Source organism: uncultured Campylobacter sp. (genome assembly GCF_938041645.1).
GTDB lineage: Bacteria > Campylobacterota > Campylobacteria > Campylobacterales > Campylobacteraceae > Campylobacter_B.
The window spans coordinates 1-57,671 of sequence record NZ_CALIST010000067.1; the positions used below are offsets into that span (position 1 = coordinate 1).

The 57,671-nt window shown below is 45.6% G+C and carries 50 protein-coding genes, 1 other RNA gene and 2 pseudogenes (1 of these 53 running past the window's edge); 26 read left to right on the forward strand and 27 right to left on the reverse strand.

Going from position 1 to position 57,671, the window contains the following annotated elements:
* Both Q0600_RS09665 and rlmN read left to right on the forward strand, forming a co-directional pair.
* Positions 1 to 324: pseudogene (locus Q0600_RS09665) on the forward strand (purine-nucleoside phosphorylase); the annotation flags it as partial.
* Positions 321 to 1,430, forward strand: a complete 1,110-nt coding sequence (gene rlmN, locus Q0600_RS09670; protein WP_298759730.1) for a 23S rRNA (adenine(2503)-C(2))-methyltransferase RlmN — start codon at positions 321 to 323, stop codon at positions 1,428 to 1,430. The pseudogene Q0600_RS09665 and the gene rlmN, both read left to right, overlap by 4 nt.
* A gap of 211 nt (positions 1,431 to 1,641) precedes the next feature.
* Here the strand turns inward: rlmN and Q0600_RS09675 are convergent, their stop codons facing one another.
* The gene (locus tag Q0600_RS09675) at positions 1,642 to 2,085 is read right to left on the reverse strand and encodes a hypothetical protein (protein WP_298759732.1); all 444 of its coding nucleotides are present in this window, start codon (positions 2,083 to 2,085) and stop codon (positions 1,642 to 1,644) included.
* Between the two features lie 164 nt (positions 2,086 to 2,249).
* Positions 2,250 to 3,638 (reverse strand): RluA family pseudouridine synthase, encoded by a 1,389-nt coding sequence (locus Q0600_RS09680; RefSeq protein ID WP_298759735.1) that lies wholly within the window; start codon positions 3,636 to 3,638, stop codon positions 2,250 to 2,252.
* A gap of 75 nt (positions 3,639 to 3,713) precedes the next feature.
* Between Q0600_RS09680 and purB the strand changes: the two genes are divergently transcribed.
* The gene (purB, locus tag Q0600_RS09685) at positions 3,714 to 5,045 is read left to right on the forward strand and encodes an adenylosuccinate lyase (RefSeq protein ID WP_298759738.1); all 1,332 of its coding nucleotides are present in this window, start codon (positions 3,714 to 3,716) and stop codon (positions 5,043 to 5,045) included.
* Between the two features lie 796 nt (positions 5,046 to 5,841).
* On the opposite strand, the gene Q0600_RS09690 is transcribed toward purB, so the two are convergent.
* Positions 5,842 to 6,471 carry a hypothetical protein gene (locus tag Q0600_RS09690; protein WP_297943872.1) on the reverse strand — a complete coding sequence of 210 codons (630 nt, stop codon included), beginning with the start codon at positions 6,469 to 6,471 and terminating at the stop codon, positions 5,842 to 5,844.
* A gap of 636 nt (positions 6,472 to 7,107) precedes the next feature.
* Here Q0600_RS09690 and Q0600_RS09695 point away from each other — a divergent pair.
* The 6 genes from Q0600_RS09695 (at position 7,108) to Q0600_RS09720 (ending at position 12,548) form a co-directional block, all read left to right on the forward strand.
* Complete coding sequence (locus Q0600_RS09695) at positions 7,108 to 8,454, forward strand: DASS family sodium-coupled anion symporter (protein ID WP_298759862.1); 1,347 nt, start codon at positions 7,108 to 7,110, stop codon at positions 8,452 to 8,454.
* A gap of 166 nt (positions 8,455 to 8,620) precedes the next feature.
* Complete coding sequence (locus Q0600_RS09700) at positions 8,621 to 9,274, forward strand: amino acid ABC transporter permease (RefSeq protein WP_298759739.1); 654 nt, start codon at positions 8,621 to 8,623, stop codon at positions 9,272 to 9,274.
* Between the two features lie 2 nt (positions 9,275 to 9,276).
* Complete coding sequence (locus Q0600_RS09705; RefSeq protein WP_298759740.1) at positions 9,277 to 9,933, forward strand: amino acid ABC transporter permease; 657 nt, start codon at positions 9,277 to 9,279, stop codon at positions 9,931 to 9,933.
* Complete coding sequence (locus tag Q0600_RS09710; protein ID WP_298759743.1) at positions 9,933 to 10,670, forward strand: amino acid ABC transporter ATP-binding protein; 738 nt, start codon at positions 9,933 to 9,935, stop codon at positions 10,668 to 10,670. Before Q0600_RS09705 ends, Q0600_RS09710 begins: the two co-directional genes overlap by 1 nt.
* Positions 10,671 to 10,690: 20 nt before the next feature.
* The gene (locus tag Q0600_RS09715; RefSeq protein ID WP_298759746.1) at positions 10,691 to 11,551 is read left to right on the forward strand and encodes a cysteine ABC transporter substrate-binding protein; all 861 of its coding nucleotides are present in this window, start codon (positions 10,691 to 10,693) and stop codon (positions 11,549 to 11,551) included.
* 55 nt (positions 11,552 to 11,606) lie between these two features.
* Entirely contained in the window at positions 11,607 to 12,548 is a 942-nt protein-coding gene (locus Q0600_RS09720; protein ID WP_298759749.1) for a DUF4299 family protein, read from the forward strand.
* 511 nt (positions 12,549 to 13,059) lie between these two features.
* Here Q0600_RS09720 and Q0600_RS09725 read toward each other — a convergent pair.
* The 4 genes from Q0600_RS09725 to Q0600_RS09740 all read right to left on the reverse strand — a co-directional run bounded on the left by Q0600_RS09725 (position 13,060) and on the right by Q0600_RS09740 (position 17,590).
* Positions 13,060 to 14,445, reverse strand: coding sequence for a DUF3137 domain-containing protein (locus tag Q0600_RS09725; RefSeq protein ID WP_298759755.1), 1,386 nt, complete (start codon positions 14,443 to 14,445; stop codon positions 13,060 to 13,062).
* A 196-nt stretch (positions 14,446 to 14,641) separates the two neighbouring features.
* Positions 14,642 to 15,835, reverse strand: coding sequence for a MalY/PatB family protein (locus tag Q0600_RS09730; RefSeq protein WP_298759758.1), 1,194 nt, complete (start codon positions 15,833 to 15,835; stop codon positions 14,642 to 14,644).
* A 1-nt stretch (position 15,836) separates the two neighbouring features.
* Complete coding sequence (locus Q0600_RS09735) at positions 15,837 to 16,679, reverse strand: DUF3737 family protein (RefSeq protein ID WP_298759760.1); 843 nt, start codon at positions 16,677 to 16,679, stop codon at positions 15,837 to 15,839.
* A 431-nt stretch (positions 16,680 to 17,110) separates the two neighbouring features.
* The gene (locus tag Q0600_RS09740) at positions 17,111 to 17,590 is read right to left on the reverse strand and encodes a hypothetical protein (RefSeq protein ID WP_297917811.1); all 480 of its coding nucleotides are present in this window, start codon (positions 17,588 to 17,590) and stop codon (positions 17,111 to 17,113) included.
* Positions 17,591 to 17,706: 116 nt separating this feature from the next.
* Here Q0600_RS09740 and Q0600_RS09745 point away from each other — a divergent pair, with 116 nt between their 5' ends.
* From Q0600_RS09745 to Q0600_RS09785, 9 genes are all read left to right on the forward strand, one after another.
* Positions 17,707 to 18,069 carry a DUF1508 domain-containing protein gene (locus Q0600_RS09745; RefSeq protein ID WP_297921438.1) on the forward strand — a complete coding sequence of 121 codons (363 nt, stop codon included), beginning with the start codon at positions 17,707 to 17,709 and terminating at the stop codon, positions 18,067 to 18,069.
* A complete protein-coding gene (locus tag Q0600_RS09750; protein ID WP_298759763.1) occupies positions 18,070 to 18,516 on the forward strand; it encodes a hypothetical protein in 447 nt (148 codons plus the stop codon).
* Positions 18,517 to 19,123: 607 nt separating this feature from the next.
* Positions 19,124 to 19,594 carry a cyclic pyranopterin monophosphate synthase MoaC gene (gene moaC / locus Q0600_RS09755; protein WP_298759766.1) on the forward strand — a complete coding sequence of 157 codons (471 nt, stop codon included), beginning with the start codon at positions 19,124 to 19,126 and terminating at the stop codon, positions 19,592 to 19,594.
* Positions 19,572 to 19,832, forward strand: a complete 261-nt coding sequence (locus Q0600_RS09760; protein ID WP_298759769.1) for a DUF493 domain-containing protein — start codon at positions 19,572 to 19,574, stop codon at positions 19,830 to 19,832. The genes moaC and Q0600_RS09760 overlap by 23 nt, the downstream gene beginning before the upstream one ends.
* An 8-nt stretch (positions 19,833 to 19,840) precedes the next feature.
* On the forward strand, positions 19,841 to 21,100 hold the full coding sequence (locus Q0600_RS09765; RefSeq protein WP_298759771.1) for a hypothetical protein: 1,260 nt from the start codon (positions 19,841 to 19,843) through the stop codon (positions 21,098 to 21,100).
* A 1,116-nt stretch (positions 21,101 to 22,216) separates the two neighbouring features.
* Complete coding sequence (locus tag Q0600_RS09770) at positions 22,217 to 23,026, forward strand: M48 family metallopeptidase (protein WP_297945685.1); 810 nt, start codon at positions 22,217 to 22,219, stop codon at positions 23,024 to 23,026.
* Between the two features lie 682 nt (positions 23,027 to 23,708).
* The gene (locus Q0600_RS09775) at positions 23,709 to 25,019 is read left to right on the forward strand and encodes a hemolysin family protein (RefSeq protein ID WP_298759864.1); all 1,311 of its coding nucleotides are present in this window, start codon (positions 23,709 to 23,711) and stop codon (positions 25,017 to 25,019) included.
* A gap of 189 nt (positions 25,020 to 25,208) precedes the next feature.
* On the forward strand, positions 25,209 to 26,636 hold the full coding sequence (gene fumC, locus Q0600_RS09780) for a class II fumarate hydratase (RefSeq protein WP_298759773.1): 1,428 nt from the start codon (positions 25,209 to 25,211) through the stop codon (positions 26,634 to 26,636).
* A 454-nt stretch (positions 26,637 to 27,090) separates the two neighbouring features.
* Positions 27,091 to 27,903, forward strand: coding sequence for a hypothetical protein (locus Q0600_RS09785; RefSeq protein ID WP_298759776.1), 813 nt, complete (start codon positions 27,091 to 27,093; stop codon positions 27,901 to 27,903).
* A gap of 387 nt (positions 27,904 to 28,290) precedes the next feature.
* Here Q0600_RS09785 and Q0600_RS09790 read toward each other — a convergent pair whose 3' ends face one another.
* From Q0600_RS09790 to Q0600_RS09800, 3 genes are read right to left on the reverse strand one after another with little or no spacing between them, the layout of a single operon-like run.
* A complete protein-coding gene (locus Q0600_RS09790; protein WP_298759779.1) occupies positions 28,291 to 30,807 on the reverse strand; it encodes a molybdopterin guanine dinucleotide-containing S/N-oxide reductase in 2,517 nt (838 codons plus the stop codon).
* Positions 30,804 to 31,412, reverse strand: coding sequence for a cytochrome C (locus Q0600_RS09795; RefSeq protein ID WP_298759781.1), 609 nt, complete (start codon positions 31,410 to 31,412; stop codon positions 30,804 to 30,806). Before Q0600_RS09795 ends, Q0600_RS09790 begins: the two co-directional genes overlap by 4 nt.
* Positions 31,413 to 31,432: 20 nt before the next feature.
* Positions 31,433 to 32,032, reverse strand: a complete 600-nt coding sequence (locus Q0600_RS09800; protein WP_298759784.1) for a disulfide bond formation protein B — start codon at positions 32,030 to 32,032, stop codon at positions 31,433 to 31,435.
* Positions 32,033 to 32,409: 377 nt separating this feature from the next.
* Between Q0600_RS09800 and Q0600_RS09805 the strand changes: the two genes are divergently transcribed.
* Positions 32,410 to 32,844, forward strand: a complete 435-nt coding sequence (locus Q0600_RS09805) for an Imm12 family immunity protein (protein WP_298759787.1) — start codon at positions 32,410 to 32,412, stop codon at positions 32,842 to 32,844.
* A gap of 403 nt (positions 32,845 to 33,247) precedes the next feature.
* Here Q0600_RS09805 and hutX read toward each other — a convergent pair whose 3' ends face one another.
* The 3 genes from hutX to Q0600_RS09820 all read right to left on the reverse strand — a co-directional run bounded on the left by hutX (position 33,248) and on the right by Q0600_RS09820 (position 35,954).
* Positions 33,248 to 33,760, reverse strand: coding sequence for a heme utilization cystosolic carrier protein HutX (gene hutX / locus Q0600_RS09810; protein ID WP_297987652.1), 513 nt, complete (start codon positions 33,758 to 33,760; stop codon positions 33,248 to 33,250).
* A 250-nt stretch (positions 33,761 to 34,010) separates the two neighbouring features.
* On the reverse strand, positions 34,011 to 34,418 hold the full coding sequence (locus Q0600_RS09815; protein ID WP_298759790.1) for a DUF805 domain-containing protein: 408 nt from the start codon (positions 34,416 to 34,418) through the stop codon (positions 34,011 to 34,013).
* A 60-nt stretch (positions 34,419 to 34,478) separates the two neighbouring features.
* On the reverse strand, positions 34,479 to 35,954 hold the full coding sequence (locus tag Q0600_RS09820; RefSeq protein ID WP_298759793.1) for an NINE protein: 1,476 nt from the start codon (positions 35,952 to 35,954) through the stop codon (positions 34,479 to 34,481).
* A gap of 89 nt (positions 35,955 to 36,043) precedes the next feature.
* On the opposite strand from Q0600_RS09820, the gene tpx reads away from it, so the two are divergent.
* Complete coding sequence (gene tpx, locus Q0600_RS09825; protein ID WP_005872978.1) at positions 36,044 to 36,568, forward strand: thiol peroxidase; 525 nt, start codon at positions 36,044 to 36,046, stop codon at positions 36,566 to 36,568.
* Between the two features lie 275 nt (positions 36,569 to 36,843).
* Here tpx and Q0600_RS09830 read toward each other — a convergent pair whose 3' ends face one another.
* The 3 genes from Q0600_RS09830 to Q0600_RS09840 form a co-directional block, all read right to left on the reverse strand.
* Positions 36,844 to 37,560: a hypothetical protein gene (locus Q0600_RS09830; protein ID WP_298759795.1), complete on the reverse strand. Its 717-nt coding sequence runs from the start codon at positions 37,558 to 37,560 to the stop codon at positions 36,844 to 36,846.
* A 361-nt stretch (positions 37,561 to 37,921) separates the two neighbouring features.
* Complete coding sequence (locus Q0600_RS09835; protein WP_298759797.1) at positions 37,922 to 40,369, reverse strand: molybdopterin-dependent oxidoreductase; 2,448 nt, start codon at positions 40,367 to 40,369, stop codon at positions 37,922 to 37,924.
* A 13-nt stretch (positions 40,370 to 40,382) separates the two neighbouring features.
* On the reverse strand, positions 40,383 to 40,949 hold the full coding sequence (locus tag Q0600_RS09840) for a hypothetical protein (protein ID WP_298759799.1): 567 nt from the start codon (positions 40,947 to 40,949) through the stop codon (positions 40,383 to 40,385).
* A 127-nt stretch (positions 40,950 to 41,076) separates the two neighbouring features.
* On the opposite strand from Q0600_RS09840, the gene Q0600_RS09845 reads away from it, so the two are divergent.
* Positions 41,077 to 41,658, forward strand: a complete 582-nt coding sequence (locus tag Q0600_RS09845; RefSeq protein ID WP_291938860.1) for a Crp/Fnr family transcriptional regulator — start codon at positions 41,077 to 41,079, stop codon at positions 41,656 to 41,658.
* A 145-nt stretch (positions 41,659 to 41,803) separates the two neighbouring features.
* Here Q0600_RS09845 and Q0600_RS09850 read toward each other — a convergent pair whose 3' ends face one another.
* Together Q0600_RS09850 and Q0600_RS09855 are read right to left on the reverse strand one after the other, a co-directional pair.
* The gene (locus tag Q0600_RS09850; RefSeq protein ID WP_298759802.1) at positions 41,804 to 42,211 is read right to left on the reverse strand and encodes a DUF805 domain-containing protein; all 408 of its coding nucleotides are present in this window, start codon (positions 42,209 to 42,211) and stop codon (positions 41,804 to 41,806) included.
* 298 nt (positions 42,212 to 42,509) lie between these two features.
* Positions 42,510 to 43,607 carry a hypothetical protein gene (locus tag Q0600_RS09855; RefSeq protein ID WP_298759805.1) on the reverse strand — a complete coding sequence of 366 codons (1,098 nt, stop codon included), beginning with the start codon at positions 43,605 to 43,607 and terminating at the stop codon, positions 42,510 to 42,512.
* A gap of 97 nt (positions 43,608 to 43,704) precedes the next feature.
* Between Q0600_RS09855 and Q0600_RS09860 the strand changes: the two genes are divergently transcribed.
* Entirely contained in the window at positions 43,705 to 44,508 is an 804-nt protein-coding gene (locus Q0600_RS09860; RefSeq protein ID WP_298759807.1) for a transporter substrate-binding domain-containing protein, read from the forward strand.
* A gap of 224 nt (positions 44,509 to 44,732) precedes the next feature.
* Positions 44,733 to 45,545 carry a transporter substrate-binding domain-containing protein gene (locus Q0600_RS09865; RefSeq protein WP_297881487.1) on the forward strand — a complete coding sequence of 271 codons (813 nt, stop codon included), beginning with the start codon at positions 44,733 to 44,735 and terminating at the stop codon, positions 45,543 to 45,545.
* A 450-nt stretch (positions 45,546 to 45,995) separates the two neighbouring features.
* Here the strand turns inward: Q0600_RS09865 and Q0600_RS09870 are convergent, their stop codons facing one another.
* From Q0600_RS09870 to Q0600_RS09880, 3 genes are all read right to left on the reverse strand, one after another.
* A complete protein-coding gene (locus Q0600_RS09870) occupies positions 45,996 to 46,583 on the reverse strand; it encodes an HAD-IB family hydrolase (protein WP_298759808.1) in 588 nt (195 codons plus the stop codon).
* Between the two features lie 112 nt (positions 46,584 to 46,695).
* Positions 46,696 to 48,498 (reverse strand): translational GTPase TypA, encoded by a 1,803-nt coding sequence (gene typA / locus Q0600_RS09875; protein WP_298703783.1) that lies wholly within the window; start codon positions 48,496 to 48,498, stop codon positions 46,696 to 46,698.
* A gap of 64 nt (positions 48,499 to 48,562) precedes the next feature.
* On the reverse strand, positions 48,563 to 48,982 hold the full coding sequence (locus Q0600_RS09880) for a hypothetical protein (RefSeq protein WP_298759811.1): 420 nt from the start codon (positions 48,980 to 48,982) through the stop codon (positions 48,563 to 48,565).
* A 47-nt stretch (positions 48,983 to 49,029) separates the two neighbouring features.
* Between Q0600_RS09880 and ffs the strand changes: the two genes are divergently transcribed.
* Positions 49,030 to 49,127, forward strand: an RNA gene (gene ffs, locus Q0600_RS09885) — signal recognition particle sRNA small type.
* A 3-nt stretch (positions 49,128 to 49,130) separates the two neighbouring features.
* On the opposite strand, the gene Q0600_RS09890 is transcribed toward ffs, so the two are convergent.
* The 6 genes and pseudogenes from Q0600_RS09890 to dnaA all read right to left on the reverse strand — a co-directional run bounded on the left by Q0600_RS09890 (position 49,131) and on the right by dnaA (position 57,059).
* A complete protein-coding gene (locus tag Q0600_RS09890) occupies positions 49,131 to 50,366 on the reverse strand; it encodes an HD domain-containing protein (RefSeq protein WP_298759814.1) in 1,236 nt (411 codons plus the stop codon).
* Positions 50,366 to 50,698 (reverse strand): annotated as a pseudogene (queF, locus tag Q0600_RS09895) (preQ(1) synthase); the annotation flags it as partial. The pseudogene queF and the gene Q0600_RS09890, both read right to left, overlap by 1 nt.
* A gap of 41 nt (positions 50,699 to 50,739) precedes the next feature.
* Positions 50,740 to 52,173, reverse strand: coding sequence for an EAL domain-containing protein (locus tag Q0600_RS09900; RefSeq protein WP_298759819.1), 1,434 nt, complete (start codon positions 52,171 to 52,173; stop codon positions 50,740 to 50,742).
* Positions 52,173 to 54,485 (reverse strand): DNA topoisomerase (ATP-hydrolyzing) subunit B, encoded by a 2,313-nt coding sequence (gene gyrB / locus Q0600_RS09905; protein ID WP_298759821.1) that lies wholly within the window; start codon positions 54,483 to 54,485, stop codon positions 52,173 to 52,175. The genes Q0600_RS09900 and gyrB overlap by 1 nt, the downstream gene beginning before the upstream one ends.
* A 9-nt stretch (positions 54,486 to 54,494) precedes the next feature.
* On the reverse strand, positions 54,495 to 55,574 hold the full coding sequence (gene dnaN / locus Q0600_RS09910) for a DNA polymerase III subunit beta (protein WP_298759824.1): 1,080 nt from the start codon (positions 55,572 to 55,574) through the stop codon (positions 54,495 to 54,497).
* Positions 55,575 to 55,730: 156 nt separating this feature from the next.
* Positions 55,731 to 57,059 (reverse strand): chromosomal replication initiator protein DnaA, encoded by a 1,329-nt coding sequence (dnaA, locus tag Q0600_RS09915; RefSeq protein WP_298759827.1) that lies wholly within the window; start codon positions 57,057 to 57,059, stop codon positions 55,731 to 55,733.
* A gap of 110 nt (positions 57,060 to 57,169) precedes the next feature.
* Here dnaA and ruvC point away from each other — a divergent pair, with 110 nt between their 5' ends.
* Positions 57,170 to 57,649 carry a crossover junction endodeoxyribonuclease RuvC gene (ruvC, locus tag Q0600_RS09920; RefSeq protein WP_298759830.1) on the forward strand — a complete coding sequence of 160 codons (480 nt, stop codon included), beginning with the start codon at positions 57,170 to 57,172 and terminating at the stop codon, positions 57,647 to 57,649.
* An 8-nt stretch (positions 57,650 to 57,657) separates the two neighbouring features.
* Positions 57,658 to 57,671, forward strand: partial view of a nitrilase-related carbon-nitrogen hydrolase gene (locus Q0600_RS09925; RefSeq protein WP_298759833.1) — the beginning only. Its footprint extends 793 nt past the window's final position; the window shows 14 of its 807 coding nt (coding positions 1-14); it begins with the start codon at positions 57,658 to 57,660; its stop codon lies off the right edge, out of view.

A 57,671-nucleotide genomic window follows, 5' to 3' on the forward strand; every position in this document is an offset into this window, starting at 1 on the left:
TCAAGCCTAGAAGATAAGAGCTATTCGCCTATAGAAGGCGAAATCGCTTCGAGTGTTCCACGTGGAACATACAAGGTAAACTCCTCAAATTTTATCACGACCGATAAAAAATCTGCGCTAAAATTCTTTGAGCGAGGTTATTTTTTAGAAAATATGGAATTTTTTGCGGTTCTTAAGGTAGCTCAAAAATTTCAAATTCCCGCTTACGGAATTTTTTGTGCGACAAATTTTTGCGATTCAAACGCTCACGCAGATTTTTTAAAAAATCACGCCGCTGCAAAAGAAAATTTAACTAAATATCTAAAAACTAAGGCATTAATTTGAAAAATATCTTTGATTTTACGATGAAAGAGCTTGAAAATTTCGTCGAACCAAAATTTAGAGCCAAGCAAATTTACGAATGGATTTACAAAAAGAATGTGGATGACTTTGCACAAATGCCAAATCTACCAAAAGAGATCCGTCAAAGTTTAGCTCAAAATTTTTATTTAGACCCGCTTAAATGCATCAGATCCGAAACAAGTAGCGACGGCAGTATCAAATACCTTTTCGCTCTCAAAGACGGCAAGACGATAGAAAGTGTCTTATTGCCGATGAAGGATGAGCTGCGAGACGAAAACGAAAAAATCATAAGACACGCGCGCTATTCAATCTGCGTAAGTTCGCAAGTAGGCTGCAAAATTGGCTGTAGCTTCTGCTTGACAGCAAAAGGTGGCTTCGTACGGAATTTAACTCCAGGCGAGATTGTGGCTCAAATTTGGCTCATCAAGAAAATGAACGCGATCCCGTACGAGCGCCGCGTCAATGTCGTATATATGGGGATGGGCGAACCGCTTAATAACCTAGACAACGTTGCCAAAGCCGTGCAAATTTTAAAAGAAAACGACGGACTCGCAATAGCGCCGCGTCGCCAAACGATAAGTACGAGCGGACTTTCTACGCAGATAAAAAAGCTTGGCGAAATGGATCTTGGCGTGCTACTCGCGATCTCGCTGCATGCAGTGGATGACGAACTGCGTGAAAAACTAATGCCGATAAATCGCGCCTACAATATCGCATCGATCATGCAGGCGGTGCGCGAGTTCCCAATCGATCTGCGAAAACGCGTGATGTTTGAATATCTAATGATCGATGGGGTAAATGACCAATCAAGCGATGCCAAAACGCTAGTGAAGCTTCTACATGGCATCCGCGCAAAAGTAAATCTGATCTATTTTAATCCGCACGAAGGCTCGAGCTTTGGCAGACCAAGCCCTGAAAATATGGTGAAATTTCAAGACTATCTATGCGCGCACGGCATAACATGTACGATCCGCCAGAGCAAAGGGCTAGATATCAGTGCAGCGTGCGGACAGCTCAAACAAAGAAACGAGCAAGGTAAAATTTTAGATCAAAATGGCGTCAATATGGATAAAATTTTAAAAAGATAGAAAAAAAATCGGCTAATATTTCCAGATCACAAAGCAAATCGGCAAAAAATTTATAAAGGAGTAGCAATGGACGCGCAAAAAATAATGGATGAGATCGGCATCTTCTTAGACAGATCGCTGCTTAAAAAATCCAAGATTACAAAGGCAGAAATTATCCACAAATTCTTTCTAATCTACCCTTAACATTTCGAATTTTCATAGAAATCAACAATTACAATCCAAGTCTCATGCCAATATCTTGCGATATTTCTATTGTTTGTTTTTGTTCTATGCTACGGTCTATACCCAAACCAAGCACCCTCTTGCGATATTCCCCAAAAGAAGCAACTACCGTTTTGCTCCCCATGCTTGCTATTAATGCCGAGCTTTCTAAATTAACGGAGCTTCCCGCCCCACCCTTTTGCTTAAATAGAAAATTGGCGTATTCGTCAAATTCTTTTTTAAATATCCCATGTTCTTGATTGTATTTTTTAAAAGAATCAACACCAGATCTAAAATCTTTTATACTGCCACCCAACTTATCTTGAAGCATCCAATATTTATGCGCTCTGAGCTCAAATTTATCGTCATCTTCGCTACCGAAAATAAATATATGAAACCCGCTGTCTAGCCAAGTTGAATTATATGCTTTTATAGCTGTAACGCTTTTTCCCAATATAGCCATCGCAAAATAAAATCGTCTTAAAATTTTCAAATAACTATAGATGAGGAATTAATAAATTAAACGCCGTTGTAACCACAAAATTTTATAAAAACCAGCAAAAGCAAAATCCTAGTCATAAAAATAATCGCCGCCACCTCAAAATTTTATTGAGTTGCTTAAATTTTACCGATTTTCGCGAGATTATAAAACTCTTTTGCGGCGTCAAATTTGCTTTTTATCTCGTATCGTTCGCCACTCAGTTCGAAGCAAATCGCATTCGCGTGCAGTAGCAATCTCGGCGCTCCCGTCGTTCTGATCCGCTCCGTCTCATCCATCTTTTTATCCAATATCCGCTCCGCTTGCTCTCGCGAAAGCCCATACAGCGGCTCTCCCAATATCGGCGCACCCGCGGCAAATAGATGTAGCCTAATCTGATGCTGCCTGCCCGTCAGCGGATAGCACTCAATAAGACTAGCGTCTATATCTGAGAGATATCGCAGCGGGCGAATCAGCGTGATTGCCTCCTTGCCATCGCGCGATATTTTCATACGAATTTTAAGATCGGCAAACTCGTCGCTAGGGGCGATCGGAGCATCAATCACAAACCCCTCGAAATCCTTTAAAAATTTCAGTTTTTCGCTAAATTTTGCGTATTTTGCAGGCTCAAATTTTTTAAAATTTACGTATCCCGTAGAAGTAGCCAGCAAAGATTTAGCCGCAGGTAAGGCGCAAGGTTTATGTCCGTTATCCGCGCTACTCATCGCGATAGCGGGTTTAAGCTTATCGCTCACGCCGCAGAATAAAGCATCAAATTCAAATCCGCTGCCAACATCGCCAGCAGGAGCACCAGATTTAAATTTAGCCTGCGCGCCGCCAGATAGAGCGCTGCGCCATAATCCCCTACTCGCACCATTAGATAAGATATTAAATCCAAATTTATTGCCTACTCCTTTTAGAGCTAGTGTATCGCGCAGATCCGACACGCTACTTGGCAAACTCACAGCATCGTCCGCAAATTTTGATCCGCAAATTTCATACGAACCTAGCGCATAGCAATTCTCTATCTCGCCATTGCAAGCAGCACTTTGCAAATCCCCTCGTACGAGCGCTAGATAGCTTTTCATCACTCTACGCTGTTCGAAGCACTCTTTAAGCTCGCGCGCCGCGTCTTTATTCTTGGCGACAATAAGAATTCCGCTGGTTTCTAAATCAAGCCTATGCGCTACGCACGCGTCCTGCCCGTATAGCGACCAGATCTCGTCATACATATTATAAGGCGAGTTGCGCCCGCTTGGATGGCTTAAAATTCCACTCGGCTTGTCAAATGCCGCAAACGCATCGCACTCAAAAATAGGCTTCAGTCCGCGCGGCTCGCATTTGTAATCGATCAAAAAAATTTCTCCGCGAGCAACGGAATTTTTATGCAAATTTTGATCCTCTGCATCGGTTACGCGATGCTTGTCACAGATGCGCTGCGCGGATTTCATATCGTATCCGAGGCTAAGCAGAATTTCGTAAATTTTGCGTCCCTCAAAGCTTCCCAGGCTTCTTTTCTCATAACCCATATTAAACTTTCAGCCCTATTTTTATATAATTTTTGCCATCATTATACAAGAAATTCTAACCGAAAGGCTACTAAAATGGTCGAAAGATACGCAAGAAAAGAGATGTCTGAAAAATGGAGCTTGCAAGCCAAATACGACGCGTGGCTAAAAGTCGAGCTCGCGGCGGTTAAAGCGTGGAATAAGCTAGGTCTAATAAGTGACTGCGATAAAGATAAAATTCTACAAAACGCAAGCTTTAGGATCGAGCGGATAGATGAGATCGAAAAGACCACCAAGCACGACGTGATTGCATTTCTAACGAGCGTGAGTGAGAGCCTTGGGCAGGAGAGCCGCTTCGTGCATTACGGCATGACTAGTAGCGATTGCATTGATACCGCCGTCGCGCTGCAAATCAAAGAAAGCATGGAGCTCATCATTGAGGATGTGCAAAATTTAAAAACCGCGATAAAATCTCAAGCCATGAAGCACAAAATGACGCTGATGGTCGGGCGCAGCCACGGTATCCACGGCGAGCCGATCACTTTCGGACTCGTGCTTGCGGTCTGGTATGATGAGATAAATCGCGCGCTAGAGCTTTTGCAACACGCAAAAAGCATTATCAGCTACGGCAAAATAAGTGGTGCGATGGGGAATTTCGCCCACGCTCCACTAGAGCTGGAAGAGCTAGTGTGCGAATATCTGGGGCTAAAGCCCGCTCCCGCATCCAATCAAGTCATCCAGCGCGATCGCTACGCGCAGGTAATGAGCGCACTTGCGATCCTGGCTTCCAGCTGCGAAAAGATCGCTATCGCAATCCGCCACTATCAACGTACCGAGGTTTATGAGGCAGAGGAATTTTTTAGCCCAGGTCAAAAGGGCAGCTCTGCGATGCCGCACAAACGAAATCCTGTGCTTAGCGAAAACGTAACGGGACTATGTCGTATGATCCGTAGCTTCGCAATACCCGCGATGGAGGACGTAGCGCTATGGCACGAACGCGACATCAGCCATAGCTCGGTCGAGCGATTTATCCTCCCTGATGGCTTTATAACCGCCGATTTTATGCTAAATCGCTTGACGAGCTTGATCGAAAAACTGCTCGTATATCCCGAAAATATGATGAGAAATCTAAATTTAACCGGTGGGCTCGTGTTTTCGCAGCGCGTGCTGCTAGAGCTGCCTAAACGAGGAGTTAGCAGAGAGGATGCTTATAAAATCGTGCAGCGTAATGCGATGAAGGTCTGGGCGGATCTGCAAGAGGGCAAAAAAGCTATAGATGAGCAAGGGCATAGCCTATTTTTGCAAAATCTGCTAGCAGATACAAAGCTACGAGAAAAGCTAAGCGAAAGCGAGATCAAAGAGTGCTTTGACTACGGATATTACACCAAAAACGTAGACGCGATTTTCGCTAGGGTTTTTGGCAAATAGCAGGCACGACGACTTGCTATTTTAAAACTCCGAGCTAGCTTACAAAATATAGCGAAGCAGCTAGAAATTTATGTTTGCGCCGAAGTATTTTAAAAACAGCGATTGAAATTTTAAAATTTTTACAAAGACAAAATTTTAGTAAAAGCGTAGCGCTTGCGGATTAATCTAGCATCTAAATCCGCACGACAGGCATCCACCACTTTTACCGCGAATTTTTCTACGGTTGCAACTAACCTTAAAATCGTAAAAATTTAATGCTTTAAAACGGTAAAATTCTTAGGTGTAGTAGTTTTAGAATTTTACCGCAAAATTTAAGTGCTAATCCCGAAGATGTAAATGTGAGATTTCCATAAAGCAAAATGGCATTTCTGCGTCGGACTCAAGCTAGGAGTCGTGAGATATACGAAGCAATTATGAAACAAATTTAAAATGGCAAATGGAGACATTGATAAAATTCCGCTTTTTCAACTTGAAAATATAACGATTCTTAGAAAAAAGCAGATTGAGTAAAATTTCATAAATTCCATCAATTTAAGCGCTTAACAGATAGCACTAAAAATAGGAAATTAAGCTTGCGTAATGATATTTTTAAAAATTTTAAATTTTATACGCGTAAGCAGGTAAAATTTGATGTCTAGTACCAGCAGCGCCCTTGATTATCATATAATTGCATCTGAATTGCTAGCAAATTTCGGATTAAACAATCCTGCGATTTGACGTCTAATAATTATTTGGAATTTAAAATGGATGGAGCGGGAGTTCGTTCGCCCCATCCTGCGCTAGCACGTTAGAATTTTTAGAATTTGAAGTTATATCCTAGATATAGCCCGTGGTTGGTTTCATATACTTTATCTAAGTCTTCATCTAGTTTGCTAGCCTTGTATCTCGTATAGTCCGCCTTGTAGCCAAACTCGATCTCGTTATGCTCATCAAAGCTATATAGCCCGCCCAGTCTTGCGCCAATGACCCAACCCGGTGCGGTCTTAGATGCGGAGCCGCTAGTGCCGTCAAAGTCGTTATAAGAATCTTTGTATTTCAAAAACGAAACCCCCGTATATGCGCCCGCTACTAGCCTAAAGCCATTTGTAATCTCAGGCGTAAAATCCCCACCTACTAGCAGGCTATGTTTGCTCCACTCGTGCTTGAAATTTCCATATTCATCACTGCCGCTTTTTGAAGTCTTGAAATCATACATATACTCACCGTATACCCTAGCTATGTCAAAATCATAGCCGCCTTTAAAACCTATCGCAGCTTGCCCTTTACTGTCTTTATCTGTATCCGAATAATCCTCGTCCGTCCACTTAGAAGTAATGCTAGATTTAAATGAATAATCTCCCTCGATGCCTAAAAGTAAACCCTCGCTAGAGCCTACGCTAACGCAAGCCGCAGCGGCAAACGCCGCGATTAAAATTTTGTTTTTCATATTTTCTCCTTACAATTTACGATTTCAAGGCTTCTCGCCACAGCCGCTCTTACCGTTTTATAACTTACGATCTTTGAGCCTCCTCCACCGGATTCGCTTACAAATCCGTTTAAAATTTGCTGATTATAATATCCTTTTTTTGAAATTTCGATGAATTTCGCGACAAGACTTGGAATTTTATCTCACTCGCCTTGGATAAAATTTTATCTCGTTTGCTAAGGACAGAATTCTATCTCGATTGCCTAGATGAAATTCGACGAAATTCTACACCGCCTCCCTTGGGCAGTTAGCAAATTTATGTCGGGTGTCATTAAAAAATAATCTGTGATGAAATTTAAAGCGCTTATTTAGTTGCTCGTTTTTATGTATAATTTAAAATTTACACACGAGATAAGTGCCGTGTTACCGATAGTAACTGCACTTTTAAAAATTTAAGACGATTTGATTTGGAATTTATAAAATTCCCGCCTCATTTTTGTATCATAAGCCAAATCCAAAAAAGGAGTATTTATGGAAGAACACAAAGTGGAGTTGCGCAACTCCCGCTTACAAGGAACACTGGACTCAGACGTAGACGAGCTGGGTTTAGACAGGCTAACCGACACCGTGCCGTTTCCTAAGCGTGGTGTCATCATTATGGCGATTGCCGTTGCTGTGGGCTTTGCGCTATATGCCGCGCTACCATTTGAGTCTAATGTCAAAAAAGGCCTTGCGTTACTTGCTTTTATCGCGATTATGTGGCTTACAGAGGCCGTGCATATCACGGTAACCGCGCTTATGGTGCCGGTGCTTGCGGTAGCTATCGGACTTGGCAAATTCGCTAAAGATGGCACTTTCACGGCTGCCACCATCAAAAGCACGCTTGCAAATTTTGCAAACCCTACGATCTTTACCTTTTTCGGCGGTTTTGCTCTGGCAACGGCTCTGCATATGCAAAAGCTCGATAAAAAGATCGCGATGTGGCTAATCGCCCGCGCAGGCGGTCGCTTAGGTGTAGCTGCGATTTTAATCTGCCTTGCTACGGCGATCCTTTCGATGTGGGTTTCAAACACCGCAACTGCTGCGATGATGCTTCCGATCGCGCTTGGAATTTGCGCCAACATGGACGAGAGCAAAGATCGCGGCACGCTTGTGTTTTTGCTTTTAGGCATCGCGTATTCTGCAAGCATCGGAGGTCTGGGCACGCTCGTGGGATCTCCGCCAAATTTAATCGTGGCTCAAGCCTTGCACTACAGCTTCGCGGACTGGATGAAGGTAGGTTTGCCGCTAATGTGCGTGATGCTACCGATAATGCTTGTGGTGCTTTATATAATTTTCAAGCCGAATTTAAGTCATAAAATAGAGATGGATCTGGAGCATATCCCTTGGACGCGCGAGCGCATTATTACTATCGTCGTATTTGCTCTAACAGCGCTTGGCTGGATATTTTCAAAGCAAATTTCAGCCCTTGTGGGCTTTAAAGTGGATGATGCCTATGTAGCGATCTGCTCGGCAGTCGTAATCGTCATACTAGGGCTTGCCAAATGGCACGACATCGCCGAAAACACCGAATGGGGCGTGTTACTGCTTTTCGGCGGCGGACTTACGCTAAGTGCGGTTTTAGGCGATTCCGGAGCTTCTAAGGTGCTTGGCGATCTAGTCGCGCACACTTTCGGCGGAGCGCCTACTTACATCGTACTTTTGGTAACGGCAGTTTTCATCATCTGCCTTACGGAATTTACGAGCAATACCGCCTCTGCTGCACTTTTAGTACCAGTATTTGCGGGAGTAGCGGCTCAGATGGGGCTGCCAAAAGAAACTCTTACTATAGTAATCGGTGTGGGCGCAAGCTGCGCTTTCATAATGCCGGTAGCGACACCGCCGAATGCTTTGGTTTTCGGCACGGGACGCATTCGCCAGGCGGAAATGGTACGAAGTGGCGGAATTCTAGCGATATTCTCCGCGTTTTTGGTTTCGGGGTACGCGTATATTTTTTACTCGTAAAATTCCGTCAAAATTCTATAGTCCGGGTATCTGCTCGGACTAAATATATTTATAAGATATATTTTTAAACTCCTAAATTTTCGGAATCTTTATAAAAAAATTCTGATTTAATACTATTTTAATCAGTTATCTGTATAATATGCATATTTTACGGAAAGAAGAATTTATGGATTTTGATTTTATAGCTAAATTTAGCCCGATGTTCGTAAAGGCGGGAATTTTAACGCTGAAGCTTGCATTTTACGGGATTTTACTATCCATAATCATCGGTTTTATCTGCACGCTAATAAAATATAAAAGATTGCCTCTATTAAGCCCGCTTGTGAGCACATATATCGAGCTATCTCGCAACACTCCGCTTTTAATTCAGCTATTTTTTCTATACTACGGTCTGCCGAAGCTGGGCGTTCAAATTTCGGGCTTTACCTGCGCGATTGTAGGTCTTGCGTTTTTGGGCGGAAGCTATATGAGCGAGAGCTTTAGGCTCGGTTTTGAGGCGATAAAAAAATCCCAGATCGAAAGCGCGATGAGCCTCGGTCTTAGCGAAGCACAGATAGTGTTTTACGTCGTGCTGCCGCGCGCCTTTGCGATCGCCCTGCCCTCCATCAGCGCAAACATAATCTTTCTGCTTAAAGAAACCTCGATCGTTAGTATCGTAGCGCTCGCCGATCTCGTTTATGCCGCAAAGGACATCATCGGGCTGTATTACAAGACGAACGAGGCGCTATTTATGTTAAGCGTTTCGTATCTGATCATAATCTTGCCGCTTTCGCTAGCGCTTACGCTGCTTGAAAAGCGCCTTGCGTATATGAGAGGCTAGCGATGGAACTCTTAAGCGGCGAAAATTTAATCAGGCTTCTTGGCGGGCTCGGGCTCACGCTGCAAATCGCGCTCATCTCGATCGCGGTTTCGCTCGTGCTAGGCTTGGTACTTGGAATTTTAATGGCCTCCGGGCGCAGAGTCTTATACATCCCGCTTAAAATTTGCCTGGAGATCGTGCGTATCATGCCGCCCATCGTTTGGCTATTCATCGTATATTTCGGCGCGAGTAAGGCATTTGGCATCCACATCTCAAATATCGCGGCTTCGATCATCGTCTTTAGCGTCTGGGGCGTTTTTGAGATGATGGATCTGGTGCGCGGCGCCGTGCTTAGCATACCCAAGCATCAGTTCGAAAGTGCCGAAGCGCTCGCATTTAGCAGATCTCAAATTTATCTCTACGTCATCCTGCCGCTTGCGATGAGGCGCCTGGTGCCCGCAACGATAAATTTATTCAGCAGGATGATAAAAACAACCTCGATCGCCGTACTCATCGGCGTCATCGAGCTCGTGAAAGTCGGACAGCAGATCATCGAAGTGAATGTCTTCCGCGATAATTACGCGCCGCTAATCATCTACGGAGCGATATTCTTCGTATATTTTTTGATCTGCTACCCTATCTCGGCGCTTTCGAAAAAACTAGAAAATAGGTGGAGCTGATGGAAATTTTAAAAATCGACAAAGTCAATAAATTTTACGGCGAGCTGCACGCGCTAAAGGACGTCAGCCTTAGCGTCGCGCAGGGCGAAGTCGTGGTAATCCTAGGCCCTAGCGGCTGTGGAAAAAGCACCCTACTTCGCACGATAAACGGGCTAGAGCCGGTACAAAGCGGAAATTTTATAATCGAGGGAGAGCGGATCGATCAAAATTTCAAAGAGTGGCGCAGGATCAGGCAAAAGATCGGCATGGTCTTTCAAAGCTACGAGCTCTTCGACCACTTAAATGTACTACATAATATAATCCTAGGTCCCGCGAAAGTCCAAGGCGTACCGCGCGAGCAAGCTGTAGAGCTAGCCAGGCATTGGCTCAAAATCGTAGGACTAGAAAATAAAGAGCGAGCCTACCCCAAAGAGCTTAGCGGCGGGCAGAAGCAGCGCATCGCAATCGTGCGAAGCCTTGTGATGAAGCCCAAGATCATGCTTTTTGACGAGGTTACCGCGGCACTTGATCCCGAGATCGTGCGCGAGGTGCTAGACGTAATGCTAAATCTCGCCAAAGAGGGGCAGACGATGCTAATCGTAACGCACGAGATGGGCTTTGCGCGCGCCGTAGCCGATCGCATAGTTTTTATGGATGAGGGAAGCATCGTGGAGATTAATGAGCCGGAGGCGTTCTTTACCGCTCCAAAGAGCGAGCGCGCGAAGAAATTTTTAAATATGTTCGAATTTAAAAAATAAATTTTAATAAAGGAGAAAAGATGAAAAAAACGCTAAGCACGCTTTTTATCTTAGGTGCGTTATTTTTCGCAGGTTGCAACGACGAGGACAAAGGCTCCTCAAATTCCGCGCAAGGTTCCGCCGCGCCGCAAAGTTATATCGACGGGATTAAAAAGCGCGGCGTGGTAAGGATCGCGGTTTTCGGCGATAAGCCGCCGTTTGGTTATATCGACGAGGCGGGCAAAAACGCGGGATATGACGTGTATTTTGCAAAACGTATCGCAAAGGAGCTTTTGGGCGATGAGAGCAAGGTTCAGTTCGCGCTTGTAGAGGCCGCCAATCGCGCGGAATTTTTGGCGTCGGATAAGGTCGATATCACGCTTGCAAATTTCACCGTCACGCCGGAGCGTAAAGAGGTCGTAGATTTCGCGCTGCCGTATATGAAGGTAGCCCTCGGCGTCGCGAGCAAGGACGGCGATATCACCGACGTTTCGCAGCTTAAGGACAAAACGCTTTTAATCAACAAAGGCACGACCGCAGATCTGTATTTTACGAAAAACCACCCCGAGATCAAGCTTTTAAAATTTGACCAAAATACCGAGACTTTCGGTGCGATGCTGGACGGCAGAGGCGATGCGATCGCGCATGATAATACGCTTTTGTTTGCGTGGACGAAGTCAAACCCTGGCTTTAAGGTAGGTATCCGCTCGCTCGGCGATCAGGACGTCATCGCGCCCGCGGTCAAAAAGGGCAACGACGAGCTTCGCAAATGGCTTGACGATTTAATCGTAAAGCTCGCGGGCGAGAAATTTTTCCACGCCGACTACGATGCGACGCTAGCGCCGGTATACGGCGACGACATCAAGGCTGACGACGTCGTAATCGAGGGCGGGAAGTTATAAATTTAGTCCAAGCTTAAAGTGCATTTTGAGCTAAATTTCATTCCAGAGGATCAAAATGAGTATCACGTTTTTCGTCAAAAACAAAAAGAAGCCTTCGGGAGACGAAGCGCCCGTGATGAGCGTAGAGGAGGCACTACGGCTGGTGCCGAATTTATCGCAGTTTAACGCGGATGAAGACGACGAGGAATTTGACGCTGAGGGTTTTTACAGCACGAAGCTAAGCGAGCTTAGCTGCTTGACTGCAGGTGCGGACGGACTTAGCGGGCGCGGTCTTGAGGTATGCTACGATGATGGCGCGTATAATGTCTGTATCGGCACGCCTAGCACCCGTTCAGACTGGCGGATCGCGCTAGAATACCTCAAAAATTTGGCCCTAAAAATGGACGGCGAAATCGTGAGCGAGGACGGTGAGAAATTTAGCGCGCAAAATATCGAGGGCTTTGACTATGAGCCCGATATACGCGCTGGACTTGCAAATATAAAACGAAATTTGGAAGAGAAAGCGGTAATGTGCACGATTTACGGCGTGCGAAACGAAGTTTCATTTGATCAAAAAATTATCGCGCGCATTATGGACGCGCCGGATCCCGCAGACGAATTTAGCAAATTCGTAACCAATATCCAAAACCTAAATGCATATTTTTCAGATCAGATGTTTTCCGGCATAAACGAGGATAGTGAGATCATAGGGCGATATATCCTTCCGCAAGATATTGCTGCCGTACTACCTTTTGAGCCTAGAGTGGATTACAATAATTTACAAATTCTGGGCGGGAGGGAAGTTTCGCGGTGGAGCGTCGCCATTTTTGGAGGCGATGAGGATCATTGTGAAAAGCACGATATTCTTGCGACGCTGAAATATGAAAATTTCATCCAAAATTTGCCGAAAGAAAAATACGAATTTATCGACGCGAAAAACATAATCGTAAGCGCATTTAGCAAAGCGGAATTTGACGCTCTCATCGCAAAATGCGGCAAAGAGGGACTGGCGGACTAAGCGGTTTATCTTGCCGCGGAATTTTACCGCCATGCTGTAATGAGACAGAGAGTAAATTTAGCCTAGCCGAAATGCAGCCTAGCGCAGATCGTCTCGGCAAAATTTAAGTCGCGCACGGCGGCATAAATTTCAAGCGATAGTAGAATTCTAATGCAAACTGCTCGTGCGATAAAAATTTATGTCGCATGAGCGATGATAAATCGCAAGCACTCGCTCGTTAAACGGAGCGGGAATTTATAAAATTTATCGGCTCAAAGTAGCTTGCAAAGTCTTATACGAACGCTGCTGCGCGCGCTCCATCTTTCGATTGGCTCGCGCGAAGGAGCGATCACATGTCCGCCTAAACGCACGATCCGCGCAATGCATTCATTTCCACGCTCAGCTACACGGCACATCTGTGTCGCTGCCACCAAGGCCTACGATCCCGCGCGCTTTGTCCTGTCTATCTGCACCGTCGCGGCTGTATGTAGCCCGCCGCCTCTGAATATTTTACTCCGCGCTGCCGCCCACTTCATTCGCTCCAAATTTTGCGGTTCAAATTTAGCTCGCTCACGATATCAACAAGCGCGCCGATCTCATCTACGTAAAGCTCTATCGTGGCGTCCTGCTTTAGCGAGCAGTCGATTCTAGGCTCGAAATTATCGCGCCAAGTCTCGATCGCCACGTAAATTTTATCCTCCCTTAGCACCGCGTTTATCTGCGAGCCTAGTCTTAGATAGATCTCCGTCAGTCGCTGCATCAAAAGCGGCGTCAAAGCGTATCTAGCGCCTACCTGATCGGTCGTATAGACGTCGAAAAACTCCTCAAATTTCACGTCGTCCATATTCGCTCGCTGTCCGTATTTGCGCAGATTTCGCGAGTTTTTGTGACACACCCGCACCTCGCAGTTAAGCCTTTTGTGAAAGTCCGCGACGAAAAGCACTCCGTGAAATTTTACGTCGGTGCGAGTGCCGTTTTTGGTGCGCACCTTTTCGGCAGCGTAAAAGTCGCTAAAGCTAACGCGCACGCCCTGCACCTCCCCGCTCATCATATCCTCGCTCGATTGTTCGTTTATGTAGCAGTCGTAAATTTCAAAAAACTCATCCGTCCCCAGCCCACCGCTTTCATCGTAGCTAAGCCCGAAGCTTTTTGCGATGCTCGCGACGATCCTGCTTTTGAAATTTGATCTGAAATTCCGTCTTTTGCTCGCCGTCAAAAGAGCGCTCACGACGCCATAAACGGAGATGCCGAAAAATACGCCGGGCGCCACTTCGTTCCAAAAGCGCGCCACCAGTGCGCCCACACTGGTCCCTACGACAGCGGCGATTAGATTAGCCTTTTTCACCGCTTTTTGCAGCGCCGCGCGCTCATCCTCCAGGCTCTGCAGATCGGCTAGAAAGTTAAATTTCGATCCAGTTACGCCGTCTTTTTCGCTCCCGCCCTCACCTTCGGCGGCTTTAGGCTCGAACCTCCCGTAAGTAGCGCTCGCGCGGCTATCATTGCTTTCGAAGCTACCGCCCTCGCCCGCTTCGGCTTTTAATACCCGCCCCTCTTTCGCATCGGCGCCTAAAATTTGCCCATCTTGAGCCGCGCCCTGCCCTAATACGTCCGTATCTTGCGCCGTATCAAAGCCGCTAAATTTATCAAAATTTGCGCGCTGCGTGCCGCCGTTTTTGCCAAAGTTTAAGCCGCAAAATAGGCGGTAGAGCAGCCCGTTTAAGAGGGGAAAGATGATGAAAAACGCGACTATGAGCCAGTTTGTATCAAATGAGACAGGCTCTGCTCTGGTATTCAAAAACACATAGAGCCCGACTAGTAGTAGGGTTATCAAAAATGAGACGAGCTTGCTAATGCGCGCGAGCTTTTCGCGCCGTTTTTCAAGTAGATAAAGCTTCTCCAGATCGCCGTTTCTATCCATAATCCGCCTTTTGTAGCGCATTTAGCGCCGGTTTATTTGCCGCGCGCCAAATTTAAACGCTCGCGCGCCGCCGCCTGATCGCCGCTAAATTTAGCGCAAAACTCGCGCCCTGTCGCAAAATTTTAAAATTTTATCCGCCGCTTTAAATTTAGTCGCTGTAAATTTTAAATTTCGCCTTTGCCGTGCCGCAGCTTGCTTAGTGCAGGCAGATCTTTAGTGCCTCTTTCAGCCGCCCTAGCCCGTCTTTTAGCAGCGCCCTGGATGTCGCGATATTTAGGCGCAAAAATTTCTCGCCGCCCTTGCCGTATTGCGCGCCGCAGGAGAGATACAGCCCCGTTTTTTCGCGGATGAAGCGCGCAAGCTCCGCGCTATCCTGCGTGTAAGCGCCCGCATCAAGCCACATCAGATAGGTCGCATCTTGCGGCACGACATATATTTGCGGAAGCTCACGCGCGATAAATTCCGCCGCGAATTTGCGATTTTCGCTGAGGTATTCGCGCAGCGCGTCCAGCCACGGTGCACCCTTCGTAAATGCAGCGATCGCTCCTTGGACGCCGAAAAAATTCGGCTCGGCGATGTCGTCGGAATTTAGCGCCTTTGAAATTTTATGACGCAAGCGTTTATCCGCGGCAAAGACCGCCGCGCTTTGCAGCCCCGCGATGTTAAAAGCCTTGGTTGGCGCGATTATGCTAGCCGAGATCCTCTCGCAAGTCTTACTTGCCGCAGCAAATGGCGTGTAACGCACGCCCGGCTCGGTCAGATCGCAATGCACCTCGTCGCTAAGCACCGTCACGCCGTGCTTCTCGCACAGCTCGCCGATGCGGGCAAGGTCATCCCTGCTAAAGGTGCGGCCGACCGGATTGTGCGGATTGCAAAGGATAAAAAGCGTCGTCTGCGGATCGGCGAGCTTGGCCTGTAGATCCTCCCAATCGATGCTATAATCGCCGTTAGCGTAGGCAAGCTCATTCTCCACAGGCACGCGGGCGGCGTTTTTGATGCAGTAGTAGAAGCAGTTATAAACGGGGCTCATCAGCAGCACGTTTTCGGCGGGCGAGGTGAGCTTGCGGATGATCGAATCGATCGCAGGCAGCGTGCCGCCGGCATAGATCAGCCACTCCTTTTGGATTTCATAATCGTGTCGCGCAAGCCACCAGCCTTGATACGCGCTGCGCCACTCATCATCGACAAGCGAATAGCCTAAAACCCGCTCGTTTAGCCGCTTTTGCAGAGCCTCTATGATCTCGGGCGCGACGGCAAAGTCCATATCCGCGACCCACATCGGAAGCTCATTCTCGCCTACGTCCCATTTAAGCGACTTCGTGCCGCGGCGATTCGGCAGGGTGTCGAAGTCGTATTTCTCCTTGCCACTTATAAAATCAAAAAGTCCCATCTTACGCCCTTAATTCAGTAATGATTTCAGTTTTAGACGCGTCCGTTGCGCCGTCTAGGATCAGCTCGCCGATGCTTGCCGCGCGGATTAGCCCGCTGCTCGGATTTTTGACGCTATCGATCGCGCCTTTTACCTCGGCATGCACGTCGCTGTATTCAAACGCTAGCGTCGTATTTACGAGCTCACAGTCTTGCAAGCGTAAATTTTGCATATAGCAAAAGCCCTGCAGGCTCTCGATCTTGCAGTTTCGCAGCGTTACGTTTTTGGAATTCCACCCGAAATATTCGCCCGCGATGAAGCAGTCCTCGATGAGGATATTTTCGCAGTTCCAAAACGCGTCCTTGGAGAGGAGTTTGGAATTTTTAATCGTTACGTTTTTGCAACCGTCAAAGCAGTAATCCCCAAAAAGCGATAGATTTTCGATGTTTAAGCTTTCGCAATCAAGCCCGAAATACGCGCCCTTTGCGGTGACGTTTTTTAGCGTGACGTCGCTGCAGTGCCACAAGGTCTCCTGCGCGTCGTGGAATTCTACGTTTTGCAGCGCGGCGTCTTTTACGCGGCGAAACCCTTTAGGCGCGCCGTAAAGGCAGTCTTTTAGCACCACGCCGCGGCTATACCAGATCCCTGCGCGCGCGATCTCGTCAAAGAAGCAGTCCTGCACGCGGATATTTCCGGCGTACCAAAACGGATATTTCCACTCAAATTTACAGTTTTGCGCGATGATATTTGCGCTGTGTTTTAGCGGCGACTCGCCCTCGCCGAAGACGGAATTTTCGATCCGCAGATCCTTTGCGCCGAACAGCGCGCGCTCGCCGCTAAAGTGCTTTTGCCTCAATGTCTGCATGGCTTTCCTTAGATTTTAAAATTTGCTTCGGATTATACAAGGAATTTCAAAATTCCGCATAGATTAGGCGTATGAAACGCAAGCGAATTTTAAAAATTTTAAAATTTAAAGGCGGCGAAGGACTAAATTTGACGCGCCTCGGTAGTGGTTACGAAACATATGCGGCGAATGCACGGCAAATCGCCGCACGTTTATAAAGGCGTTTTTGTAAACGCCCTAATGAAGCGCGCCTAGATCACTACGGCTATTCGCGTATTCGTTTAGGCACCCGTATCTGCCCACGACGCGTGTCGCTCGAAAGATACATAAAAATTTATCGCAAGCGGCGCCTTATAAAATTTGTAAAATTTTCTACAATCAACGTGCAAGTTTCCCTAAAGCGTCGTGTCTGAAAAAGCGCAAATTTTACCCCGCACACAAACTGGGCGCGTCTAATGCTCGTGGTGATGCAAGTGGATGTCTTCGCCGCGGTCTCGATCTGTAGCGCGTTTTCGCAGATCAAAATACACAAAAAGCCCGCTAGGCTCGCCATCCTCGTAAATTTCAAGCTTGTAGCGCATTACGGCGTGCGTGCATACTGCAACGTCAAGCGTCGCTTCATAGCCGTCTGCGCTGCGCTTTAGCGGGAATTCCGCATTGCCCATATTCATACTCACGCCCGAAATTTTAACGCTCGGATTTTTCAGCTCACGCGAAATTCCGCTTATTTTTAGCTCATTTGCTCCCGCTTCGATCGGATGGCGCGCTACGCTAAAGAGCGCCTTCTGCCCGCCCGCGTTAGTCTCGCAGTCCTGTGCGGCTAGATTGCAACCCAGACGCGTCCTTATATCCTTAAATAATGCATCGCTCTCATCCGCGCCAAATCCTAAAGTAGCGGCGAGAATCAAGCTAAAACGTAGAGCCTTTATCATTATGATCCTTTGTAAATGAAATTTGTGCGCAATTTTAGCAGAAAATTCCGCGCCTATTAAAAATATTTATTAAAATTTTAGCTAAAATAACGATATCTTTTACGAAAGGATGAAAAATGGCTGAGTTTTTAATCAAAGACGCCAAGGACGGCTGCAAATTCGATCTACTCTATGACGGACACGTGCTATGTACTTCGGAGGTTTACACGAGCAAGGCCGCTTGCAAAAACGGCATCGAAAGCGTCGCAAAAAACGCCGCACTAAATAAGATCGAGGATCAAATCGCGGGCGGCGAAAAGCTAAACAATCCGAAATTTGAGCTTTACACCGATAAAGCAGACAAGGTTCGCTTCCGCCTAACGGCCAGCAACGGACAGATCATCGCCGTCAGCAAGGATTTTGAGGCCAAGGCGGACGCCCTAAAAGTAATAGAACTTATTGTAAAACAGGCCCCGAAAGCCAAGATCAAGGAGGCGTAAATGGACATAAATGGACTTGTAAATATGGTCTCTGCGCTCAAAAGCGACGATAAAAATTTAAGAGAATTCCAAAGCGGCCCTGTCGCTTTTATCGAGAAATTTCTAGGCGTGGATCTGCCCGACGATCAGATAAATGCGATAATTGCGGGCATCAGCTCAAATTTTTTAAGCAAAAACGAAAGCGGCGGGTCTGGCTCGCTAGGCTCGATGTTGGGCGGACTTTTGGGCGGCGGCGAGGACGTGCGGGCAAACGCCGTCGATAGCAAAGGGGTGGATTTTAGCGCGCTGATCGGCAAAATCGCAAGCGCCAAGCTCGACCTAAACGGCGACGGCAAAGTCGATATCAACGACGCAAGCAGCTTTTTGGGCGATCTTTTAGGAGGCGGCGCAAACGGCGAAGATAAGGGGTTAAATTTAGGCAGTCTGCTAAAAACGTTTAAAATTTAAACGAGGCTAAATTTAAAATGCAGGCCGGATTTTGCGCGACGATGTTTAAATTTGCGCGCGCTATTTTAATCCGCGCCTGCGTCGTTTAACGCTCGCGCAAAGAATTTAAATTTATATTGCATTGCGCGCGCGATGCCTTGGACTTAGGCAAAACGAGCTTAAATTATAACAAGACGGTGTTTAAATTTAAGCCGCTTCTTTGTAGCATTTTATTTATGCTGCCGCGACATAGCACTCTGCTCCACTCTTTTGATCGTCCATATTGAGCCAAAATAACCACGAACTCTGCTTTAAATTTTATCTTTGCTCTTTAACGTCCGCTTTAAATTTAGTCGCTTTTTTGCTCCATTTCATTTCGCTACCCATTCAAATTCCCACGTAGCGTGTCATAGCATGCTATTAAATTTTAAAAACGTCTATAAATTAAACACGAAAGAGTTCGCCTAAAAAGGATATATTTTATTTCTATTTACTGTTTAGGTAGTATAATCGTCCTTGTCCGACAAGATAAAACCTCCTTTTTGTATGAAGCCCGAGTTTAAAAGCTCGGGCTTTTTTTATGCCCGAAATTCTGCTATAATCCCGCCAAAAACTACAAGGAAATTTTATGCTTTCACATATCGACGAAAACAATATGCCCCGCATGGTGGATGTCGGCGCTAAGGACGATAGCGAGCGCGTAGCCACCGCTAGCGGCATCATACGAATGAGCGCGGAGGCGTTTGCCGCCGTCAAGCAAAACACGGCCAAAAAAGGTCCCGTGCTTCAAACCGCCGTCGTTGCCGCGATAATGGGCGCTAAAAAGACGAGCGAATTAATACCAATGACCCATCCGCTTACGATTACTTCCATTAAAACGGATATCGAGGAGCTTGCGAGCGAGTGCGCGTTTAAGCTTTTTGTAACGGTGAAAATCACGGGCAAAACCGGCGTCGAGATGGAGGCGCTAACGGGCGTGAGCGTGGGGCTGCTGACGATTTATGATATGCTAAAAGCGATCGATAAATCGATGCAGATCACCGACGTCGTACTGCAACGCAAAGAGGGGGGCAAGAGTGGCGTGTATATTAGGAGCTGAAAAGCCGAAAATCGACTATCCACTCTTTTGGGAATACAAAGTAGTCCTAGACGCGACTACTCAAAAGCGCGAGCAGATCGATGAAATTTTAAAGGGCGAAAATTACAAAATAGACTTTTCGCGCTTTTCAAACGGCGGCAAATATATGAGCTTCAACGTAAGCGTTTTCGTTAAAGACGACTTGCATCGAAACGAAATTTTCGAGCGCTTAAAGGCTCATTTTAAATACATACTGTAGGAGAGGATATGAAGGAAAAACTGATAGAAAAATTCGGCGCCGATCTCGCGCAAATTTCACAAGCCGAGCTAGCCTCATATGTGCAAGAGCTCGCCTTGCAAGAAGCCACGAAGGCTTTGTGTGAGCTTGACGACGAGAGTAAAAGCGCCAAAAGCACGCAATTAATCCTAGACTTCGCAGCCGAGTTAAAAGACGCGGGCGCGCTTAGCGATGAGACGGCAGAAGCCCTACTTAACGGCGTTAAAAAGGCGCTGTGCGACGAGGACGAGCAGGGGCTTTACAAGCTCATCTACGACTACGACGATCTGCGCAAAAAGATCGCTTGTAAGCAAAAGGCTATTAAAGCACTTGTTTTGCGCAGCTACGATGATCTGGATACTGCGCTGCAAAACGCAAGCGAAACAGAGCTAAAAGAGCGCATAGGCTCGGCGCTACAGCGAGCGATCGCGAGCAAGCTTCCGCTTGCGGACGTACTTAAAGAAGCAAGCGAACTGGCCTTCATAAGCGTGCTCGAAAGCGGAACCGACATCGAGGACACCGCGCATGAGACGGCTAAAAACATCGCATTTTCGGCTATCGGCGACGGGGAATTTACAAAATTCCGCACAAAAGAAATTTCAAAAATCATCATAAATCGCGCAATTTTCGTAGCAAACGAGAGTAAAAATACAGCCTCTGCGCTGATTAGAGGCGCGATTTTAGGCTGCTACGACGGCATAAACAAAGCCGCCGAAAGATACCGCGACGAGCTAAGTTTCTCGCCAGCAAGCGACGCACAGAGCCTAGAGAACGAAAGGCTTCAAATTTCGCAGATGAGCGAGCTATTTAGCGCGGTTTTAAGCGACGCAGTCGCAAGCTCGGAGGAGCCCGCTAAAAGCGAGATCGCCAAGATCGCCGATGAAGAATTCGGCGGCTATTTGGCTAAATTTAGAAAAATTTCAAGCGATCTTGCCGAGCAACTAAGCGCCAAAATTGGCGAGATCGAGCTTGGCGAGCGCGCAAAAAAGGCAAGCGCCAAGGCACGCGAAATCACTCAAGAGCTGAGCCAAAAAAGCGCCAAAATCATCGAAAACCTCGATCTGGACGAGAAACTGGACGCAATCAAAAAAGAGCTTAGCGAGTTTGAAAAGAAGATGAGCCAAAAATTTGCCGAGCTAAAAAGCTCCGAGGTCGCCAAAAACGTGAGCGAAAGGGCGCGCGAGATGAGCGCTAAGGCTTACGAGGCCGCAAAAGAAACGATCGCCAAGCTAAAGTCCAAAAAGGACTAAATGGGCGCCGCGGGCGCGAAATCCCTAACGGTAAACACTCGGCGCTCGCTGCTTTGCGCTGCAAAATTTACTAGCATGCCTTAAAGCTCGCGCGCCCTAAAAGAAAGGAGCTTTCGTTAGAGTTTGCGAGGCCTGCGCAGAATTCTTTATGCGCTTTAACGGCGCTGTAAAATTCCATGCTGATAAAGAATTTTACGAATTTTGCATAGCTAAATTTAGATGCGCGCTGCAAAATTCCGTGCCGCCAAAAATCCTACGGCGATGCGAGACCCCGGTCCAACCAAATCTTGCCGCAGTGATAAAATTCTAAGTGTAAAATTTTATAGCTGACGCGGCACATATAAAATTCCAAAGCCGGCGCGGATTTTTAAGCTTGAAATTTCATCGTACAAATTTGCGTAGCCGAATTTTAAAATTCTAAACGCATAAAATTAAAATTCCGCCTCAAAGTGATATGGCACGATTTGCAGTTTGAAATTTTATCCCGACGCGCGCAAATGAAATCCCACGAGATAAATTCTACAAAAAGGCGTATGTGGCGTTTGGCATTTCTGCGATCATTTCAATTCTAATAAAACGCGATTCCACTGCAGCGTAAGATGCGATGTGAAGGGCTACCACTAAGCTAACAATTAGAATTTATGCACCACAAAATACTAACGCGACTCATCTCAAATCATAGCGATATCCAAGCCCATTTTATCGCGCGATTTGATTATGTAAATTTCAAATTGCTCTTATCCGCCCAAATTGAGCGCTTAGTGCAAATAAAATTCCGCCGGATTTATCGTAGCCTACGCAGCATAAATTTAAAACCGCGCCCCCTGCCTTTATTTAGGCGCAGAGGCGCCTTGTTTATACAACACCGCACTTGGACAAATCCACTACTTTCACATAGCAATGCCTCGTTTACGCCGCGATAAAATTCTGCGAAATCACCGCTAAATTTTATCGTTAAATTACAAAGCCCAATCCTATTTTAAAGGCGACGGGTGTTCTTAAATTTCACGACAAATTACAAATAGATCGCGCCTGCAAAATACAGCAATTCAAAATAAAATTCTAAAAATTTAATCAAATTTCGCTAAAATCGCCGCAAAATTTTAAGGAGAAAAGATGAAAAAAATAGCTCTTTTAATATCCTTTGCTGCGATGATGATTTTTACCGGCTGCGCGAGCACCACGCAAGGCGGCGCCGTAGGCATCGACCGCTCGCAATTCATCACCGTAAGCGAAGCTGAAATGGATCAAAGTGCCGCGCTTGCCTACAAGCAGATTACCGCCCAAGCAAACGCCAAACATGTCCTAAATACTGATAAAAAGCTAACTGATCGCGTTAGAGGCATCTCGAAGCGCCTAATCGCTCAAGTCGGCGCATTTCGCAAAGACGCACTGAAATGGAACTGGCAGGTAAACGTCATCAACGACCCTACGATCAATGCTTGGTGTATGCCTGGCGGCCGTATCGTCGTATATACTGGCATCATCGAAAAACTAAAGCTTACCGATGCCGAGCTGGCTGCTATTTTGGGGCACGAGATGTCTCACGCACTGCGCGAACACAGCCGCGAGCGAGCCTCGACTGAACAGATGAAAGATGTCGGTATCGCCGTAGCAAGCTCCGCAGCAGGGCTTGGAGATCTGGGCTCAGCGGCTTTGAATATGGCGGCGCAGTACACATTCACGCTGCCGTTTTCGCGCACGCATGAGACGGAAGCCGATCTGATGGGCGTTGAGCTGATGGCGCGCGCAGGATACGATCCGAGGGCGGCGATAAACGTCTGGGAGAAGATGAATAAGCTAAATGAGAGCCATCCGCTTAAATTTATGTCCACGCACCCTTCAAATGACGATCGCATCGCCGATCTAAAAGAGGTGATGCCGAAAGTCTTGCCGCTTTACGAGGCTGCCACAAGAAATAGATAGTCTTGCGATTTAAAATTTCGCAAGAGCTTGCGCGCTAAGGTTTTTTAAGTAGCAGGTTTTATCGTCGCATTTAAATTTCTTAATGGGCTTGCGCGTGGCGCTAGGATTATCCGCCGCCGCGCATAAGCTCTATCGCGATAAAATCTCGCCGCAACAAAGGTCTGCCGCGGCGCAAAATTCTAAATCGCCGCGAAATTCCGTTAAAACGCACGATAAACAAAATCGCGCCTAGACAAAATTTCATTTCAAAACGCAAGCACTAGGCAAAATTCCGCCGCGCAGGAGGCCGAAATGTCCGTAGCTACAGAATTTTACGGCGCGAAATTTTACGATTTTAAGCGCGATTAAATTTAGAGCAAAATTCTACCCCTTTGGACGCAGATAGAATTTCGCTATGGTCGTATGCAAACAAAATTTTGCAGCCGCAGTCAGGCATGAAAATAAAATTTATTCGGCTAGGCAGCAGATTTTAACGCTATTTTGCGCAGCGGCAAGTCTCGCGCGGGCAGATGAAATTTCGTGCGATAATAGAAGTAAAATTTCAACTTCGCGAAATTCTACGAGCGGGCCGCGAGGTATTTTCCGCACCTTTTGGATTTTAAAGCGTTTTTGGATATAATCATAAATATTTATTTTTAAATTTCAAAGGATAAAAAATTTGGACACGGACAGTTCGGTTTTAATGTTAGTTTTAGCTTTTGTATTCATCTTTATGAATGCTTTTTTTGTTCTTTCGGAATTCTCAATCGTCAAAGTAAGAAAGTCTCGCCTCGAAGAGCTTATCAAGGATAAAATTCCAAACGCAAAGCTCGCTTTTAAAATTTCAAACTCCCTTGACACCTATCTCAGCGCCACTCAGCTAGGCATTACGATAAGCTCGCTAGCCCTCGGCTGGATCGGTGAGCCCGCGGTATCGAGACTGATCGAGCTGCCACTAAGATCCATCGGCATAGGCGGCGGAGCGGCGGCGCATACGATCGCCTTCGTCATATCTTTTACGCTCGTTACGCTATTTCACGTCGTGCTCGGCGAGCTGGTGCCAAAATCCATCGCTATTGCTAAAACCGAGAAGATCGTGCTTTTTATCTCCAGACCGCTTCATATTTTTTGGATTATGTTTTTCCCGATCATCAAGGCGTTTGACTTCATCGCCGCCGTTTCGCTTAAAATAATCGGCGTAAAGCCCGCCAAAGAGAGCGAGCTCGCGCTTTCGGACGAAGAGATCAAAATCATCGCAAGCGAGAGCCTAAAAGGCGGCGTGCTCGATAGCCTGGAGACCGAGATCATCAAAAACGCCGTCGATTTCAGCGACACGGTCGCTAAAGAGATAATGACGCCGCGCCGCGATCTAATTTGCCTAAACAAGCAGGCAAGCTACGAGGAGAACTACGACACCGTCTTGCAGTCTAGATTTACGCGCTTTCCGTATATTGACGGCAGCAAGGACAACGTCCTAGGCCTCATCCACATCCGCGACATCATCCAGCAAAAGGGCGGCAAAAGCTTCGACAAGATCGTGCGCAAGCTCATCATCGTGCCCGAAAACAGCCCGATCTCTAAAATTTTACCGATGATGAACAAACAGCGCGTGTTTGCCGCGCTCGTCATCGACGAATACGGCGGCACGGCGGGATTTTTGACGATGGAAGATATAATCGAAGAAATTTTCGGCGACATCAACGACGAACACGACGCGAATGCGCAAAATTTCAAACGCATCGACGAAAATACCTTTGAGTTTAGAGGGCGCTTCGAGATCGAAGACGTCGAGGAGGTGATGGGCATCGACTTCGATGAGGAGACCGAGCAGCTCACGATCGGCGGCTACGTCTTTAATCTCTTCGGCAGCCTACCTGAAATCGGCGATAAAATAAGCGATGAAAACTGCGACTATGAAGTGCTGCGAATGGACGGCACTAGGGTCTCGCTCGTAAAAGTCACCAAAAGGTGCGAACAGGAACTGCAAGAAAGAGACGAGAATAAAAACGAGTAGAGATGAGGCACATTCGGTGCGGCGTGCGTAAATCCGGTCGCTTTGAGCGTGGCGCAAAAATTTCGGCGCAGGCTCTGAAGCGATCAAAATAGCGGTAAAACTTAATCGGCAAAGCATTTCGAGCTGCAGCGAATAGTATGTCGCCGTCTAAAATTAAAATTCCGAAATTTCTCTTAGAAAGGATTAGTTATGGAATTTCGTATCGAAAAAGACACGATGGGCGAGGTTAAGGTTCCGAATGAGAAATATTGGGGTGCGCAGACGCAGCGTAGCCATGAAAATTTCGAGATCGGAGTAGGGCTGGAGACGATGCCTAAAGAGGTCATAGAGGGCTTTGCCTATCTAAAAAAGGCGTGCGCACTTGTTAATCGTAAGCTAGGCCGCCTAGACGAGCCTCGCACCGAGGCGATAGCGCAGGCGTGCGATGAAATTTTAAACGGCAAACTGGACGGAAATTTCCCTCTAGTCGTGTGGCAGACGGGCTCGGGCACGCAGTCGAATATGAATTTAAACGAGGTCGTTTCAAACCGCGCAATGGAGATTTTGGGGTTAAATTTTCGCGATAAGGTGGCACTGGACGTTAAAGACGCAAAATTCGTGCATCCAAACGATCACGTAAATAAAGGCCAGAGCTCAAACGACACCTATCCTACGGCGATGCGAATAGCCTTTGTGCTGGAGCTTCAAAAAAAGCTGCTGCCAGCGATCGAAAAGCTTGAAGCGACGCTGGATAAAAAGACCGCCGAGTTTGCGGGGATCGTAAAGATCGGCCGCACTCACCTACAAGACGCCACGCCACTCACGCTCGGGCAGGAATTTAGCGGTTACGCGCATATGCTAAAGGCGAGCAAGGCGCAGATCCTCGCTACCGTGCCGTTTTTGCAGGAGCTTGCCATCGGCGGCACCGCGGTGGGCACGGGGCTAAACTCGCACCCGAAATTTAGCGAGATGGTAAGCGACGAGCTAAACGCGCTAACGGGCACGGCGTTTAAATTTAAATCCCATCCGAATAAATTTCACGGCCTAACCAGCCACGATGCCGAGGTGTTTTTAAGCGGCGCGCTAAACGGCCTGGCGGCAAATTTGATGAAGATCGCAAACGACGTGCGCTGGTTAGCAAGCGGACCAAGATGCGGCATCGGCGAGATAAACATCCCCGAAAACGAGCCGGGAAGCTCGATAATGCCGGGCAAGGTAAACCCGACGCAGTGCGAAGCCGTCACGATGGTCGCCGTGCAGGTGATGGGCAACCATGTCGCGATTTCCGTCGCGGCAAGCCAGGGCAACTTCGAGCTAAACGTCTTTAAGCCGGTGCTTACGTACAATCTCATTCAAAGCATCCGCCTGCTAAGCGACGCGATGAACAGCTTTGAGAAACACTGCGCTTGCGGAATCACGGCAAACGAGGCTAAAATCGACAAACTGCTGCACGAAAGCCTGATGCTCGTAACCGCGCTAAATCCACACATCGGCTACGCAAATGCCGCCAAGATCGCCAAAACCGCGCATCATAACGGCACGACGCTGCGCGAGGAGGCGATAAAATCGGGCATACTGACCGCCGAGGAATTTGACGCGTGGGTGGTGCCTGAGGATATGATAGCGCCGAAGGAGTAAATTTTAGTTGCTTGACTTTTGGGCTCGGCAGGGTTCGCTCGGCGGAATTCGGCGAGATCAGGGCGTTTCGGCAAAATTTTATCGTTTCGATAAATTTTGATTGTTTCGACGAAATTTGATTGTTTTGCGTGACATGCTCGCCTTGAGTGATTTCGTAGAGCTTGCCTTGCACGGTTTTGCCGAGTTTACTTTAAAGCAATTTTGCCGAGCCTTCTTTAAAATCTGTAAATTTGATAGCGAAATTTGCGGATTAAATTTGCTTCGATAATGCAGCTTTTGCGGTTCGCAAAATGGCGAGATTACCGAGGCTAAAGCCGCCTTTTGCCTTTAAATTTCTATCCGTCATTTCGCGCCCCGCCAAATACACATCGAAACTGCCGCTAAGATAAAATTTTAAATGCTTCGTAAGCACCCAAACGATAAAATGCGCCAAAATTTACAAAACGAGGATTTTATGAGGGACTATGATAAGGAGCCGTTGATCATAAACGATTACACCGTCTATCATGTATTTTCTTGGAATATATTTACTTGCATATTGTGTTTTTTGCTTTTAAGTTATGATCTGATTACGACCGGCACTACGGGGAAATTTAGCGCTTTCGGTATCGTTTCTTTAATTTTTGTGACATATTCTTTCATACGGCTAAGAATTTCGGCGGAGCAAAATTTTTCTAAAAATCCGAGCTATTTTTATTTTTCAAACAGCCTGATCCGCTACGTCGAAAATATAGATATGAAAGATAGCATAATTTCCGAAACCAAAATAGCCCCCGATCCGTCCGCAAATATATCTAGCGTTCATTTCTGCGTAGTATGCGAACTAGAAAACTCTTACGGCAGGTTCCATTATTTAAGCTCGTATGAGTTATATAGATATTCAAGCATAGGCGTTCATATAGGCAAACTTGCTCTTTATATAAAGCATCTAATGCTATATTTAATATTTGCTCTGCCGTATAAAATTTACAAGCTCAAAAAGAGCTCGGAGCCCCTTTGGCTGTTAAAAAGAAATTTTGTCGTTAAATTTAACAATAGAAATTACTTTTTAATAAATGCCATATCTGCAAAAGAGTATAATGAGCTACTGCAATATTTCAAGGCGCTAAACGTAAAAATAGAAGATCGGACCGACTTTATACCGCAGGCTCAAAATAGCGGCTATTTCACCGATAAAAACGAAATTTACAGCGACGATTTTAGTGATACACAAATTCCGAAGAAAAATTTTAAATGGAAGCTTAGGCGATTTTTTAGTTTGGATTGAAATTCTAGTCCAAACGGCGAGTTCTTAAATTTAGCGAGAATTTCACGAGCAAATAGAGAGTAGGGCGGCGAGGCAAATATTGCTTGCTGTTATCTCCAGCCTGCCACAGCTCAAAGTTACGATAAGTCAAAATCAACTCAGTCATACTACAAGCGCAAGGCTATAAAATTTAAATCAGCTCCGTAACCTATCGTTGAAGTCTCGAGGCTGTAGCAAGCAAATTGGTCCCGATACACAGCCGCGACTATATAAAGCCGCGGCAAGTCGAAATCGATATGCCTCGCCGTAGCAAAACCACGGCGAGTTTGGCTAAAGCCTGTAGAGGATTGGCGTATCTAGTCCAAGCCAGCAATGAGCCAGTCTTAAAACCTAAACCGCTCCCAATCCCTACTTCGCTCCTTTAGGCGGCATAAACGCGGTTAGTTTGATATCCTCGCCCGCCTTGTGTTTATAAAGCTCGATATCTACCAGCGCCGTGTGCGCAATATTGCCGTTGGCAAGCTCGCTCGTAGGAAGATCGATCGTAAGCACGTTCGGATTTCCGTTTTTGCAAAGCCCCTCGGCGTTAGGATCGTACCACGCGCCTTCGAAGATCTGCACCACGCCGCGCATTATGTCGTCGCTTACGTTCGCACCTGCTAAAATTTCGCCGCGAGCGTTATACACGCGCACCAGATCGCCCTGCTTGATACCGAGCTCCTTAGCGTCCTCGGTATTGATCAGTACCGGCTCGCGATCTGCGACGGCGTATCTCTTGCGATTTGAGGTGTTGCTCTGCTGCGAATGCAAGCGATCGAGCGGATGCAGGCTAAGCAGGTGAAATTTCGCAGGCTTATCTTTCATCCCGAGCCACTCAACGGGCTCGAACCACATCGGATGCGCGCCGCAGTCTTTGTAGTTCATCGCAGCAATCGTATCGGAGTAAATTTCAATCAGCCCGCTAGGCGTTCCCAAAGCCTCCAAAACGGGATCATTTCTAAAATCCTCAAAGCTCACGTACGCAGCACTCTCTGGCGTTTCGTAAAATTCCGTCGGCTCGTTTTTCTCCCACCACTGCTCAAAACTCGGCATCTGAATGCCTAAAGCGGTGTTTGCGTTCACGGCGCTAGCTGCCCCTTCGTAAAATTCTTTGATCCAATCCATCTCCGTTTTGCCGCCGTCCGTATAAACCTCGGCAAGTCCGTCTGCATAAGCCTTGCAAAGGTCGGTAAAAATTTGATAATCGTCCTTCGCGCCGTGCTGCTTGGCGACGACCTGCTTCATCGGGATTATATGCATATTGGAGTAGTCTCCGCTCATCGTGATGTCGTTGCGCTCATACTGAGTCGTGGTCGGAAACACGATGTCCGCCATCTTAGCAGTCGGCGTCCAGTAAATTTCATTCACTACGATGGTGCGCGGCTTGCGCCAAGCCTTGATGTTGGTGTTGGTGTCTTGGTGATGTACGATAGGATTTCCGCCGACCCAGTAGATGAAGTCGATCTGCGGATAGGTGATCTTTGCGCCATTTGCGTCGATCGTCTTGCCAGGATTTAGTAGCGCGTCCGCGATACGAGCTAGAGGAAAGGCGACCTTCGCCGTATTTACCAGCCATGCTTGGGCTGCTTCGCCGCCTTGCTTCTGATCCTGCGCAAGCCCTAGGAATTTGCCGTCCTTAACGACGCCGACGCTTGCCGCGTTCATTCCGCCGATTACGCCGCCCGCGCAGGTAGGCGCGCCGCCGTTAGCGTAATGATAGCTAAAGCCGAAGCCCCCTCCTGCAAGTCCGATCTGTCCTAGCATCGCGCATAGAGTTACGATCATCCAGTGTGCCTGCTCGCCGTGATGAGCGCGCTGGATACCCCAACCCGCCATTATCATCGTGCGATTTTCGTAAAATTTTATCGCAAGCTCTTTTATCACATCCGCGCTAATGCCGCAAATTTCACTAGCCCACTCCGGCGTCTTAGCCACGCCGTCGCTCTGCCCCGTGAGGTACGGCACGAATTTTTCAAAGCCCACGGTATAGTTTTGTAAAAATTCCTTATCGTACTTGCCCTGCGAGTAGAGATGCTGCGCCATGCCTAGCATCATCGCTACGTCGGTGTTAGGGCGAGGGGCGATCCATCGCGCTTTACCCTCGAAATACTTGCCGCTTACGGTTTTGATCGGATCGATGATGATGATCTCTTTGTCGCTGTTTTTTAGCTGCTCGAAATACTTAAATCCCTGCTCGTCCGAGCTCGTCCACGCCACGCGAAGCGTAGAGATCGGATTGAGCCCCCAAAAGACCACTACTTTGGAGTTTTCAAGCACCACGGGCCACGAGGTTTGCTGCTCATAGACCTGATTTGAGCCCGTTACGTGCGGCATGATGACCTGGGCCGCGCCCGTAGAGTAATCGCCCGTGACGCCCGTAAAGCCGCCGCTTAAGTTCATAAATCTATGAAGCAGCGTCCTTGAGACATGCACGTTGCCCGTACTTTGCCAGCCATAGCTGCCGGCAAACACCGAGTCTGCGCCCTTTTGCTCGCGTGTCTTTTTAAGCTCGCGTGCGACGAGCTTGATCGCGTCTTCATATTTTAATTCGACCCATTCGTCAAGCCCTCGAAGCTCGGGCTTTGGATTATCGGGATCGGCGAGGTAAGATTTTCGCACCATCGGCGCTTTGATGCGCGCGTTGTAAACAAGATCCGCCATCGTATTTTGAAGAGTATTTGGAATTTTAGAGGTGATCTTCCACGGCGCGGATTTTACGATCTTGCCGTTTTTAACGCTCGCTTTTAAAATTCCCCACCGCGCCGCGGTTAAAATTTCGCCGTTTTTCTTAAGCGCGGTGAGTTTATCCGCCGCGAGCATCGAGCTTGGAATGAGCGGAAGCGCCGAGACCGCCGCGCCGAGCTTTAAAAAATTTCGTCTTTTCATTTCATATCCTTTAAATTTACGTCCTTGGAGTGCTTTTGCAGATACTGCACCACCGTCCAGCTCTCATCCTTGCTGATAGGCGTGCGCGAAAGCATCGATTTGATGTAGCCCGGCCATCTGTTGGCTTCGTAATCGGCGGGCTGGTGCAGAGCGTGACAGACGCTACACGAGGCCTCAAATTTCTCCTTAGCGCCCGCGAAAATTTTATCCACGTCGCCGCTTAGCGCGCCATAGTCGGTGTAGGCGGTTATCTTAACCTTATTAAAGCCGTCCTCTTCGCCCAAGCTCTCGCTTTGAAATTTAGCCTGCTTCGAAAACGCCACCGCGATTATGCGCGCTTTAGGCGTGAAATAAATAACGTTGGGCGCCTTTGGATTTTGATAGCCTGTGAGCGAAAATTTCACCGCTCCGTCCTTGACCTCCAAGACCTCTATGGCGTTTGTGGGCAGCAGCCTGCCGTCCTTGTGCGACAAATCGCCGCTTACGCTTACCTGCTTTAGCACCGTGCCGTAAAGCGTCTCGCCCGCCTTAACCTCGGCGTTTGCACAGCTTGCGATCACAGCCGCAAGAGCCGCCGCAGCCGCAATAGAATTTAAAAACTTCATGCTTATCCTTTCTTAAAATTTTAAAAACTTCTCGTAAATCTGCCGTATAAAAAGCTCGCAAACATCACGGCCAAAACAGCCGCGAATGCCGCAAACGCTACCTGCGCGCACTGCGCCGCGTCTGCGAATTTGATACTCGGCACCAGATAGAACCCCTCGCCGTAAAATCCGCCGAAAAAGCTCTGCACATCGCTAAGCGCGGTGCCCGCGGGAAAGGACGGGGTGCCCGTGCAGCTTGCGGGGCGAAATAACTCCGGCAGCAGGCTATCAAGCGGCGCCGCAAAAGGAAATGCAGGTGACGAGAGGCAATTTGCCGTATCTGCGGCGGGGTGCGGCGCGGAGCTTTGTAAATAGCCGTATATCGTGCCTACAAAGCCAAGCAGGTAAGCAATGAGCCTTGCTATGAAGCCAAACGGCAGCAGCAAGCCGATGAGCGCGCCTACGCCCGCTACGGCAAAGCCCAGACGCACGAGGGCGCCCATTTGCGTAGGCGACATAAAAAGGCAGCGCTGAAAGAAAAAATATGATGTCGCAAGATAGCCTGCGCTTATCACAAAGAGCCAAAACCACGGCGTGGCGGTATTTTGCCACGCGTAAACCTTTAAGATCAATCTATTCAAGATCTCCTCCGCCTTATAAAATTCTTAAGAATACTTTTTAATCTTAAGATTTAAATTTATGAGGGAATTATAGCAATAAAAGATAAAAATTCAGACCTGTATTGCCCTAAATATCGGAGTTTTATAAGCTTTAAGCTTAACGTATAAAATTTCAATTTTAAAATTTAACGCTCTTTGCGTAGCGGCGGAAAGTTTTTGAGATATGAAATTAAAATGATAGATTTTATAAAATTTAATCTTCATTCGGGTCTATTTTGATAAAAAATATATCGATTTCAAAACTCCGTAGCTTCAGCACCCAATAAATATTATGAAGATGATATAATGAGCCGAAATTTTGAATAATATCACTTTATAATTTAAGGACGAGGTGCCGTGTGAAATTTAACATAAATGCCGTTATCGGCGGGGCGGATGATGTGCCGATCTATATGCCGGATATTATAAGAGTGGCAAGGCAAGAGATTAAAAGGGTTTTTAGCAACTTTGAAATGGAGTCTCTACAAAAGATCGATATTTGCCTTTGTTTGAGCGGGGAAGTATCGAGATATTTTCCGAAATCGAGAATTTACCAGCCGAAATATTATCTTAAAAGCAAAAAAATTATCGCGTATTTTCATTTTAGCTCAGATGAGTGGGGCTCCGATAAAAAGGCGAACGTAGATAAATTTTTAGAAAAGTTCAAGCAATATCTTATAGAGCTCGGAGATATTACTGGGCGGAAGATTGCGAATAATAATTTAGAGTTTGACGATAAGCAGTACAAAGACAATATAAATAAAATTTTTGAAAATTTAGTAGTAAATTGTTGAGAGAAAATTTGAAAGGGCTATCCATTTGAGGCGGCAAAATTCCGTTTCAGATAAGGCAGACGCTAGCCCGGGCTAGTGAAATTCCAAACGCCCTTAAGACGCAAATAGCGACGAGGCGAGTTTGGAATTTCATCATTAACGATAATTTAAAATTTTGCCCGAAAGCTTATTGGCTAGCTTAAAGCGCCTTGGTTGGCGCCCCGTAGAATTTCAACGCGCCGTTAAGCAAGCGATGAGCGAGCAGAGCAAGGCGGGTCTTGCGCGAGCGCATAGAGGCGCGCGAGTGTTATTTCGCAGTAGAATTTTACGGATTTGATCTCGCGCGCAAAAGGCGAGATCAAGCTTAAATACCCGACAAGAGTAAATTTTACGCAAACCGCGCAAGACGAGTTTTGTGCGAGCGCTAAATCGCGACTTTTAGCGCCTCAAATTTCGCGTCTTGCTCGGCTAGAAGCTGTCCTTTCTCATCGCGCGAGACGTAAATTTTAAAGATATTTTCGCCCGCTTTGTCGTAAAAGCCCACGAATTTCGAGAGCATGCCCATGAAAGTCTGCGTCACGAGGATAATCTTATCGATCTCATCCGTCTTTAGATGACCTCCCAAAATGCCCAGCCCATGTGCCTCATCGCCGTTTGCGCCCATGCCGAAATTATAATATCCCTGCGCGCTCTTGCCGCTTGGGATCTTGGTTTTAAACTCGATGATGAAGCTCGGCGTATTTTTCACAAAAAGCACCTCGCCCCAGCTCTCAAGCTCCCTAATGACCTCGCCGAATTTATCGCCGCCGGCGCTCTTTCCGAAGCGCTCGGGCAAGTTTAGCAGCACGTCGATCTCCTTGGCGCCGAGCTCTTTGCAGATCTGCGCGATCGAAATTTTAGGGTTTTGCGCAAACAGCGCCTCGATTCTCTCTTTCATTTTTATCCTTTCTAAAATAAAATTTTAAGAGCCATTATAATATAAAAATTCTAAGTTACAGATAATGGCAATCAATTAAAGAGGATTTCCAAAGCTTATTTGAAGAAAAATTTAGCGCTGCAAAGTGCTTATGCGTAGAATTTTAAGTGATAATACAAAGAATTTTATCTGCACGGAATTTTAGAATTCTAAATTCCGCAAAGTTTTAGAGCTTTATCATAGCGGATCGTATCCGAAGCGATTGGACCCGCTATCGCCGCGCTGCACGAAAAATACAAGCAGCTATCCAACCCACAAATGATACCAAAAGCCCGATATCGCCGAAAAAAGCACCCACGATCGGCGTTAAAATAAGCAGAAAAAACCAGCCGCTTCTATCGGTGTCATGTAGTCGCCTGACCGATACGGCGATGGCTGGCACTAGCATAGCTAGCTGAAAAAGCGCATCTATAATGCCGATTTCTTGATGGACGATTTTGCCGGCTATTATTTGATTATACCCTATCGTAGTGCCTAAAACGCCATCTATCAAGCTCAAAACAATCCCGCCAAGCACGGTAAATAGAAAAAACCACCAGTACTCCGACCTCGATGCTCGCCCGCTAAATGCGGCGTATTTTTGCTTTACGCAAGTTTGCACAGACTCCATAAAAGTCATTTAAAACTCCTTTTTTAAAATAATATAGGATTATACTAATCGCCCCTTAAATTTAAATACCTAAAACTCCCGCCCGTTCATCTGCTTTACGTGATGCGCCAGATGCACTAGGCCGTAGCCGCCTTTTGAAGCGGTAACCTCTCTAGTGCCATAAACCGCCGAAACATTTAGAATTACCGAAGCTAACCACCCTATGGCAAATACTAAGGCGAAAAGCTGCGAGTCAAGCGCTATCAAGACTAGAGTTACTATCTCCGTAGCTGCAATAACATAAAACGCTCTTAGATAGTTTTTCTCTCCGCTACAATCATAAAGCTCTTTACTAACTAGCAGCTGATAGATCAGATATACCGCTGTGCATACGCAATAAATGCTTATCATAAAAACTGATGGTTTAAACAATTCAAATCCTACAAATATAGTGCTTGCTGCGCTTATAGCCGAGGAAACCCCGACTAGCACGGCGTTTGATAGCAGATCGGTGCTGCGTATAGCGCGCGCTAAAAAATATAGCCCCACAGCTAGGCATATCATCGATATAAGTCCGACACCCTCCAACGCGCCCACTTTATCTACATTCTTGATATATCTGCCTACCGCATTTAACGCCTCAAGCCCAAACGCTATGTAAAGGGTAGTTTTGGCAGTAGATAGATTTTCGCTCTGCTCTTTAGCGTCATCCGCATAAACATACAGGATTGCTCCCGCGCCTACGGATACATTTAGCTTTCGCACCATATCAGGCAACCTAAAAAAGTCGCTAACAAGCCAGATTAAAAACAAAACATTGGGCACCGAGAAAATAACCATAAAATGAAAAAAGCCCTGTTCTATATCCTTTAGGTCTGATGCTTGCACGCCCAAATCCGGACGAGATGAGTTTACAAGCGCCAACAGCTCGTTACCTTCTATACTCGTCCATATGACAGCAACCACTACTAAAAAAAGCCAGATGAGAAATGGCAGCCCGCCTAAAAGCTGAAAAATCGCGGAGATTATACTCCCAAGATAAAATCTATGCGCGCCGAAAGGCCCGAGGAACATATAAAATACGTAGGCTTTATTTAGATCGTAAACCTTAGCTGAGCTTTGCGTAGAGTTAATTCTATCGGAATTTAAGGAAGCTAAATTTTGCCAAGTGGAATTCTGCTCTGTAAAATTCTGCGAGTTTGCGGCATTCTCGGTAGAATTCAAGCCTTTGGCGTTAGAATCTTGCTCGCCAGAGCCTGTCGCAGCAGAATCTCGCAAAATAGAATTTTCTTCATCTAGGCCTTGAGCTGCAAAAGATAAATTTTGCTCCGCAGAATTTTGTGGTGTGAAATTCTGTTTTGTAAAAGTAGAATTTTGCTCTATAGAATTCTGAGCCGTGGAATTTTGCTCGCTAGTATCATCCGCCGCAAGAGCTTCTTGCGTTAAATCTAAATTCTCAGGTTGCGCCTGTGGTTTCTCATCCAGGGACTTTTTTTCTTCGCCGCTTTTACGTCTTATGCTGGCTAGCGACGCAGGATTGCTGCTGCCCCAAATATCTTCGCCCATCTGCTCTCCTTGATTTTTAAAGCAATTTTACCTGAAATTTAAGGAATTTTTGTATATTCGCCGCTACAAATTCAAAACAAAGGACAAAAATGCCAACAGTAACATTTCAAGGAAAGCCCGTAGAGCTAAGCGGGCAAGAGATAAATCTAGGCGATCGCGCGCCACAAGTGCGTTTAGTAGCTCAAGATCTAAGCGAAATCGAGATCGCTAGCGGCAAGCACGTGCAAATCATCGTCGCCGTGCCGTCGCTAGATACGCCCGTCTGCGCGACGGAGGCACGTAAGTTCAACGAGCGCGCCGCATCGCTTCCTAACACTGAAGTAATCGTCGTTTCGATGGATTTACCGTTTGCGATGGGGAGGTTTTGCACGACTGAGGGGATCAAAAATCTACGCGTTGCAAGCGATTTCCGCGATAAGGAATTTTGCCGCCGCTACGGCACTCTCATCGCCAGCGGCGCATTAGCAGGTCTCAGTGCCAGAGCAATCTTCGTCATAGATACCGCAGGCGTTGTGGTTTATAAAGAGCTCGTAAGCGACATAGCCTCTGAGCCCGACTACGACGCAGCCCTAGATTTTGCAGAGCTCGTCGCTCGCAACAGCTGCTCTAACTGAGCAAGATAATAGATCCAAGGTTTGGATAATTTTTGCCTCGCTTTAGTTCACTACTTTAAGCAAATTTGCCCTACTGCAAGTAAAAAACGAAGTAGGGCACTTAAAATTCTACTTCAATTTTACATTTTGATTTTACGCTTTAATTTGCGCTCCAACGTACGCAAAGCTGTTAGCGCACAGCAATAATAAGCGAACGAGCATGAAATATAGGATCGCCTGCTGCTAAGTTTTAAATTTAGCCATAGCGAGAGTTAAAAATTTTAAAATTTGCTCGCTTAGCCACGGCGCGCGATAAATTCGCTAAAAGAGATCTCCCACGCGTGAAATTTAACTCCGAGCGAGGCAAGTTTGTCTTGTAGCGCTAGCGCTGACTCCTCTATGCCGCTAAAAAGGCAAAGCGGCAAATTTCGCGTCCTATCTTTCGTATCTGCAAAACTCTCGTCCTCAAAAAATTTCTTTAAAAACACGAGCGTTTTTACCTTGTCCGCGCCCAGATCCTCGATGAAAACGCTGAAATATTTATATTCGGGCTCCTCGCGCGCTTCATCTTTCATTGCGTAGTCGTCTGCTAGTTCGCGGTAAAATTCGTTGTTTAAATCCGCAAACGGCGCGATCGCTTCAAGCGAGCAAGGCGCCTCAAGTGCGGCAAGTGCGGTTAAAATTTCTTCAAATTTAACGATGTCGTCCGCGACTTTAATCGGCTCCCAAGAGCCGGCGCCGTGATAGGCAAAATACACGGGCGAGGCGTCCCCGAGGGCAAAATCGACGAAAAACGGATCGTCCATGCCGTTACGCGCGATGACCCGCCAGCTCTTGCGCCACTGGCCCGGTGCGTCGTCTGCTAGCTCCTCGCCAGTTTTGCGGCTAGCGAGCCTATATCCCTCCTGAAAGCTCTCAAACTCGCCCTCATCAGGATAGAAAAAAGGTAGCAAAACAGACTCTGAAACGATGCGTTTGCGGATAAAATTTCGGATCAAACTTGAGATTTGCACGGCGCGGCCTTTGGGTTAAATTTGAGCGAATTCTAGCAGAGTTTTTAGTTCGCGCAAAATTTACGCCCAAATTCAACAAATTGCAAATTTGAGCGCGAAAAGACAAGCGGAAGTATCGCGAGATGATTTTGAGAGTTGTGCAGAAATTTTAAGTTAAGGCTAGACAAGTAGTCTGCCGCAGTCCAAAATTTTCAAACTCATTTAAAGACGCTCGCGAGACGATGCGCCGCCAAAAAGACAAGCGGAAGTATTTTGAGATGATTTTTGTGGTTGCGACGTAAAATTTCGGCGTAGATAGAACGTATAGTTCATCGAGCCGAAATTTTACTAGCTCCGCAAAAAGCACTCACGAGACAACGCGCTACAAAGATTGTAAGATTTTAGGTTTACTAAACGCCTGTATCGGCTTAATCTCTCCCTTAAATTTCTCAATCTGCGCTAGCACGGTGTGAGCCGAGTTGCTTTGCGCGAGACTTGACGTGCCTTTATCAAAGGTTAGCACGTTTACGCAGCCGTGCTGGCAGAGGCTCTTCTCGCCCCAAACCTCGGGATCGTACCACGCGCCCTCGCAGATCGCTGCGACGCGCTCGGGCACGATGTCGGTAACGAGCACGCCCGCTAAAATTTCGCCGCGATTGTTAAAAACGCGCACGATGTCGCCGTTCGCAAGCCCGCGAGCTTCGGCGTCTTTTGGGTTTATCAGCACCGGCTCTCTGCCGCTAACCTCGGCAAAATTTCTGATGATCGAGTTGTTTAGCTGGCTGTGCAGGCGGTAGCGAGAGTGCGGACTTACGATGTGGATCGGATACTTCGCCGTCTTTTTCGCATCGCCTAGCCACTCCTTAGGCTCGATCCAAGTAGGCATCGGCGGGCAGTCGGCATAGCCCATCTTAGCGATCGTTGGTGAGTAAAGCTCGATCTTGCCGGACGGGGTGCCTAAGCGGTTTTTGGCGGGATTTTCGCGGAATGCCGCAAGGCGCGTATATAGCGCGCTGCTCTCGTCGTCCTTTTCAAAGCGCACGAAGCCCTTGTCGTAAAATTCCTCAAAGCTAGGCATCGTTATATTCAGACCTTTGGCTTGCTCTACGGCATCGGCGTAGAATTCCTTCATCCATCCTAGCTCGTCCTTGCCCTCGCTAAAGACCTCGCCGTATCCCCAACGCTTGCAGATCTGCTCGCAGATCCAAAAGTCGCTCTTACTCTCGCCCATCGGCTCGATTGCAGGCCTGTAAGCGACTATATATTCGCCCGTAGCGCCCGTTTGGTTGATGTCGTTGCGTTCGACCTCGATCGCGACGGGAAGCACGATGTCGCTAAGCTTCGCCGTGCTCGTCCAGTAAGGCTCGGCGGTGATGACGGTGTCAAATTTACGCCACTGCCTCACAATATTATTCACGTCTTGATGGCGCGTGAACATCGATCCGCACGCCATATACGCGACTCTCATATGCGGCAGCTTGATTTTAGTGCCGTCGTAATCGATCTGCTTGCCCGGATGCTCCAGCGCCTCGATACTGCGAGAGGACGGGATGGTGATATTTTTCGCGCTTTTCCAAGGCGCAGAGCCCGTGTTTTCGTATTTCTCATCTATGCGCGTGCTAAGTCCCTTTAAAATAGGAGCCACCTTATTCGTAGCGCCCGCAGAGCCGTAGCCTAGGCTAAATTCAAAGCCGAGCCCCTCCTTGCCGATATGTCCTAGCATCGCATTAAGCGCCACGAGCGCCCAGAAAGGCTGCTCGCCGTGATCGGCGCGTTGCAAACCGCGACCGATTAAAATCGTGCTCGGCTCCTTTGCAAGCGCCGTAGCAAATTTCGCAATAGTCTCCTCGCTAAGCCCGCAAATTTTGCTCGCCCAAGCTGCGTCCTTCACGATTTTATCGCTCTCGCCTAGAAAATACGCTTTAAATTTATTAAATCCGACGGTGTATTTTTTGATAAATTCCTCGTCGTAGAGGTTGTTCGTAAACAGATAATGGCACATGCCGATGATGAGCGCGGTGTCGGTATTTGGGCGCACGATGATATCTTCGCTGCCGAAGTAGCGCGCGGTGTCGTTTCTCATCACGTTTACGCTGTAGGTTTTGATGCCAGATTTTTTAAGCTCTTGCATGCCGATGTAGCCGTCGTGCGTAGGCGGAATGGATGAAATTTGATTGGTTACCGCAGGATCAGTCGCCCAAAATACGACGTTTTTAGCGTTTTTGACGATCGCTTTCCACGTAGTAGGCGCGTCGTAAACGGCGCTTGAGCCCAGCACGTGAGGCATGATGACGAGCCCCGCGCCGGTGGAGTAATCGCCGCTTTCCTCTACGTAGCCGCCTAAAATTTTAAGCATTCGATGCGCTACGGTGCGTCCCCAGCCGATCTTACCGCTGCCGCCCCACCAGTAGCACTCGCCGTAGATCGCCTCGGCGCCGTATTTGTCGAAATTTTCTTTCAAAGCCTTCGCCGCTAGATCAAGGGCCGTGTCCCAGCTAACCCGCACGAACTCCTCTTTGCCGCGCAGTTCGCTCTTTGCCGCGCCTTTAGCCTTTAGATAGCTTTTGCGCACCATCGGATAGAGCACGCGGTTTTCGTTCTGCACGGAATCGGGCAAGCTGTAATTCATCGTGTTTGGAAATTTATCGCCCTCAAATTCGCTTACCGAAACGATCTGCGACGAGTTTAAATTTAGCCAAAAGGGGCCAAATCTATTTGCGCCGAATACCTTTTTGTTATCAAAAATCGTCTGCGTGACCCCCTCGATCCTGCTAGCGCTTGCCGCGCTTGCGCCTAAAATCCCTGCCTTTAAAAAGTCTCGCCTTTTCATCTGATCTCCTTTATCATTCAGGTTTTTTTGCGTTGTGTTGTAGATATTTTATGATCAAATTTAGCTCGTCGCCCTCGAGCGCTACGTAGTTTGCATTGATCATCTCTTGTAAATTTGCAGGCCACTGATTTGCCGTGAAGCTCTTTGGCTCATGCAAGCGGTGACACGCCGAGCAGATCTGCTCGTAGTTCGTCTTTGCCTCCGCATAAAGCGCCTTAGCGTCCTTAGCTACGGCATCCGAACTGATCTCGTAAATCCCCTCCGCCTCATACCAGATCTCGCCGTAATCGTCCTCGAGCTTTTTGCCCTTTTTAAAATTTGCTTCGGCTTCGTTCGTAAAAATCGCGTAAATTTCAGCTTCTTTCATATTTTTTTGGATCTGAAGCTGATAGTTTTCGCTCACGACGCCTTTAATTTTAATCTTGGTAACGCCGCCATCGCTGGATATCACCTCGATCGGCGTTAAAATTTCAGCCTCGCCGATTGCTTTGCCGTCTTGCGAGATCGTAGCGGTTTTAGAGATTACCTCTCCGCTGAAAAGCGAACACGCACAGATAAATGAGATAAAAATTTTCCTCATAAAGTATCCTTTCTAGGTTGTCTTTAACGCGAATTATAAATCAAAGATAAATTTAAATTTGTCGCGATTGCGACGAATTTATCCTTTTTATGTAAAATTTACGTGAAATTTTATGCAAAGAGCTGCTATGATAGATAGACTAAATAACGATTACAGCGAGAAATTCGACTTTTTAAGTAGGGAGCGGATTGCTAAATTTAGGCGCGAAAGCTACGCTCGCGGCGACGTGATCTACGCTCAGAAGTTTAAATTTATCATTCTGCTACGTGGCAGGGCGAAGCTAAATTGCTACGAAAACGGTAAGGAATTTATCTTTAGCTTCGTAAGAAGCGGCGCCTACGTCTGCTTGGATAAAAACACGAGCCTTGAAATTTTAAGCGACTGCGAGACGCTACAGATCAATATCTCGGAGCTTTTCGAGCTGCTTGGAGATGAGTTTGCAAGCTCGATCATAAACGCGCTTATCAAAAATATCTACTCGCAACGGATTTTAATTAAAGAGATCGTCTTTGCGAAAATCCAGACGCGGATTTTAAATTTCTTAAATCGCATCGCAAACGCAGATAAGATCGTGGAGCTTCCCTTTAATATAATGACGCTGGCAAGCCTACTTGGAGCGCCTCGCCAAAACGTCTCTCAGGCGATTACGAAGCTCGTAAACGACAAAAAGATCGTGAAATTAAAGGGCAATAGGATTAAAATTTTATAGTCTGAATCTGCGCAGGGGATCTAAATTTAGACGAAAAGGATTATTTTAAGCGAAACCGCCTCATAAGACAAAGGGCTAAAACCAAAATGGGATTAGCCCTAAATTTAGCTTATTTGCAAAGCTTATGTGTGCTACAAAGCTACGTTTAAAAAATCGAGCCTCTGCTTGCGGGTCGCAACGGATCGTCTCCAAAGCGGTTGCCTCCGTTAGTGCCTTGCTGGATAAAAAATACGATCAATACTATCGAGCCTATTATCGGGACAAAAATTAACAGATAAAACCAGCCGCTTCTATCGGTATCGTGCAGACGCCTTACCGCTACGGCAATAGAAGGTAAAAGTATTGCCAATAAAAAGATTGAGTTAATGAAACCGATCATTCTACCGGAACTCGTAACGGCATAGGTGCCTAAAAAGCCATCCAATACTAACGTTATAATTCCTAAAAGTGCCGCAAATAATGCAAACCACCAGTACTCTGAACGTGGTGCACGCCCCTCAAAGTTGCAATAATTCTCTTTGAGACAAGTGCGAACAGACTCTATAAAAGTCATCTCAAACTCCTTTTTAAAAATAAGATAAATTATATAACAATGGCACTTAAATTTATCCTTTATATTGATTAAATTTTAAAATTTACCTTCGCAGCCGCGCTGTCTGGCAAATACATTAAAATTTATCTCGAATGAACTTAATAGCGAGCCGTTTGATAAGCGGAGGAGGGCAGGTTAGGCGGAACAAATTTTACTTTTTCGCTCGCTCTAAATAACAAAGTAGGGCGGCTGCGACTAGCACAATTATAATAGCGATTTTATCTGCTTTGCCATGCCATAGCCGTATAAATTTTAAAATTTAGCCCTTTTGACGGCTTAAAATTTTAGAAATTTTTGCGGCGTCGTAAGTTTTTGCCTGCGCTTTTAGAAACTCGCAAAGCCCCTTCTGCTTGCAAAGGCCGTGAGCGAGCAAAAACTCCGCCGTGTCTGTATCATCCAGTACTGCGGCTAGCTTAATCAAGCCCGTTAACTCATTTTGCGGTAGCTCGCGCAAGCTTTGAAATTTTAAAATTTCCTCTACATAGCGTAGCCTTCCGTCGCGGAATTTTTTAAATCTCGCGCTATTTATGAACTCACGAGCGCGTGGATCAGGCGGATTTTTATATGCCGAAACGATAAAACCTGCATCTCGTAAAAATAGCAGCTCTCCGCCTGCAACCGAGCTTACCACTCCGCTAATATCTGTAGCGCCCAGCTCAAGAAGCAATGAAAACGTCTCAAAATCTCCGCACGATGTGGCTAGATGTAACGATCCGCGTGCATGTATATTTGCGCCGTGCTCTACCAAAAATCGCACTAATCGCAGCACATCCGCATTTTTTAAAATTGTGCGACGTCCTAACTTTTCGCTTGGAGTTATCAAATTCTTTTCGTCTGCACCCAAATCAGCGCTGCTTGGCGCATCAATACCCGCACCAAAATCAAGCGGACAGCCGTAAGAAATCGCAGTTTGCAACGGCGAGCCAATATATCCTTCATTGTAGTTCAAATCAGGCTTAAACGCAAGTATTCGAGTAATTCGTGTAAAATCAAGCTTTCCACTTCGCATTAGTTTCATATTTGCAATAAATGGCGTAAAAATCCGCTCGCCAAACTCCCCGAAATCCTCGTCGATCCTGCCCCTGTTTTGCGCCGCGAAGGCTAAAAGTGCGTCCAAGCCCGCATCTATCTGCGCATCGCTAGCATTTTCATCGTAAAAAATTTCAAAATTTGGTTGTGATAAATTTGACTCTGCTTGCTGTGAAGCAGAAACTCTCGGGTCATCCTTAGCAGCGCTCAAAGCGCAGCCCGCAAGTAAAAGCCACAAAAAGATAAAATTTTTCATATCGCCCTCGCTTAAATTTTGCGCGATTATATCAAATCTAAGGCTAAATTTAATGGCGCCTTGAAATTTCATAAAAAGCAAATGACAAATAAATTTAGCCTAAAAAAGCGCCTTTTGATCTTAATTTCGCTAGAATTAGCCGTAAATAACCTAAACAAAGGAGCGGCAAATGAAACTACTTTTTACTTTGATCTTGCTTTGTGCGGGGCTTTTTGCAAACACGCTGCAAGAGATCAGAAATAGCGGCGTCATCAGAGTAGGCGTCAGAGATGGTAGACCGCCTTTTAGCGAGATTAGCGGCGGTAAATTTGAAGGCTTTGAGATCGAGCTTGCCAATGCGATCGCAAAGGCGATTTTCGGCGCTAAACAAGGCGAAGTGCAGTTTGTCTCTCTAAGCGCCGCCGATCGCGTCTCGTATCTAGTCAATAATAAAGTCGATATGGTCGCAGTTACCTTCGTCATCGATTCGGCGCGCAAAAATCATGTAGACTTCTCGATGCCGTATTTTTCGACCAATCTCGGCGTACTAACTCGCAAAGCAGACGCCATCAAAGATATATCGCGTTTGCGCGATATAAGGCTCATAACCGAAGAGGGCACGACCGTAGATAATTACCTCAAAAAAGAGAAATTTAGTAACGTAAGCTACTGCAAAAGCACAAGCGAATGCTACGCGATGATCCGAGACGGTAAGGCTGACGGATACATAAACCTTAATATCACGGTGCTAGCCTACGCCGTCGTGGACGATACGCTCGAAGTGCCGTTTCAAAACTTCGGTAAACCTGATTTCATCGGTATTGGCGTGCAAAAAGGAAATAAGGAGCTACTTGATTTTATCAACGCAGAGCTTGTAAAACTAAGCAAAGAGGGTTTTTTCAAAAAGGCTTATCAGGATACCTTTGAGCCTTTTTACCGCGGTACGGCGGATAAAAAATACTTCCTTTTAGATGGAATTTATGACTTGCTATAAAAGCGAGCTAGAAATTAAAATATAAAATTTATCGAAGGCAGTTTGCATAACGAATAAATCTTGGGATTTAAAATTTAGAATTTGCGAAATTTTAAATCCCCGCTTTGCCCCTAAATTTCAAACTTGCATACGCGCAGTGATTGAATTTTAAACCGCTTGCATTTATTTTCTCTAAAATATATAGTGCTATAATTATTTCAAAACTAAAAAGTAGGGGGCTTTTTATGAGATTACTTTTTATTTTAGCCTTATTTTGCACTAGCATTTTTGCAAATACACTAGATGAAATCAGGCAGGCAGGGGTTATCAGAGTAGGCGTGCGCGAAGGTCGTCCGCCGCTAAGCGAGTCTAATAACGGCAAGTTTGAGGGCTTTGAAATCGAGCTTGCTAGCTCAATCGCCAAAGACATTTTCGGCGATAAAAAAGGCGAAGTGCAGTTCGTAGCCGTAACCGCAGGCGATAGAATCCCGTTTTTGAAAAATAATAAGGTCGATATGGTTATCGGCACCTTTATGATTACGCAAGAGCGTAAGAAGCAGGTGGATTTCTCACTTCCGTATCTATCGGTAAATTTTGGCATCGTAACGCGTAAAGAGGATCAAGTGAAGGACTTTGCGCAGGTTCGCGATATGAGAATTTCAATCGAAAAAAACCCCAACGGCTCGATGACCGAGCGCTATTTGCGCAAAGAGAAATTTAGCAATTTAGTTTACTGCAAAAATACCTCCGAGTGCTACGCGATGATGAAGGACGGCAGAGCCGACGGTTACGCCAATGACAACATCATCGTCCTAGCCTATGCCGTCGTGGACGATACGCTTGAAGTGCCGTTTAAAAACCTAGGCGCGGCGGAATTCTTAGGCGTCGGCGTGCAAAAAGGCAATCAAAGCTTGCTTGATTTCATCAATGCCGATCTAATCAAGCTAAGCAAAGAGGGCTTTTTCAAAAAGGCTTATGAGGACACTTTCGAGCCGTTTTACCGCGGCACTGCGGATAAAAAATACTTCCTGCTAGACGGAATTTATAATATGCTTTAGATCTTAGAATTCTAAGGCGCGGAATTTTGAAATTTTGAAATTCCGCTTCGCACACGGCGAGTAGAATTCCGCGATCTGCAAATTTTGGAATTTTAGTAAGCGAGAAATTCCGCAAAATTTCAAAATTTAAAATTTTATCTCACGCTCGCTCGGTTTTAGAATATCTATTCCATTCAAAGCAAAATTCTACGCTACGAACAGAATTTTATACACGACGGAATTTTAGAATTCTACCCGCACTGCGAATTTTAAAATCCCATGCTGCAACAGAATTTCGTAGTTGAGGGCTTTTGCGCTGCGATAAAATATAAATTTATCGTGCAGTGTAGAATTCCACAGATAAGCGCGATAAATTTAAAAGGATAAAATTCTGCGTGAGCTAAATTCTGACTCACGGCAAAAGCGCAGTCGTCGCAGATACTATCGTTTAAGCTTTATGGTCGCAGAAATTTACTCAAACGCCTTGTAGTGCGCCTCGTCGGCGAATTCTAACATCTCGCGATCGCCCCTGCTGTCGCCGTAAGCGATAACGCGATCGAAAGCCTGCACGTCGTATGCTGCGCGCACGCGAGCGACCTTTTGCGCACCGTAGCAGTTCTGCCCCTCGATCTCGCCCGTGATGATGCCGCCTTTGCGCCGTATTTTGGTGCCTAAAAGCTCTAAGCCCTGCGCATCGCACCACGGACGCAGCCAGTCTTCTAGCGAGGCGGTGACAATGACGACCCTATCGCCCGCGGCTTTGTAGCTTGCGATCTTGTCCATCGCGCTTTGTTTTAGGATATCTTCGATGTGAGTGGTGGAGTATTTTTTGCAAATTTTATCGAATTTATCGGCGCTCATGCCCGCAAAAAAGTAGCCTAGAAGCTTTCCGCGCGTAAAATTATTGCTCGCAAGACCTAGCTTATACGCCGCTAAAATGGGCGATAGCACCAAAATCCCGCGAAAGAATTTCTTAAATCCGACTACGTAGGCGACGAACTCAAGTAGCGAATCATCACGCGTGATCGTGCCGTCAAAGTCGAATAAAACAAGATTCATTGTTTCTCCTAGCAAAATTTTAGCAGCTCAAATTTTAAAATTTGTCTATAAAAAAGGCGTGAAATTTAAAAGCTAAATTTCACGCCAAATTTTAAAATTTCATTTTGAAATTCTATTTTTTCGCCATTCGTCTGCGCGTCGTAGGATCTAAGTATCGCTTGCGCACGCGGATATTTACGGGCGTAACCTCCACAAGCTCGTCCTCTTCGATCCACTCCAGTGCGCGCTCTAAATTTAGCGCACGCGGCGGCACGAGCTTGATCGCATCGTCGCTACCGCTCGCGCGGACATTGGTTAAATTTTTACCCTTGATCGGATTGACGTCCAGATCGTTCGGGCGGCTGTGCTCGCCGATGATCATACCTAGATAGACCTTTGCCTGCGGAGCGATAAAAAGCACGCCGCGATCTTGCAGGTTCCACAGGCTGTATCCTAGCGCCACTCCGTTTTCCATACTTACGAGCGCGCCGTTTTGTCGCTTCTCGACCGCGCCGATGAAAGGGCGGAATTCCAAAAAGCTATGATTCATCACCCCTTCGCCGCGAGTATCGGTCAAAAACTGCGAGCGAAAGCCGATAAGACCGCGCGCCGGGATCTCAAACTCCATACGCGTCTGCCCATCGCCGGTAGGGTTCATCACCTTCATCTCGGCCTTTTTACGACCGAGCTTTTCGATGACGGTGCCGGTGCAATCATCGGGCGCGTCGATAACTAAGTGCTCGAAGGGCTCACATTTGATGCCGTCGATCTCTTTGATGATGACTTCCGGGCGCCCGAGGCAGAACTCAAAACCCTCGCGGCGCATATTTTCAGCCAAAATCGTGATCTGCAGCTCGCCGCGACCGCTTACTTTAAATTTACCCTCGCCCGCGTTTTCATAGCGCATCGCGATGTTGGTTTTCATCTCCGCTTCCAAGCGTTCGTCGATCTTATTTGAGGTTACGAATTTACCCTCCGTGCCGGCTAGCGGTCCGTCATTTACGCTGAAAATTACGCTAAGGGTCGGCTCTTCGATATGCAGCGCATCAAGCGGAATCGGATTATTGGGATCTACGATGCTATCGCCTACGTCAAGCGCGTCAAAGCCCGCAATCGCCACGATATCGCCGGTGCCCGCCGCGTCGATGTCGGTGCGCTCAAGCCCGCTAAAGCCGATGAGCTTTGAAATTCTACCGTTGATGTGCGTGCCGTCGGCTTTAGCTAACATAACGCTTTGGTTTTTGTTTATCGTGCCGTTGAAAATCCTAGCGATGCCGATCTTGCCTACGTAGTTGTCGTAATCGAGCGTGAAAACCTGCAGCTGCAAAGGATTGTCATCGCTACCGCTAGGGGTCGGAACATGAGAGATGATCGTCTCAAAAAGCGGCTTCATATCGGTGCTTTCGTCGTTTAGATCGTATTTTGCGTAGCCGTTTTTGGCCGCGGCGTAGATGACGGGGAACTCAAGCTGTTCGTCGTTTGCGTCAAGCGCTACGAAAAGATCGAAAATTTCATTTACCACGCGGTCCGGATCGGCTGCGGGCTTGTCGATTTTGTTTACGACTACGATAGGTCTGAGCCCTAAAGATAGTGCCTTTTTTACGACAAATTTTGTCTGCGGCATGACGCCTTCTTGCGCGTCGACAAGCAAAAGCACGCCGTCGACCATCTTTAGCACGCGCTCGACCTCGCCGCCGAAATCGGCGTGGCCCGGAGTGTCGATGATGTTGATTTTAACGCCGCCGTAATGGATAGCGGTATTTTTAGATAGTATCGTAATGCCGCGCTCGCGCTCTATGTCGTTGCTGTCCATCACGCGCTCGCCGACTTCTTGGTGATTACCAAAAGTGCCGGATTGTTTTAAAAGCTCGTCTACGATAGTGGTCTTTCCGTGATCGACGTGCGCGATGACCGCGATATTTCTGATATTTTCCAAATTCTTCTCCGTTTATAATTTCAAAAACTGATGATTATACTAAAAAAATTCTTAAGATAAAAATTTACGAGTATTCTTTGACTTCGCAGACAAAAAACTCATACACGCGCTGTTGGATTAGCGCATCCTCGTCATCATCTCCAATCAAACGGCGTAGATGTGAAAAATCAATCTTTTTGATATATTTTTTGTTATTTTTGATATCTCTGTCGATCTCTTTTAGAAGCGAGTCTAAATTTAAACTTTTATAGGTTTTCGCCTTTAAGATATACTCTTTTACGATGGAAACAAGCACGCCGATGCGCTGCTCGTCGACCGGATAAATTTCGCCCGCTATATCTTTGATCACGTCGTAATCCTCGTCGGTCTGCTTCTTTTTGGCAAGCAGCATCGCGGCAAAAATTTTGGCTCTGAACTCAATAGAGCGATGATGAGGGATAAAAACCTCGCGAAATACGGATAAAAGATGATTTTTGAAATTCATTTATAATCTTACTTTAAGAAACATTTCCATATAATCCCGTTTGCCCTTTCTTAGACCTGTGCAATGCTTTTTTTAGGCACCGCTTCAGGGTAGGAATACAGCAGAGCACTTAGATCTCGCATGTGCCGCAGCCATCTGGGAAGGGGTTTTATAAATCGATCCTATTAAGTCCGAAATGCTCTTTGAAATCATCGCAAACACTATAAAAATCGACGCCTTCAATTTTCGGCTTTGATTTGAAAAATTCCAGCATCGAATTATACCCGCTAAGCAGCTCCTTGCTTTTCACGCCGTAACTGATCGAAATCCCCGCCTCAAAAAACGCCGCTAGTTTGTCGCAATACTTAAGCGCCTTGCCGTCGATTGCGCGAAATTTGTCTTCATTAAACATCTTTAGGCTGCCTTCTGCAAATTTAGGCTCCTTGCCTAGCTCGAAGGTGCGGTTTTCGAACTCGTCTTTTATAAATTTACCGCTCTCTTTGCGGATACCCAAAATATAGCTAAAATCATCTCTCATATGTTCCGGCACGAATGGTAAAATTTTATCGTCTATTAGCCGCATCTCATATTCGCTAATGATGTCGCTAAGGCCCTTAACGCCGTATTTTACGGGGCTAATGATGTCGCGAGTGAGGCTTTCGGGCAAATCGTGAAATAGAGCACAGAAAAAATTATATGCCGTGCGCGAGCGGCACGCACCAACTTCAAGCGAGAAAAAGTAACTTAAAATCGCAACTACCAGCATGTGCCCAAGCACCGATGTCTCAGGGATGCGCGGCGTCTGTGCCCAGCGCTTTTGAAAACGAAGTCTGCCGCTAAGATCGACTATGCGAGCGAGTTTTTTATTCATCACAATCTTTCGCACGCCGATAAGCTCGTAATAATCCTCAAGCTCCTCCTCAACCTTGGCTTTTAGCTCCTCGATATCGTTTAAAAACTGGCTAGTTTGATAGACGATGTTAAATTCCCACCGCGTAGAGAGGTAACTAGCCGCCTTTAAGATCACCGCTTCTTTCTTATGATCCTTGGAATTTAGATATTTTTTAAATCGCTCTAAAAACTCGCCGTTTTGAATAGGCAAAAGATCGCTTTCCAGGACGCTTAAAACCCATTCGTTGATCTTTTTTTTCTTGGTTTTTTGGATCTGATGAAAGACGTCCGGACGGATGTCGGTCACGACGATGCGCGCTAAAAACTCGAAAATCCCGGCTTCTATCACATAGTTGATATCTACATCGCGCTCAAAGCTAGCGATAAAATAAGCGATGATAAATTTATGTGCCTGCTTGTCGAGCTCGACTAAGCTCACCATCTTTGGGTAATCGTTCCAGCGGCTAATGCTTGCGGATTTAAAAATTTGTTCGACTAAATTTGAGCTTATCATCGGTAAATTTGATCCGAGTTTATTTCGATTACCGTGTGGACGTTGCCGCGCGGATTAAAATCGCCCGTGATTTTCATAAATTTAGGCTTCAGCTTGCTTTGAAGCGCGCCGTAAATTTCATTTATACTATCCTCATGGCTGATGTAGCGGTTCATGAATGAATTTATATAAAGTTTAATCGCTTTAAGTTCGACTACGAGCTTGTTAGGGATATATTCCAAATAGATCGTCGCAAAGTCCGGATAGCCCGAGCGCGGGCAATGGCAGCAAAACTCGGGCAGAGTGATTTTTATTAAATAATCACGCTCCTGTTTATTGGGCCAAACTTCCATCTTTTCTATGTCGAATTTCTCAATTTCCTCTTCGCCGTATCTCACTGTAATCTCCTTAAATTCGATATATCATTCGGTTTTTCGACGCAAAATCCCTGAATATAATCGATACCCATTTTATAAAGCTGCATTTGAAATTCCTGCTTATCTACAAAGCGCATTACGGTTTTGATGCCCGATTTAGCGCAGGCTTCGTTGATGCCTATAAATATATTTTTAATCTTTTCATCGTCTAAATTTTTATTAAATTCTATGTCGTAAACGATAAAATCCACTTCCAAAAATTTTAAATATTCAAAGCTCGCGTTCGAGCCGCCGAACTGCGACAGCGCGAAGCTAAATCCAAGTTCGCGGAATTTAATTAAAATTTCATCAAAGCGCTTAATCTCCGAATAGATAAGCTTTTCGTTAAACTCAAACACGATCTTTTTCGGATCGATTAGATTATTATCGATGAGCTTTAAAATTTCATTGCGAAACTCGTTATTTCGCAGCGTCTGAGGCATAATCTCGATAAAAATTTTAGCGTCGATATCTTTAAAATAGATGATCCTAGAAATCTGCCTCATCATCGAAATATCGTATTTAATATCGTAATGATTTAGAAGCAAAATATCTAAAATTCTACTTTTTGTGATCTTTTCGCCGCTTCTTAGATCAAGCTTTGGGATTAAATTTATATGTGATTTTACGCCATTTTTATCTGCAACGCGCTGATATTTAAAGCTAAAATTTTCACTATCGATCGCTTCCATAACGTCGGCGGAAAACACGTCGATTAGTACCTTCTCAACGTCGATCGCCTTCTCGCCGTGCTCTTCGTCGTCCAGGTGATTTATCTTATAAAATAGCGCATTTACAATATTATTTAGATTGCGATCATAGGAGCTTGGAAGCATCGTAAATTCACTTTTTATCTCTACGTTTTTAATCGTTTGACTTGAAATTTTATGTTCAAACATCCGCAAAATATGGCTTAAATTCGTAGCTTTTGATTCTACTCCGAATACAAAGTAGCCATTTATAAAGCGTCCTATCGGAAGGTCCTTAAAACCCTGCTCCGCCATAAAATTTGAAAGTTCCTTACAATACTCGTATAAAATTTCATCGCCGTTTTTGTAACCGTATCGATCGTTTATGTCGATAATATTTTTAATTCGCAAAAGAACGATATTTATTTGACGATTTTTAGCTAGATCGTTACTTAAAATTTTCTCGATCTCCTCGCGCACAAACACATGCGTAACGGGATCGATCAGTGTCTTTTGAAAGCCGAAGTAAATTTGATAGATGACATAATAAACATAGCAGATCAAAAGTATCAAAAACAAAATTACATCATCAAATTTAAACTCGCCGTTTCGGAATAAAATAATTCCGAAAACAATCAAAACGCAGGTAAACGGTACCGAAATTTTAAGTGCCGTTATGAAGCGGTTTTCGCGCTCTTTGGTCTCACTAAATAGAATAGACATTATATATCCAAGTGTTTAACATCTTTGGCATGGTCTTGAATGTAATTCCTACGAGGTTCAACCTCGTCGCCCATGAAGAGATTAAAGGTATCGCTAGCACTTTGTGCGTCTGCAATGCTGATTTTTAAAAGCCTTCTATTTTCAGGGCTCATAGTAGTTTCCCAAAGCTGCTCCGGATTCATCTCTCCAAGACCTTTATAGCGCTGAATATAAGCGCCTTTTTTCGAGCTTTTTTCGATTTCATCTAAAATTTCAATAAAATCCTTACCGAAGCTTACATCTCGCTCTTTGATCTTTGAATAAACTCTGATCGCCTCTTCAAAGATATAATTGCCGAATAAATTCTCATCTATCACAAGCTGTTCTAGGCCGCTTGGCGTCTGAACATAAATCCTAATCCCTTCATCATTTACGTAGGAATTTAAGATGTTAAATCCTTCACTTTCTAAGCGGGATTTTAAAATTTTAAATAGTTCCTCGTATCCAAGGCTTCGCGCTTCATCGTTTTCTATTAAAAATCTGATCGCGCTAAGCACGCTGAAGCGCTTTTTAAGCTCATTTAGAAGCGAGCGGTAGTTTGAAACGATTTTTAAGTAATCGATCAGATCCTCGTTGCCGATGCCTTCAAACTCGCTCATATCGATGCCAGTTTCGATCAAAAACTCGCTCAGCGCCTTTTCGTCTTTCAGATAAATCTCTTTTTTGCCCTTTTTATATCTAAAAAGCGGCGGCTGTGCCAGATAAACATAGCCGTTTTCGACAACAGGGCGTAAAAATCTAAAGAAAAAGGTTAAAAGCAGCGTCTGGATGTGGCTGCCGTCGACATCCGCATCGGTCATAATGATGATTTTGTGATAGCGAAGTTTTTCCTCGTTAAATTCCTCGCCGATACCGCAACCAAACGCCGTGATCATATTTTTAATCTCTTCGGATTGTAAAATTCTATCCAGGCGCGCCTTTTCTACGTTTAAAATTTTACCTCTAAGCGGCAGTATCGCTTGAAACACGCGGTCTCTTCCCTGCTTTGCTGAACCGCCCGCGCTATCGCCCTCGACTAGATAAATTTCGCTAATGCTTGCATCTTTACTCTGACAATCGGCTAACTTTCCGGGAAGGGTGCCAACGGAATTTATATTGTCTTTTTTGCGAGTTAGATCGCGCGCTTTTTTTGCCGCTTCGCGACCGCGCGCAGCTAAAAGAGCTTTATTCATAATGGCGCGCGCTTCGATCGGATTTTCTTCAAAATACTTGCTAAGCACCTCAAACGCCATCTTTTGCACGATCGGTTTAACATAGCTGGAGCCCAGCTTGCCTTTAGTTTGTCCCTCAAACTGCGGTTCGGGAACCTTTACGCTAATTACCGCAATAAGCCCTTCGCGAACGTCGTCGCCGGTGATCTTCGTATCTTTTTCACGCGCAGCCGCATTTGCCGCGACGTAATTTGTTATCGCGCGCGTAAGACCCGCTCTAAAGCCCGCCTCATGCGTACCGCCATCCGGAGTTTTAATATTATTTACGAAGCTTAATAAATTTTCGCTATACGTTTCGTTATACATCAGCGCAAAATCCACCATAACATCATCCGCGCTATCGCTAAACGATACAGCTTTAGATATGGCAGGCGCTTTATTCATATCATTTACGAAGCTCTCTAAGCCGCCTTCGAAGTGAAAGTGCTCGTCCCTGCCCGTGCGATTATCTTTAAAATTTATCGTAATTTTTGGATTTAGATACGCTAGCTCGCGAAATCTTTTTGATAAAATTTCATCATCAAATTCTAAAATTTCAAAAATTTCGCCGTCGGGCCAAAACTCGATCGTAGTACCCGTGCGATTAGTAGTTTTTATCTTTTCAAGCTCGGTAGTAGGAATTCCTTTGGCAAATTCTTGTCTATAAATATTTCCGTCACGTTTGATCGTAGCAACGAGCTTTTTTGAGAGCGCATTTACGACGCTAACGCCGACGCCGTGCAGACCGCCGGAAACTTTGTAAGTGTCTTTGTCAAATTTACCGCCTGCGTGAAGTACCGTAAGAACCACCGTCGCTGCAGGAATTTTTTCGGTCGGATGCATATCAACAGGGATTCCTCGACCGTTATCACTAACGATACAACTTCCCTCGTTTGTGATTTCGACGTCGATTGTGTCGCAGTACCCCGCCATCGCCTCATCGATCGAATTATCTACAACCTCATAAATCATATGATGAAGTCCGCCGATATTGGTATCTCCAATATACATTCCAGGGCGCTTTCTAACAGCCTCAAGACCTTTTAAAACTTTAATATTACTGGCGCCGTAATTTTGCTTCATAATTTTCCTTTAAATATTATTTATCGGCATGACGACCGTTTTTAAGCCATCCGCGCTAAGTACGAACGCCGTATCGGAGCTGTTAAAATCAAGCTCAAAAATTTCACTCTCTATGTTACTTAAAAAATCAAGCAGAAAGCGGTTTTTCACGCCAAAAACTATCTCTCCGTTTATATCGATTGGCGCTTCAATTTCGGTCTTTGCCTCGGAATTATCCTCGTTGATGCTCTCAAAAATCATTCCATCCTTTTTAATGGTAACCTTCATCTCCTCGCACATTGCGTTTATTGCTCGCACTCCACTTACCATCTTATCGCGCGGAATTGAAATTTTGTACGCCGTATCGCTTGGGATCACGCGCTCGTAGTTTGGAAATTTGCCGTTAATAAGCTTTGTAAAAAACTCAAAATTCTCGCTCACCGCTAGCAGCACGTTTTCGTCGTAGTAAATTTTAATTTTGTCCGAAAATAGCTTTTGAATTTCGCCTATTGCCTTTTTAGGGATTAAAATTTTAGTATCTAGCTCGCCCGCTTTTGACTGAGTGATCAGCTTATAAACGCTAAGTCGTTTAGTATCGGTCCCGACTAAATTTAAAAAGCCCTCTTTTACGTCGATCAAAGCTCCGTTTAGCTCATATTTTGGATTGTTCGTATCGATCGAGGGATATATTTTTTTAAGGCTTCTGCCTAAAATTCCAGCATTTACGTCAAAGCTGTTTTTGCCCTCTATCGTAGGAAAGCTCGGAAAATCCCTCGTTTCAAACATCGGAAGCTTATACTTGGATTTTTTTTGCTTTACAAATAGCGCTCCGTTGACAGTTTCTAAAGTAACGTTATCGTCGCTTAGGCCTTTAATAACGCTAAGAAGCTTACCTCCGTTTGCCGTGGCTTCTCCCTTTGTTTCTATTGAGACATTTTGTAGATTGTAGCTCAAACCTATTTCATGATCGGTAGCTTTTATACTAAAAATTCCATCTTTAGCACTCATTAAAAGATGTGATGTTATCGAGCTTAGATCTTTTTTATCAAGATAAGAGCTGGCATTGGAAACTATCTCTTCTAAAAGTTTTTTAGTGATTAACACTTTCATATTTTTATCCTTTTAAATTTTTATCGTTGTAGTAGTTGGTAAGAGGTTTTTGTGAAAAACTTATCCTAAAGCTTGTCTTTAGGTAGTTTATCCAGTGAGTAAGTAGCTTTGTTTTATTCACTTTCATTCACCTTTTTTGCTTTATTTTCATAAAGTCTAAATTTCATTCTTATCCTTTTTGGTTATTTTGTTTTTTAGCTCTTCAATTTTTATCTTTAATATCTCGTCGGTTTGAATGAGCTCGTTGATTTTTTTGATATTTTTGCTGATGGCGCTGTGATCTTTTAGATTAAAAAATGCGGCGATTTTTGGCATTGAGTTTTGAGTTAACTGTTTGGTTAGATATATGCAAATTTGGCGCGCTTCGACGACGTTTTTAGCTCGCGTTTTGCTCTTTAGCTCGCTAGGTTTTACGTTCAGTTCTTTTGAAATCACCTCTATGACGTGTTCAAGGCTCACGCTTGAATATTTTTGGTGAATTTGATCTTGCAGCGTACTTTTGGTAAATTCTAGCGTGATCTTTGTGCGAAGTATCGACGAGTAAGCGTTTAGCTTGTTGATTGCGCCCTCAATCTCGCGGATATTATCGCCCATATTTGCGGCGATGTATTCTACGACGTCGTGTGGAATTCTAACGCGATTTTCCTCGCTCTTTTTATTGATAATGGCGATTTTAGTTTCTAGATTTGGCGGGGTAATGTTTGCTATTATGCCGCTTTCAAATCGCGTTGTCAGGCGACTTTCAAAGCCTTTTAGGAATTTTGGTGGTAGGTCGTTGGTAAGGACGATTTGGCAGTTTTTGTCTTTCAGCTCGTTAAACGTATAAAAAAGCTCTTCTTGAGCTTTGTCACGCCCGATTAAAAACTGAATGTCGTCGATGAGTAAAACATCGCAGTTGCGGTATTTTTGTTTAAATTTATCGATTGAGTTGTTTTTGAGATTAAAAACAAAATCATTAGCAAATTGCTCGCTAGTGACGCAGATGACGGTCTTTCCCTTTTTGATGCAGTAATTTCCGATCGATTGAAGCAAGTGAGTTTTTCCTAGCCCGCTAGGTCCGTAGATAAAGAGCGGATTAAAGCGAATTCCGGGCTCTTTTGCGACTGTAATAGAGCACTCAAAAGCAAATTTATTTGAATCGCCGATGATAAAATTTTCAAAATTATAATTTTCGCTTAAAATGGTGCTCTTTGACTTTTCCGAGATGATTTTTACCTTTTCTTTCGGCGAAATTTTAGCTTTTGAGGTGATTTTGACGATTACGTCGTTAAGTCCAAACTGTTTTTTGATAAGCTCTTTTATCTTAGTGCCGTATTTTGTCTGGGCATATTTGGCTATAAACTCGTTAGTTGCGTTATAAATGAAAAATTCCGGGGTCGAGTTTTTATCGTTAAATTTCAAATTTTTAATGTATCTAGAGTATTCGGTAGGTAAAATTTCCTTCTCTAAATTCGATAAAATTTCTTGTGCTTGCGACGTCGCCATAAAATTCCCTTACAAATTAGATTAAGATTTTAGCTAAATTTCGCTAAATTTGCGGTAAATTTAAGTTTATTCACTTGTGATTAAGCAGTGAATAAGCGTGAAAGAGGGTTATGAAAATTTTAGGAATTGATCCCGGAACTAGAAATTTAGGCTATGCGATTTTGGAAAAAGACGTGAATAAAATCACTCTCATAGAGGCAGGACTTGTGAAAATGAAGGCCGAAAACGTGCAATTTCAAATGACGCAGATGAGTGAGGCGATCGATCAAATTTTCAGTGCTCATGAGATCGATGAGGTCGCGATAGAATCGATGTTTTATGCCTATAATCCGCAGTCTGTTTTAAAGCTCGCTCAGTTTCGCGGCGCGCTAGCCCTTAAAATTTTACAAATTTTTGGAAATTTTGCCGAATACACGCCGCTTCAGATAAAAAAATCGGTCACGGGCAAAGCAAAGGCGGCGAAGGAGCAGGTTGCGTTCATGGTGAAGCGGATCTTGGGGATTAATAAGGAGATTAAGCCGCTTGATATTACGGATGCTATAGCTATCGCGCTTACGCATGCAAATGTTATGCGCTTAGCGCCTAAATAGGAGGTTTTATGAAAATCGCTAT

Excerpts from the sequence above, each read along its gene's own strand:
- Q0600_RS09680 (WP_298759735.1), bottom strand. The coding sequence starts at position 3,638 with ATGGGTTATGAGAAAAGAAGCCTGGGAAGCTTTGAGGGACGCAAAATT.
- purB (WP_298759738.1), top strand. The coding sequence starts at position 3,714 with ATGGTCGAAAGATACGCAAGAAAAGAGATGTCTGAAAAATGGAGCTTG.
- Q0600_RS09690 (WP_297943872.1), bottom strand. The coding sequence starts at position 6,471 with ATGAAAAACAAAATTTTAATCGCGGCGTTTGCCGCTGCGGCTTGCGTT.
- Q0600_RS09695 (WP_298759862.1), top strand. The coding sequence starts at position 7,108 with ATGGCGATTGCCGTTGCTGTGGGCTTTGCGCTATATGCCGCGCTACCA.
- Q0600_RS09700 (WP_298759739.1), top strand. The coding sequence starts at position 8,621 with ATGGATTTTGATTTTATAGCTAAATTTAGCCCGATGTTCGTAAAGGCG.
- Q0600_RS09705 (WP_298759740.1), top strand. The coding sequence starts at position 9,277 with ATGGAACTCTTAAGCGGCGAAAATTTAATCAGGCTTCTTGGCGGGCTC.
- Q0600_RS09710 (WP_298759743.1), top strand. The coding sequence starts at position 9,933 with ATGGAAATTTTAAAAATCGACAAAGTCAATAAATTTTACGGCGAGCTG.
- Q0600_RS09715 (WP_298759746.1), top strand. The coding sequence starts at position 10,691 with ATGAAAAAAACGCTAAGCACGCTTTTTATCTTAGGTGCGTTATTTTTC.
- Q0600_RS09720 (WP_298759749.1), top strand. The coding sequence starts at position 11,607 with ATGAGTATCACGTTTTTCGTCAAAAACAAAAAGAAGCCTTCGGGAGAC.
- Q0600_RS09725 (WP_298759755.1), bottom strand. The coding sequence starts at position 14,445 with ATGGATAGAAACGGCGATCTGGAGAAGCTTTATCTACTTGAAAAACGG.
- Q0600_RS09730 (WP_298759758.1), bottom strand. The coding sequence starts at position 15,835 with ATGGGACTTTTTGATTTTATAAGTGGCAAGGAGAAATACGACTTCGAC.
- Q0600_RS09735 (WP_298759760.1), bottom strand. The coding sequence starts at position 16,679 with ATGCAGACATTGAGGCAAAAGCACTTTAGCGGCGAGCGCGCGCTGTTC.
- Q0600_RS09740 (WP_297917811.1), bottom strand. The coding sequence starts at position 17,590 with ATGATAAAGGCTCTACGTTTTAGCTTGATTCTCGCCGCTACTTTAGGA.
- Q0600_RS09745 (WP_297921438.1), top strand. The coding sequence starts at position 17,707 with ATGGCTGAGTTTTTAATCAAAGACGCCAAGGACGGCTGCAAATTCGAT.
- Q0600_RS09750 (WP_298759763.1), top strand. The coding sequence starts at position 18,070 with ATGGACATAAATGGACTTGTAAATATGGTCTCTGCGCTCAAAAGCGAC.
- moaC (WP_298759766.1), top strand. The coding sequence starts at position 19,124 with ATGCTTTCACATATCGACGAAAACAATATGCCCCGCATGGTGGATGTC.
- Q0600_RS09765 (WP_298759771.1), top strand. The coding sequence starts at position 19,841 with ATGAAGGAAAAACTGATAGAAAAATTCGGCGCCGATCTCGCGCAAATT.
- Q0600_RS09770 (WP_297945685.1), top strand. The coding sequence starts at position 22,217 with ATGAAAAAAATAGCTCTTTTAATATCCTTTGCTGCGATGATGATTTTT.
- Q0600_RS09775 (WP_298759864.1), top strand. The coding sequence starts at position 23,709 with ATGTTAGTTTTAGCTTTTGTATTCATCTTTATGAATGCTTTTTTTGTT.
- fumC (WP_298759773.1), top strand. The coding sequence starts at position 25,209 with ATGGAATTTCGTATCGAAAAAGACACGATGGGCGAGGTTAAGGTTCCG.
- Q0600_RS09785 (WP_298759776.1), top strand. The coding sequence starts at position 27,091 with ATGAGGGACTATGATAAGGAGCCGTTGATCATAAACGATTACACCGTC.
- Q0600_RS09790 (WP_298759779.1), bottom strand. The coding sequence starts at position 30,807 with ATGAAAAGACGAAATTTTTTAAAGCTCGGCGCGGCGGTCTCGGCGCTT.
- Q0600_RS09795 (WP_298759781.1), bottom strand. The coding sequence starts at position 31,412 with ATGAAGTTTTTAAATTCTATTGCGGCTGCGGCGGCTCTTGCGGCTGTG.
- hutX (WP_297987652.1), bottom strand. The coding sequence starts at position 33,760 with ATGAAAGAGAGAATCGAGGCGCTGTTTGCGCAAAACCCTAAAATTTCG.
- Q0600_RS09815 (WP_298759790.1), bottom strand. The coding sequence starts at position 34,418 with ATGACTTTTATGGAGTCTGTGCAAACTTGCGTAAAGCAAAAATACGCC.
- Q0600_RS09820 (WP_298759793.1), bottom strand. The coding sequence starts at position 35,954 with ATGGGCGAAGATATTTGGGGCAGCAGCAATCCTGCGTCGCTAGCCAGC.
- tpx (WP_005872978.1), top strand. The coding sequence starts at position 36,044 with ATGCCAACAGTAACATTTCAAGGAAAGCCCGTAGAGCTAAGCGGGCAA.
- Q0600_RS09835 (WP_298759797.1), bottom strand. The coding sequence starts at position 40,369 with ATGAAAAGGCGAGACTTTTTAAAGGCAGGGATTTTAGGCGCAAGCGCG.
- Q0600_RS09840 (WP_298759799.1), bottom strand. The coding sequence starts at position 40,949 with ATGAGGAAAATTTTTATCTCATTTATCTGTGCGTGTTCGCTTTTCAGC.
- Q0600_RS09845 (WP_291938860.1), top strand. The coding sequence starts at position 41,077 with ATGATAGATAGACTAAATAACGATTACAGCGAGAAATTCGACTTTTTA.
- Q0600_RS09850 (WP_298759802.1), bottom strand. The coding sequence starts at position 42,211 with ATGACTTTTATAGAGTCTGTTCGCACTTGTCTCAAAGAGAATTATTGC.
- Q0600_RS09855 (WP_298759805.1), bottom strand. The coding sequence starts at position 43,607 with ATGAAATTTCAAGGCGCCATTAAATTTAGCCTTAGATTTGATATAATC.
- Q0600_RS09860 (WP_298759807.1), top strand. The coding sequence starts at position 43,705 with ATGAAACTACTTTTTACTTTGATCTTGCTTTGTGCGGGGCTTTTTGCA.
- Q0600_RS09865 (WP_297881487.1), top strand. The coding sequence starts at position 44,733 with ATGAGATTACTTTTTATTTTAGCCTTATTTTGCACTAGCATTTTTGCA.
- Q0600_RS09870 (WP_298759808.1), bottom strand. The coding sequence starts at position 46,583 with ATGAATCTTGTTTTATTCGACTTTGACGGCACGATCACGCGTGATGAT.
- Q0600_RS09880 (WP_298759811.1), bottom strand. The coding sequence starts at position 48,982 with ATGAATTTCAAAAATCATCTTTTATCCGTATTTCGCGAGGTTTTTATC.
- Q0600_RS09890 (WP_298759814.1), bottom strand. The coding sequence starts at position 50,366 with ATGATAAGCTCAAATTTAGTCGAACAAATTTTTAAATCCGCAAGCATT.
- Q0600_RS09900 (WP_298759819.1), bottom strand. The coding sequence starts at position 52,173 with ATGTCTATTCTATTTAGTGAGACCAAAGAGCGCGAAAACCGCTTCATA.
- gyrB (WP_298759821.1), bottom strand. The coding sequence starts at position 54,485 with ATGAAGCAAAATTACGGCGCCAGTAATATTAAAGTTTTAAAAGGTCTT.
- dnaN (WP_298759824.1), bottom strand. The coding sequence starts at position 55,574 with ATGAAAGTGTTAATCACTAAAAAACTTTTAGAAGAGATAGTTTCCAAT.
- dnaA (WP_298759827.1), bottom strand. The coding sequence starts at position 57,059 with ATGGCGACGTCGCAAGCACAAGAAATTTTATCGAATTTAGAGAAGGAA.
- ruvC (WP_298759830.1), top strand. The coding sequence starts at position 57,170 with ATGAAAATTTTAGGAATTGATCCCGGAACTAGAAATTTAGGCTATGCG.